Source organism: Virgibacillus xinjiangensis (assembly GCF_042643145.1).
Lineage (GTDB): Bacteria > Bacillota > Bacilli > Bacillales > Amphibacillaceae > Virgibacillus_O > Virgibacillus_O xinjiangensis.
The window spans coordinates 1-54,522 of the sequence record NZ_JBHRSA010000044.1 but is presented as its reverse complement, the minus strand read 5'-3'; the positions used below and the strand labels follow the sequence as shown (position 1 = coordinate 54,522).

Here is a 54,522-nt window from a genome sequence, read left to right as displayed (position 1 = left end):
GCAGTTTTGGAAAAAAGAGTCGGACTGATGCTGCAGAACCAGGATGCCTATATAAAAGTTGCGGGCGGTGTAAAGCTCGATGAACCTGCAATTGACTTGGCTGTCGCTGTAAGTATTGCCTCCAGTTTTCGCGACCAGCCGACCAAACCGGATGATATTTTCATTGGGGAAGTTGGACTGACAGGAGAAATTAGGCGTATCTCGCGGGTGGAGCAAAGAGTACAGGAGGCGGCAAAGCTAGGATTTAAACGTGTCTTCTGTCCGGCAAAGAACCTGGAAGGGTGGAATGTCCCAGAGGGGATAGAAGTGGTAGGAGTCAATACAGTTCAGGAAGCCCTGGATTTGGGTGTCTCCCGGTAAGCAGCCATACTCCGCAAACAGTATAAGGTAGGATGAAGGCTTTTTGTTTTGGAAGGGTTATTTTTAGTTTGAAAAGGTAATAATAAGGTTAGGAGGTGACGGTGGTGCTAAAATGGATTGTTCATTTATTTTTTGTTGTTTTAGGTGGTACCATTGGGTTTTTGTATATACCGTATATTATTTATCTGTTTGATTTTACAGAAGCAGGCTGGATTGCATCCCCCTATCTAGGTATGGTCGTCGGAGCAATTATATTCTTTCTTCTTTCGTACTGGCTTGCAGATTATATCGTAGGTTTTTTGAAATGGGTCGAGGATACGTTGATCAAGTTGCCAGCCGTTGATTTATTTTTTGGAAGTGTTGGTCTAATTGTTGGCTTGGTTATCGCTTATTTTGTCAATATGCCGCTCCAGGATATTAATATTGAAATCATTTCCCAGGTGCTTCCTTTCTTCATCATGATGCTGCTTGGTTACTTCGGCTTTCGTGTTGGCTTTCGCAGGAGGGATGAATTTGTCAATCTCTTGAATAAGAATCGCAAAGATAGAGAGAAGCGCAAGCCTGCTGAGAACGCAGATACTAGTCAATCGGATGGCAAGCCGAAGCCAAAGATATTGGATACAAGTGTTATTATTGACGGGCGGATCGCGGACATATGCCAGACTCATTTTCTTGAAGGGACGATTGTTATACCCCAATTTGTATTGGGGGAACTCCAGCATATCGCCGATTCTTCTGATACATTGAAACGTAATCGGGGTCGACGAGGGCTCGATGTTCTGAATAGAATGCAGAAAGAGCTGCCGGTTGATGTAGAGATTTATGATGGAGACTTTGAAGAAATTACGGAAGTGGACAGTAAACTGATTAAATTGGCCAAGGTGAATGATGGTGTGGTCGTTACCAATGACTTTAATTTAAATAAGGTATGTGATCTCCAAGGTGTGCCTGTGTTGAATATCAATGATCTTGCCAATGCAGTAAAACCAGTGGTATTACCTGGAGAAGAACTGGTGGTCCAAGTGATTAAAGATGGGAAGGAACATAACCAGGGTGTTGCTTATCTTGATGATGGGACAATGATTGTAGTAGAAGAGGGAAGAAATTATATCGGCAAGACGATTGAAGTTCTGATTACGAGTGTGTTGCAGACCTCAGCTGGCCGAATGATTTTTGCCAAACCAAAATTACTTGAAAAAGCTCAGTAAAAGAGGTATAACTTATAGAGGATATAGTAATTTATAAAAGTGATAACATAGGATTGTTATCACTTTTCTTAGCATTTATATAAAAACATTTACCATTTCTATTCAACTGTTTTTATAAAAGAAAGGGGTCACATCATGACAAAGGAAGTTCGTGTTCGCTATGCACCGAGCCCTACCGGTAATCTGCATATCGGAAACGCACGTACGGCATTATTCAATTACTTATACGCTAAACACTTCGATGGGAAGTTCATCATCCGCATTGAGGATACCGATGACAAACGAAATGTGGAAGGTGGAGAACAAAGCCAGCTGAAATACCTGAACTGGCTTGGGGTCGATTGGGACGAAGGAGCCGATATCGGCGGAGACTACGGACCATACCGTCAGACAGAGCGCCTTGAAATCTATAATAAATATGTAGATGAGCTCTTGGACAGGGGACTGGCTTACAAGTGTTATATGACGGAAGAAGAGCTTGAGGCAGAGCGGGAGGAGCAGCGTCAAAAGGGCGAAGTTCCTAAGTACTCTGGAGCCCACCGTGACCTGTCAGAGGAAGAAATCACCCGTTTTGAACAGGAAGGGCGTCAGCCAAGTATAAGGTTGCGTGTGCCGGAAAACCACAGTTATACTTTCCATGACCTTGTCCGTGGCAATATCACTTTTGAATCCAGTGATTTCGGCGACTGGGTAATTGTGAAGAAAAATGGAATTCCTACCTATAACTTTGCGGTAGCAATAGATGATCACTTAATGAAGATCTCTCATGTATTGCGAGGAGAAGAGCATATCTCCAATACACCAAAACAGATGATGGTCTATGAGGCCTTTGGGTGGGAAGCTCCACAATTCGGACATATGACCCTCATCCTCAATGAAGAAAGGAAGAAGCTGAGCAAACGTGATGAACATATCCTTCAGTTTATCGAACAGTACGATAGACTTGGCTATCTGCCAGAAGCTCTCTTCAATTTCATCACTTTGCTAGGCTGGTCTCCTGTTGGGGAGGAAGAGATATTTGATAAAGAAACATTGATTGATATCTTTGACCCGGACAGGCTCTCCACTTCAGCGGCTATTTTTGATCGACATAAATTAAAGTGGATGAACAATGAATATATCAAAGCAGCAGACCTTGATCGTGTGATTGATTTGGCTATGCCTCATTTGGTTGAGGCGGGTAGGGTATCTGCTGATATGGATGAAAAAACACGTGATTGGGCTGAAAAGGTTATCTCACTGTATCGTGAACAGCTTAGATATGGAGCGGAAATTGTAGAACTGACAGAGCTGTTCTTCCAGGAGGAGTTATCTTTTGACGAAGGAGCAATGGATGTATTGCAACAAGAGCAAGTACCTGAAGTATTACAGGTGTTTGCCGATAAACTAATCCACTTGGACGAATTCGAAAAAGATTCCATCAAGGCGCAAATCAAGGCGACCCAAAAAGAGACAGGACATCGGGGGAAAAAGCTTTTCATGCCTATCCGTGTTGCCACGACCGGTCAGACACATGGGCCTGAGCTTCCAACCGCCATTGAATTGATGGGCAGGGAAGCCATTGTACGCCGTCTCGATAAGGTACTGAAGCAGCTGGGAGCTTAAAGGGTTCACAATACGCCCGAAATGTAATATAGTAATTATAAATAGTGGAACGTTGACAAGGAAAAGTAGGAAACAACCGACTTACTCAGAGAGAACCACATTTGCTGCGAGTGGTTTTAAGCATTGTTTTCGAAGTGCCCCTTGGAGTCCGGCATGGAAAGCCTAGTACATGGCGGCGGAACTCTCCCGTTATGAGAGCATTGAGCCGGGAGGAGAGTGACCTCTTCTTCAAGCAGAGTGGAACCGCGCCAAAGCGTCTCTGTGTAGTCATTAATCTACACAGAGGCGCTTTTTATTCGTTCCATTAAGCTCGAGAGCTCAAGATAGTCCATGAATGAATCCACCATGAGTTTGGGAATGGCAAGGTTCTAAAGGTAAAATATACAGTCAGACTGCCCACCTGCCGCTTTACATGAAAGCGGGAAAGGTACAAGCGGCAAAGTTACTGGCAAAAGGGAATAAGGAGGAGAAACGATGGGTTTTTTCAAACGGATGAGAGAAGATATGGATGTAGTCTTTGAACAGGATCCTGCTGCAAGGTCCTATATTGAAGTAATGCTTACCTACTCGGGACTTCATGCTGTATGGGGACACCGCATTGCCCATGCTTTCTACAAAAGAAAGATGTTTTTCCTCGCCCGTCTCATTTCACAAATCAGCCGTTTCATCACAGGGATAGAGATACATCCAGGAGCAAAAATCGGCCGGCGGTTTTTTATTGATCATGGGATGGGAGTCGTTATAGGGGAGACATGCGAGATTGGCGATAATGTTACTGTGTTTCAAGGTGTTACCTTGGGTGGCACGGGAAAAGAAAAAGGCAAGCGTCATCCGACAGTAAAAGATTATGCCCTTATTGCAACTGGCGCCAAGGTGCTAGGTTCAATCACCATCGGAGAGAATGCAAAAGTAGGCGGTGGTTCCGTGGTGCTGAAGGACGTCCCGGACCATGCAACGGTAGTAGGCATTCCAGGCCGGGTGGTCAAACAGAATGGTGAAAAGGTGCGAAGAGATCTCGACCACCACAAAATTCCTGATCCAGTTGCAGACAGATGTGCTCATTTACAAAGGGAAATAGACGAATTGAGAGCGGAAATTGCCAGAATGAAAGAGGGTAAACAGTATGTCGATTAAAGTATATAATACATTAACGCGTCAGAAAGAGGAGTTTCAACCGATCGAAGAGGGCAGAGTGCGGATGTATGTATGTGGTCCTACCGTGTACAATTATATTCATATTGGGAATGCCCGCCCGGCTATTGTATTCGATACGGTAAGGAGATACTTGGAATATAAAGGTTATGAAGTGGATTATGTCCTGAACTTCACGGATGTGGATGACAAAATCATTAAAAGGGCAAATGAGCTCGGCGAAGGAGTCCAGACTGTTGCCGACCGCTATATTGATGCCTATCTGGAAGATGTCGGAGCATTAGGAGTCAAGAAGGCCACTTATAACCCAAGAGTAATGGAGACAATGGATGAAATTATTGCTTTCATTGCAGGCCTGATTGACAAAGGTTTTGCTTATGAAGCAGATGGAGATGTCTATTTTAAGCCCCGTGCGTTTAAAGAATACGGAAAGCTATCTCACCAGTCAATTGACGAACTGCGTTCCGGTGCCAGGATAAAGGTCGGGGAGAAGAAAGAAGATCCATTGGACTTTGCTTTGTGGAAAAAGGCAAAAGATGGCGAAATCGCTTGGGCATCACCATGGGGGCAAGGACGTCCTGGCTGGCATATCGAATGCTCTGCCATGGCGAAGAAATACCTTGGAGAGACAATTGACATTCATGCCGGGGGGCAAGATTTGGCTTTCCCGCACCATGAAAATGAGATAGCCCAATCTGAAGCAGGGAACGGAAAATCCTTCGCGAAATATTGGATGCACAATGGGTATATTAATATAGATAATGAAAAGATGTCGAAGTCGCTTGGCAACTTTGTGCTTACGAGAGACTTGATCTCGAAACATGACCCTCAAGTAGTCCGCTTCTTTATGCTGAGTGTCCATTACCGAAACCCGATCAACTTTACAGAGGAACTGCTGGAGAGTTCAGAAAATAGTCTTGATCGAATCAGAACCGCTTATCTTAATTTAGAGCATCGTAAGCAGTCTAGTATGAATCTAACTGACGACGAGCAGAAGTGGCTGGATAAGGTTGCAGGGCTGAAGCAGCAATTCGAGGCTGAAATGAATGATGACTTTAACACAGCCAACGCGATTTCTGTACTGTTCGACCTTACTAAGGAGGCAAACGTATACCTTGAATCCAATCAGACATCGGTTCCAGTGATTGAGGCATTCATGGAAGCGGCTGAGTCGTTTTCACAAGTTTTAGGGATTACCTTGGAACAGGAAGAGGACCTGCTTGATGAAGAGGTAGAGGCATTAATTGAAGAGCGCTCAGAGGCTAGGAAAAAACGCAACTTTGCTCGGGCAGATGAAATAAGGGATCTGCTGAAAGAGAGAAACATCATTCTGGAGGACACCCCTCAAGGAGTGCGCTGGAAGAGAGGATAACCATGGATCAAGATGTGAAGCAGATGAAAAGTTTGGCCCTCGCCTATATGGGGGATGCTGTGTTTGAAATGTATGTACGCGAATATTTATTGAAATCCGGCCAGGTAAAACCTAACCAATTGCATCAAAAAGCAGTTGGTTTTGTATCGGGGAAAGCCCAGGCAGCCGTAGTTCTGTATTGGTTGGACACCGATGCCCTCCAAGAAGAGGAGGAGCGTATCGTAGCGCGTGGCAGGAATGCCAAATCCGGTTCAACCCCAAAAAATACAAGTGTACAGACTTATCGCTACAGTACTGCCTTCGAAGCACTAATTGGTTATCATTATCTTTCCGGTAACCATGATCGTTTGGAGCAACTGCTGGCCCAAGCAGTGAATATAACTGAAAGGAGCAATCGGGATGGAACAACAGCAGGAGATGATCATCGGTAAAAACCCTGTGCTGGAAGCATTGAAATCAGGTAGGTCCGTTAACAAAGTCCTGGTTTCCGAACAGCTGAACCCTAAAGTACAGGGCAAAATCATCCACGAAAGCAAAGAAGCGGGAACTATCGTACAGAAAGTACCCAAAAATAAGCTGGATCAGGCAGCATCTGGAAATCATCAAGGTGTTATAGCATATGTGGCATCCTACCAGTATGCTTCCCTGGAAGACCTATTCAAGCGGGCGGAAGAAAAAAAGGAAGATCCCTTTTTTATTATCCTGGACGAGCTGGAAGACCCTCATAATCTAGGGTCGATTCTTCGTACAGCAGACGCAGCAGGAGTGCATGGTGTCATCATTCCAAAGCGGAGGTCCGTGGGTTTGACTGCTACGGTGGCAAAGACAGCAGCAGGAGCTATGGAGCATATACCTGTAGCCCGTGTTACTAATATCGCAAATACGATAGATGAATTGAAAGAGCGAAATGTTTGGGTAGTCGGTACAGAAGCAAATGCTACGGAGGATTATCGGCGGTTAGAAGGAACTCTCCCCCTTGCACTCGTCATTGGGAATGAAGGAAAGGGCATGAGCAGACTAGTGCAGAAGAAATGCGACTGGACGGTCAGCCTTCCAATGAGAGGGAAGGTTTCATCTCTTAATGCTTCTGTTGCTTGCAGCCTGCTACTATATGAGGTGTACCGTAAAAGGTTGCCGCTTGGTGAAGAGTAATGAATATACTGGTGGTTGACGGTTATAACGTCATAGGTGCATGGGGGGAATTGCAGAGGCTTAAAGAAAAGGATATGTCCCAAGCGCGCGACCGGCTGATTGATTTAATGGCTGAATATCAGGCTTATACTGGAATGAGGGTCATTATTGTATTTGACGCTTATTATGTGAGAGGTACGGCTTCCAAATTGGAGGCATATAAAGTAGAGGTTATATTCACCAAAGAAAAGGAAACGGCTGATGAATGTATTGAAAAGCTCGTAAAGGATCTCAAGAACGTACAGAACCAAGTGTATGTAGTAACTAATGATTATACAGAACAGCGCACCATTTTCAGCCGGGGAGCCCTCCGTAAATCTGCCAGGGAATTACTGATCGAATTAGGTAATATTGAGAGGGAAATAGAGGAGAACATCAAAACACATCAAAAAACAAGGCCACAGACAAAAATAGCTTTGAGTGACGAAGTGTTGAAAAAATTTGAAAAGTGGAGAAGAGGGGATGCATAGGCGATGCAAGTACTGTTATGCCGCATATTATCCCCTTTTTGGCATTGACTCTAGTAAAACGCTTACTGTATAATAATTCTAAATTGACTGTACGTGTCCAGGGGGGGCTATGTGGTGAGTGTCAAGCAGTTAGCGGCAGATGATTATAACTTGAGTATGCTTGATGATGATGAAATCCTTCGTTTAATTCATCAAGAGGATAGCAATGCATTGGATTTTCTCATAAATAAATACAAAAATTTTGTATGGGCCAAAGCGCGTACCTATTTCCTTGTAGGAGCAGATAAAGAGGATATCATTCAAGAGGGGATGATTGGCCTCTATAAGGCTATCCGGGATTATGATAAAGAGAAGCAGTCATCATTCAAGGCCTTTGCTGAGTTGTGTGTGACAAGGCAGATTATCACTGCGATCAAAACAGCTACAAGGCAGAAGCATATTCCCCTTAACTCCTATGTTTCGCTGGACAAGCCTATGTACGATGAGGAAACCGACAGAACATTGCTCGATGTGATTGCCGGTTCTAAAACAATAGACCCGCAGGAACTGCTGATAAACAGAGAAAAGTATGGAGATATGGAAAGCAGGTTATCCGAACTGTTAAGTGGTCTGGAAAAGCAAGTGCTTCATCTCTATTTAGATGGCCAAACCTATCAGGAGATTTCGGTGGTTCTCGACAGACATGTCAAATCCATCGATAATGCCTTGCAACGGGTGAAGCGAAAATTGGAGCAACTGATAGAAACGGAAAAAGTCAAATACTGACTGCTGCTATCATGGGCTGATTGACAGAGGTGCTGCCCCATGCTACATTAGAAAGTGTGTAAAAAAGGCCCTGAAACGGGGTGGTATAATGAGTAAGAAAATAGTTCTAGCGTGTGCAAATTGTTCTAACAGAAATTATTCGACAAATAAAAATGTATCTGCGCAGGGCACACGGCTAGAAGTAAAAAAATACTGTAAAATATGTGGTAAGCATACGATGCACCAAGAGACGAAGTGAACGCCCGGTTAAGGCAGAGTTTAGGGGGTACAGACATGTTCTCGTTTTTGAAGAATGTCTCCAGAGAGATGAAGAAGGTAAGTTGGCCGAAAGGAAAAGAATTGACTGCATACACGATTACGGTTATATCCACGGTGGCATTTGTAGCGGTTTTCTTTGCAATTGTCGATTTTGGAATTTCTCAGGCTTTGAACGCCTTCTTTGAATAAATACTAGAAAATTATGCTATAATGAAAATAAATATTCCTTTAAAAAAACCCGGCTGGACGGGTTTTTTAAATTGCCTCAAATTAGCAATTAGCAAGGTGCGGTACAGAATCGCCTTTGCTTGAGAATAGATGTCCGCCAAAAAAGTTAAGGGAGGGAAGGGCGAAAGCCGCCCTGATTAAATGGAGAAAAACTGGTATGTTATTCATACGTATTCCGGGTATGAAAACAAAGTGAAAATGAACTTGGAAAAACGAGTGGAGACAATGGGCATGGAAGATAAAATCTTTCGTGTGATCGTCCCGGAAGATGAAGAAACGGAAATAAAAGACGGGAAGCGGAAGGTCGTTAAGAAGAAGTCTTTCCCTGGCTATGTGCTGACAGAAATGATTATGACAGACGATTCCTGGTATGTCGTGAGAAACACGCCAGGTGTCACTGGATTCATCGGCTCCAGTGGAGGCGGGGCAAAGCCGACTCCACTACTCCCCGGGGAAGCAGAAGCCGTTCTGAAACGTATGGGAGTTGATGAAGCGCCGGTGCAGCTGGACTTTGACTTGAAAGAGCATGTCCGTGTCACAGATGGGCCGTTTACAGACTTTACAGGTACCATCGAACATATCGATCTGGATAAGCAGAAAATCAAAGTACATGTAAATATGTTCGGGAGAGAAACCCCAGTGGAGTTAGACTTCAATCAAATTGAAAAGCTCGGCTGATTATAAGTAAGCAAGAAAATTCAGCGGGGGACTTGCAATATTTCCTGAAACATGCTAAAATTCTTTTGTTATTCATGCTTGGCATTGAATATGGCAAATAGGAGTGGGAGGGTACCAGACAGGACCCTATTACCACATCACGGACTTTAAGGAGGTGTGTCTCGTGGCTAAAAAAGTAATCAAGCTAGTAAAACTGCAAATTCCAGCTGGAAAAGCAAACCCGGCACCGCCAGTAGGACCGGCATTGGGTCAAGCGGGTGTTAACATCATGGGATTCTGTAAGGAATTCAACGCACGCACGCAAGACCAGGCGGGTATGATTATTCCTGTTGAAATTACGGTGTTTGAAGACCGTTCATTTACATTTATTACTAAAACTCCACCGGCTGCTGTTCTGTTGAAGAAAGCGGCAGGCATTGAAACTGCTTCAGGGGAGCCTAACCGTAATAAAGTTGCTAGTGTTCAACGCGATCAAGTTAAGGAAATCGCTGAAACTAAAATGCAAGACCTTAACGCCGCTGATGTAGATGCAGCTATGCGCATGGTTGAAGGTACAGCCCGCAGCATGGGTATCACCATCGAAGATTAATGATTGATTAATACGGTGCAGGTTGCGAGTGACATGCCATTACCCGCAACCTTTTTCGTAAGATTGACAGCATTTCGGGGAACTCCTTGGAATGTCTGTCATTCTAAGCTTTATAAAAGTGTTTTGCTTTTATAAGTGGGAGGTCTTACCGTTATAACCACAATAGAGGAGGAATAATATGGCAAAAACAGGCAAAAAACATCAAGAAGCTCTAAAGCTTGTTGATCGTTCAAAAGCATATGATATAAAAGAAGCAGTCGCTTTGGCAAAAGAAGCTTCCAAAGCTAATTTTGATGAAACTGTCGAAGCTGCATTCCGTTTAGGTGTGGATCCTAAGAAAGCTGACCAGCAATTGCGTGGAGCAATGGTGCTTCCGCACGGAACTGGTAAAACACAGCGTGTATTGGTATTCGCCAAAGGCGATAAAGCCAAAGAAGCTGAAGCAGCTGGAGCAGATTATGTAGGAGAAGAGGAATACATCAATAAAATCAACCAAGGATGGTTTGAATTTGATGTGATTGTTGCCACTCCTGACATGATGGCTGAAGTTGGTAAGCTGGGACGTGTGTTGGGACCGAAAGGCCTGATGCCTAATCCTAAAACCGGAACAGTGACTTTCGACGTGGAAAAAGCTGTTAAGGACGTTAAAGCCGGACAGGTTGAGTACCGTGTGGACAAGTCCGCCAACGTACATGTACCTATCGGCAAACTTTCATTCGAAGATGATAAACTGGTGGACAACTTTGCTGCTCTTGCGGAGCAACTGGTAAAAGTGAAGCCGCAAAGCGCTAAAGGCACATACATGAAGAATGTTTCTATCGCTTCTACTATGGGTCCTGGAATCAAGGTCGATGTATCCAACTACCGCTAATCGGTTGTTGACATCCTGATTTCTATCCAGTATAATGAAAAATGTTGTGAATTGAATACGTTGTACCGTAGACAGCAGGGGCGATAATACGCTTAATATCCTGCCGAGGTGTTTTAATACAGATGTGAAAGTCACCTATGTGATTTTTCCGTTTGTAATATAAAGCTCCCATGTCTACATGGGAGCTTTTCTAATATATCCATTGGTCAGGAAGGTGCTCCCTGCACCATGCGGATTTCTCGAACGGTATGATGAATGCTAACAGGAGGTGGAATAATGTCTAACGTAATTGAGCAGAAAAAACAGGTTGTAGAAGAAATTACAGAGAAGTTTCAAAAGAGCCAAACATCTGTACTAGTGGATTACCGTGGTCTTGATGTTGCTGAAGTAACACAGCTGCGTAAAGAGCTTCGTGACGCAGGCATCGACTTCAAAGTCTACAAGAATACGATGACCCGTCGTGCGGTTGAGTCTGCTGAACTGACAGAATTGAATGATCTGCTTACAGGACCAAACGCTCTGGCTTTCAGTAATGACGACGTTGTAGCTCCGGCTAAGATCCTGAATAACTTCGCCAAAGATCATGACGCATTGGAAATTAAAGGTGGCGTTATTGAAGGAAAGGTTGCAACAGTTGATCAATTGAAAGAACTTGCAGAACTTCCAAACTATGAAGGTATGGTCTCCATGCTTCTTAGTGTACTACAAGCTCCAGTTCGTAACTTTGCTTATGCTGCCAAAGCAGTTTCTGAGCAAAAAGAAGAACAAGGGGAATAAGGTGAACAGCGGCCATTGTGCCGATCCAGTTCGTTTCAATAAAAAATATATTATAAAACCAGGAGGAATTTTATCATGAATAACGAGCAAATCATTGATGCGATTAAAGAAATGTCCGTTCTTGAACTGAATGACTTAGTTAAAGCAATCGAAGAAGAATTTGGTGTAACTGCAGCAGCTCCAGTTGCAGCAGCAGGTGCAGCAGCAGGCGGAGAAGCAGCAGAAGAGCAAACTGAATTCGACGTAGTATTGACTGGTGCCGGTGCTTCTAAGATCAAAGTTGTTAAGGCAGTTCGTGAAATCACTGGTCTTGGCCTGAAAGATGCTAAAGACTTGGTAGATAACGCTCCTAAACCAGTTAAAGAAGGCATCTCTAAAGAAGAAGCTGAAGAAATTCAAGGCAAGCTTGAAGAAGCTGGCGCTGAAATCGAAGTTAAGTAATAACCTATTAATTACATGTAAGCTCGTCGTGCTACGGCGGGCTTTCTATATCTTATCGGCGAAATCTGTTTTGCCGGCTCCGACGCAATCCCACTATCTGGTTTCCCTCCAGTGTAAAGCGTCAAACTAGGAGCTCTGAAATAGGATGACCCTGGTCCATTAAATATAAATCTTCTTATCCAATAATTAAAAAGTAGGTGCCCATATGGCTGAGCATTACTTTTCAAACAAACCCCAATCAAAAAGTTCACCCAAAACTTGGAAATATAAATTGAGGAGTAAGGTTTATACTTTCACAAGCGATGTGGGAGTGTTTTCCAAAAATGATGTGGATTTCGGTTCACGTTTATTAATAGAGAATTTTTCCGCTCCGGGACGCTCCGGAGATCTATTGGATCTTGGCTGTGGCTACGGTCCTATTGGAATTGCTATAGCAGATGCTTACTCGGAAAGAAGAGTTGTCATGGCTGATATCAATCAAAGAGCACTCGGATTAGCGGAGCAGAACGCGAAACAGAACAATGTTGGCAATGTGGAATTTGTATATAGCGACTTGCTTTCCGGCCTGCAGAATCGTTCGTTTGCGGCAGTGATTACCAACCCTCCGATCAGAGCAGGGAAAAAGGTAGTGCATCAATTGTTTGAAGACGCAAAGGAAGCGTTGTATGCCAATGGGGAATTATGGGTGGTCATCCAAAAGAAACAAGGTGCGCCATCAGCAAAGAATAAATTAGAAGAATTATTCGGAGAAACTGAAGTGGTGGCGAAAGACAAAGGGTACTATATATTAAAGGCCCTAAAAATTTGACGACAAATTCTCATGATGGTATGATTGATAAATGCTAACATGGCGATTCCTTTGTCAATATATATTTTTATCGAATTATGACGTATATTCCATTGTTGAACGGGGAAGATGGTAAAGTTAAGAGTAAGTAAAACTGGAATCCCCTGTCAAAAGAATGACATTGACTGCCGCACGAGAATGGTGGAGGGCAGAGGAATCTGCTGCACATTCATAGATTTATGATTTTACTTGAAAACCGGTTATCCGGCAAGTATAAGACGGTATTAAAACGATCCTGAATGATTGCAAATTCAGGCTTGTTTTTCAAATATAATATTCATTTCAGTAGAAAATTTCTACAAAATGCTTGATTTAAGGGGTGAAGCAGTTGACAGGTCAACTAGTTCAGTATGGACGGCACCGCCAACGCAGAAGCTACGCGCGTATCAGCGAAGTTTTGGAACTGCCAAATTTAATCGAGATTCAAACCGCTTCCTATGAGTGGTTCTTGGAAGAAGGGCTTAGGGAAATGTTCAAAGACATTTCTCCTATTGAAGATTTCACTGGAAATCTATCTCTTGAATTTGTCGACTACAGCTTAGGTGAACCAAAGTATTCCGTGGAAGAATCAAAGTCACGGGATGTCACCTATAATGCTCCGCTTCGCGTGAAGGTCCGTCTCATAAATAATGAAACCGGCGAAGTGAAAGAGCAGGAAGTCTTTATGGGAGATTTCCCTCTGATGACAGATACGGGAACATTTGTGATTAATGGGGCTGAACGAGTGATCGTCTCACAGCTCGTCCGTTCACCTAGTGTCTATTTCAACCAGAAGATTGATAAAAACGGGAAACGGGGAATCGGCGCTACAGTCATCCCTAACCGAGGTGCTTGGCTGGAATTCGAGACAGACGCCAAAGATGTTGCCCATGTCCGCATTGATCGAACACGCAAATTGCCGATAACCGTGCTATTGCGTGCACTTGGCTTTGGTACAGACCAGGAAATCATCGATCTGATCGGAGAGAATGAATACCTTAAAAATACATTAGAAAAAGATAACACAGAGACTTCAGAAAAGGCTCTCTTGGAGATCTATGAACGCTTGCGTCCTGGTGAACCACCTACCGTGGAAAATGCGAAAAGTCTGCTGGTTTCCCGCTTCTTCGACCCGAAGCGATATGACTTGGCGCGTGTCGGACGTTATAAGATGAACAAGAAATTGCATCTTAAAAACCGCCTTTTCAATCAGGTGTTGGCTGAAAATATCGTGGATCAAGAAACGGGAGAGGTTCTTGCCCAAAAAGGGGATAAGCTGGAACGTAAACTGTTGGATAAAATCATTCCGTATCTCGAGGACGAAGAAGCTCGTCTTGGCGAGAAGGTGCTCGAGCCGAATGATGGAGTTTTAGAGGACACAATCCCACTCCAATCTATCAAGATAGTTGACCCGACTGATCCTAACGGCGAAAGGGAATTGAATGTGATCGGCAATGCAAATGTGCCGAAAGATGTAAAACATATCACGCCGGCCGATATCCTTTCTTCTGTCAGCTATTTCTTCAACTTGCTTCATGAGGTTGGCGGCACAGATGATATCGACCATCTTGGAAATCGGCGCCTCCGATCAGTCGGAGAACTGCTGCAGAATCAGTTCCGTATTGGCTTGTCACGGATGGAACGTGTGGTCAGAGAGAGAATGTCCATTCAGGATACCTCAAGTATCACACCACAACAGCTGATCAATATCAGGCCTGTAATTGCGTCGATCAAAGAATTCTTTGGTAGCTCGCAGTTATCCCAGTTTATGGATCAGACCAATCCACTTGCTGAACTGACCCATAAACGCCGCCTTTCCGCATTGGGGCCGGGTGGTCTGACAAGAGAACGTGCCGGCTTCGAAGTTCGTGACGTCCACTACTCGCACTATGGCCGTATGTGCCCGATTGAGACGCCTGAGGGGCCGAATATCGGCTTGATCAACTCCTTGTCCAGTTACGCAAAGGTGAATGAGTTCGGGTTTATTGAAACTCCATATCGTCGTGTGGACCCTGAGACAGGAAAGGTTACCGCACAGATTGATTACCTGACAGCCGATGAGGAAGATAACTATGTAGTAGCACAGGCAAACGCCGAATTGAATGAGGATGCAACATTTGCAAGCGAGGAGGTCATCGCCCGCTTCCGTGGTGATAACACCGTTGTTAAACGGGAACAGATCGACTACATGGACGTATCTCCAAAGCAGGTTGTTTCTGCGGCTACGGCATGTATTCCTTTCTTGGAAAATGATGACTCCAACCGCGCATTGATGGGTGCGAACATGCAACGGCAGGCTGTGCCTTTGATGCAGCCAGAATCCCCTATAGTCGGTACTGGAATGGAATACGTAAACGGCAAGGACTCCGGTGCTGCAATTATCTGCCGCCACGACGGTATTGTGGAGAGTGTGGAGGCTAAGACAGTGGTGGTGCGCCGTGTTTCTGAAGTGGACGGAAAAGAAGTCGAAGGAGATACAGACAAGTACACCTTGCAGAAATTCATTCGTTCAAACCAAGGTACTTGTTACAACCAACGTCCAATCGTAAGTGAGGGCGACCGGGTGACTAAAGGAGAAGTCCTGGCTGATGGCCCTTCCATGCAGGATGGGGAATTGGCATTAGGCAAAAACGTTTTGGTCGGTTTTATGACCTGGGAAGGTTATAACTACGAGGATGCCATCATTATGAGTGAAAGACTTGTAAAAGATGACGTCTACACTTCCATTCATATTGAAGAATATGAATCAGAGGCTCGTGACACGAAGTTGGGACCTGAGGAAATCACTAGAGACATCCCGAATGTCGGGGAAGATGCCTTGAAGAATCTAGATGAGCAAGGAATCATCCGTGTCGGTGCTGAAGTGACAGATGGAGACATCCTGGTGGGCAAGGTCACTCCTAAGGGTGTAACCGAGTTGTCTGCGGAAGAACGACTCCTTCATGCTATTTTTGGCGAAAAAGCAAGAGAAGTTCGTGATACTTCGTTGAGAGTACCTCATGGTGCTGGCGGAATTGTCCTCGACGTGAAAATTTTCCATCGTGAGGATGGAGATGAACTGCCGCCGGGCGTAAATCAGCTGGTTCGCGTTTATATTGTGCAGAAGCGGAAGATAAACGAAGGTGACAAAATGGCTGGTCGTCACGGTAACAAAGGTGTTATTTCAAAGATCCTTCCAGAAGAAGATATGCCTTATCTTCCTGATGGGACACCAATCGATATCATGCTTAACCCACTGGGTGTACCATCGCGTATGAATATCGGACAGGTGTTTGAGCTGCACCTTGGAATGGCTGCTAGAGAATTAGGCCTGCATGTGGCAACCCCGGTATTTGACGGAGCGAGAGAAGAAGATGTCTGGGAAACACTGGAAGAGGCTGGTATGCCAAGGGATGCTAAAACGATCCTTTATGATGGCCGCAGTGGTGAACCTTTTGATAACCGTGTATCAGTCGGAGTCATGTACATGATCAAACTGGCCCACATGGTTGATGATAAATTGCACGCACGTTCAACTGGACCATATTCACTCGTTACCCAACAGCCGTTGGGTGGTAAAGCACAGTTCGGTGGACAGCGTTTTGGTGAAATGGAGGTATGGGCACTGGAGGCTTACGGTGCTGCATATACCCTGCAAGAAATTCTAACGGTGAAGTCGGATGATGTCGTTGGTCGTGTGAAGACCTACGAATCGATTGTCAAAGGCGACAACGTTCCGGAGGCAGGGGTTCCTGAATCCTTCAAAGTATTGATAAAAGAACTTCAGAGTCTCGGAATGGACGTCAAAATGCTATCAAGTGATGAAGAAGAAATTGATATGCGTGAACTGGAAGAAGAAGATACACAGGCGGCTAGCAAGTTGAACTTGGAAGTCGGAGAAAATCAATAGTTGGCGGAAATGATCCCGGACTCCGGGATCCCCAGCCAGCTTTTTGCTTAATTAAAGATAAGCCAAAGGATAAAACGGGACACTTTAAGGGAGGTAGGCCCTTTGCTAGATGTAAATAACTTTGAGTATATGAAAATCGGTTTAGCATCATCGGAAAAAATCCGTTCATGGTCTTACGGAGAGGTGAAAAAACCGGAAACAATCAATTACCGGACGCTGAAGCCAGAGAAAGACGGCTTATTCTGTGAGCGTATTTTCGGGCCGCAGAAAGACTGGGAATGCCATTGTGGCAAGTACAAACGGGTACGATATAAAGGTGTGGTCTGTGATAGGTGCGGCGTGGAAGTAACCAAATCCAAGGTCCGCAGGGAAAGAATGGGCCATATTGAATTAGCTGCCCCTGTATCACATATTTGGTATTTTAAAGGGATCCCGAGCCGTATGGGTCTTGTTCTCGATATGTCTCCACGAGCTTTGGAAGAAGTTATCTATTTTGCGGCCTATATTGTAACAGATGCAGGTGATACTCCTTTAGAGAAGAAACAGCTTCTTTCCGAAAAGGAATACCGCTCTTATTATGATAAGTACGGTAAATCCTTCAAGGCCCAGATGGGTGCTGAAGCAATTCGCAAACTTCTGCAGGACATTGATCTGGAGAAAGAAGTAGACGCCTTGCGTGAAGAGCTGAAGACGGCTCATGGCCAGAGAAGGACTCGTGCAATCAAGCGTTTGGAGGTACTCGAGTCTTTCCGTAATTCCGGCAATGATGCCTCCTGGATGGTGCTGGATGTTCTGCCGGTCATCCCTCCTGAGATTCGTCCAATGGTACAGCTTGATGGCGGTCGTTTTGCCACATCTGATTTAAATGATTTGTACCGTCGAGTGATCAACCGGAATAACCGTCTGAAGCGCTTGCTTGACCTAGGTGCACCTAGCATCATCGTCCAAAATGAAAAGCGTATGCTGCAGGAAGCAGTCGATGCTCTTATTGATAACGGCCGGAGAGGACGCCCTGTAACTGGTCCTGGTAACAGACCATTGAAATCACTGTCCCACATGCTGAAAGGGAAACAGGGGCGTTTTCGTCAGAATCTGCTCGGTAAACGTGTAGACTATTCAGGTCGTTCTGTTATCGTTGTCGGCCCACACTTGAAAATGTACCAATGCGGACTGCCGAAAGAAATGGCATTGGAATTGTTTAAGCCATTCATTATGAAAGAATTGGTGGAAAGAGGAATCGCTCATAACATCAAGTCTGCAAAACGTAAAATCGAGCGTGTGCACCCTGAAGTCTGGGATGTGCTTGAGGAAGTCATCAAGGAGCATCCAGTATTGCTTAACCGTGCGCCAACTCTGCACAGGCTGGGAATCCAGGCGTTTGAACCGACTCTTGTTGAGGGGCGCGCTATCCGCCTTCACCCACTAGTGTGTACAGCCTATAATGCTGACTTTGATGGAGACCAAATGGCCGTTCACGTTCCATTATCGGCAGAGGCCCAAGCAGAAGCCCGCATATTGATGCTGGCAGCTCAGAACATTCTTAATCCTAAGGATGGTAAACCTGTTGTTACGCCTTCCCAGGACATGGTGTTGGGTAACTATTACCTTACATTGGAGAGAGAAGGTGCGATTGGTGAAGGTAAGGTTTTCAAAGATATCAACGAGGCGCTTCTATCCTATCAGAATGGGTATGTCCACCTTCACACTAGGATTGCAGTTCAGGCTGCTAGTCTGAAAAACAAAACCTTTACACAAGATAATCAGAACAAATTATTGCTGACGACGGTCGGGAAACTGGTGTTCAATGAAATCCTGCCGGAATCCTTCCCGTATATTAACGAGCCTACTCAAAGCAATCTTGAAGACGAAACACCTGACAAGTACTTTGTAGACAGTAATGAAAATGTCAAAGAAGTAATCCAATCCAGAGAAATTATCAAACCTTTCAAGAAAGGTTTCCTGGGTGATATTATCGCTGAAGTATTCAAACGGTTTAAGATCAGTGAAACTTCTAAAATGCTTGACCGTATGAAGGATCTTGGTTTCAGTTATTCTACGAGAGCTGGAATGACTGTCGGTGTTTCTGATATTGTGGTGCTTGCTGAAAAAGAAGGCATCCTTGATGAAGCGCAGAAGAAAGTGGATAACGTGTTGAAACAGTTCCGCCGTGGTCTTATCACTGATGAGGAACGGTATGACCGGGTCATTGCAGTCTGGTCTCAGGCAAAAGACACGATTCAGGATAAATTGATGCAGTCCTTGAGTCCTCGAAATCCTATTTTCATGATGAGTGACTCAGGTGCGAGGGGTAACGCGTCCAACTTCACACAGCTGGCGGGGATGCGTGGTCTGATGGCCAACCCGGCTGGTAAGATCATTGAGCTGCCGATCAAGTCCAGTTTCCGTGAAGGTCTCACTGTATTGGAGTACTTTATCTCCACCCACGGGGCTCGTAAGGGGCTTGCTGATACAGCATTGAAAACGGCCGACTCCGGTTATCTCACCAGAAGGCTGGTTGACGTTGCCCAGGATGTTATTGTTCGTGAAGAGGATTGTGGTACAGATCGAGGCTTGAACGTTTCTGCCCTGACTGAAGGTACGGAACTGATCGAACCTCTGGTCGACCGTTTAATTGGACGTACCGCCTTCCAGACTGTCAAACATCCGGAAACCGGCAATGTGATTGTTGAATACGACACAGTCATTTCTGAGGATCAGGCAAAACAGATTGAAGAAGCAGGTATTGAAAATGTGATTATCCGTACCGCATTTACTTGTAACACTAAACACGGAGTTTGTAAGAGGTGTTATGGCCGCAACCTTGCGACCGGCGATGAGGTTGAGGTTGGTGAGGCAGTTGGTATTATTGCTGCACAATCCATCGGTGAACCAGGTACACAGCTTACCATGCGTACATTCCATACCGGCGGGGTGGCTGGTGATGACATCACACAGGGTCTGCCGCGTATTCAGGAGATCTTTGAAGCCCGTAATCCAAAAGGTCAGGCAGTCATCACTGAAGTACAAGGAAGTGTACTGGAGATTAAGGAAGTCAAAGATAAGCAGGAAATCGTCATCCAAGGCGATGTCGAACAACGTTCTTATCCAGTTCCATATAATGCCCGGATAAAAGTGACAGTGGGTGATGAGGTCCAAGCTGGGCAGGAGCTTACAGAAGGTTCTGTAGATCCGAAAGAGCTCCTGCGGATTAAAGGTATTGAAGGAGTCCAGGACTACCTGCTTAAGGAAGTACAAAAAGTTTACCGTATGCAGGGTGTGGAAATCGGCGATAAACACGTTGAAGTGATGGTTCGCCAGATGATGCGCAAGGTCCGTGTAGTCGATGCCGGAGATACTGAAGTTCTTCCTGGATCTTTACTCGAACTGCATCAATTCCGCGATGCAAACCATGAAGTTCTGGTGAATGGAGAGTCTCCTGCTACCGGGAAACCCGTATTACTCGGAATCACAAAGGCTTCCCTTGAGACCGATTCGTTCTTATCTGCGGCATCCTTCCAGGAAACAACACGTGTCCTGACAGATGCTGCTATTAAAGGAAAGCGCGATGAGCTATTAGGTCTGAAAGAGAATGTTATTATCGGTAAGTTGGTCCCGGCTGGCACAGGGATGCAGCAATACCGCTCAGTTGAAGCGGATGTTGATGAGCCAATTGAGGAAACCGAAGAAACAGAAACAATTCAATAAACGGAATGGAGGTTCCGGTCTATCCGGAACCCCGTCCGCTTATTTACATGAGGAAACAAGTGTTGAATCAGGAAGCATAAAAAATCTATTTTATGTTGACACGCCATTGGGTGAGTGATAAACTATCCTAGGTGCTTCCGATATGCTTGTTGCTTTGGAGGATATACGGATATGTCTTATGAAAAAGTAACGCAAGTTCAATCACGTGTGATTATTGGAACGAAGCAAACACTCAAAGCTATGAAAAATGGCGAAATAAGTGAAGTGATTATTGCTGACGATGCTGATCCAAAAATAACACAAAAAGTTGCAAGTTTAGCCAAAGAATTGAATATACCATGCGATCGGGTTGATTCAATGAATGAGCTTGGAGCTGCTTGCGGCATAGAGGTTGGCGCATCTACAGCAGCAATAAAACAATCCTAGTTTTGGCGGGATTTCCCGCGAAAGCTTTGTTTTTGCCAAAAGATGAACCACCTGGACATGTGGGATTACAAAAGCCACAATTGGCGGGTGGTGCTAGGTTTCAGAGTAAACCGAACTTATGTTAAGAAAGGAGGAAACATAAATGCCTACAATTAATCAGCTAGTACGTAAAGGTCGTGTGAGCAAGCCGAAGAAGTCTGACTCCCCAGCACTCAACAGAGGGTACAACAGCTTCAAGAAAAAGTTCACCAACCAAAACTCTCCTCAAAAACGCGGAGTTTGTACTCGTGTGGGTACACTGACACCGAAGAAACCGAACTCGGCTCTTCGTAAATATGCTCGTGTGCGTCTTTCCAATAACATGGAAGTAACTGCATACATCCCAGGGATTGGCCACAATCTTCAGGAGCATAGTGTTGTTCTTCTGCGCGGAGGACGTGTAAAAGACCTTCCTGGTGTACGTTACCATATTGTACGTGGTGCACTTGACACAGCAGGAGTAGAAGGTCGTGCACAAGGCCGTTCCAAGTACGGGACAAAACGACCTAAGAAATAAGATGTCAAACGAAAACAAACAGGAAAGGAGGGGGACATATGCCACGTAAAGGACCAGTACCTAAACGCGATGTCTTGCCAGATCCACTATATAAGTCAAAGTTAGTTACCCGTTTAATCAACCAAATCATGATTGATGGAAAACGCGGTAAAGCCCAAAAAATTCTTTATAATGCATTCGATCTTGTAGCTGAAAGAAGCGGTCAAAATGCAATGGAAGTATTTGAACAGGCGATGAAAAACGTTATGCCAGTACTCGAAGTTAGAGCCCGCCGTGTTGGTGGTTCAAACTATCAAGTACCAATGGAGGTTCGCCCTGAGCGCCGCCAGGCTTTAGGACTACGCTACATCGTCAACTACTCCCGTCTTCGCGGAGAGAAAACGATGGAAGAGCGCCTAGCAAACGAAATCCTGGATGCTTCCAACAACACTGGGGCTGCAGTGAAGAAACGTGAAGAAATGCATAAAATGGCTGAAGCTAACAAAGCATTTGCTCACTACCGCTGGTAATACTACCAAATTAAAAGCTTTCAAGAGAAGGGAGAAGAATACATGGCTAGAGAGTTCTCCTTGGAAAAGACGCGTAATATTGGTATTATGGCACACATTGATGCAGGTAAGACCACCACTACCGAGCGTATTCTTTTCTACACAGGACGTATTCACAAAATCGGTGAAACCCACGAAGGTGCTTCTCAGATGGACTGGATGGAGCAGGAACAAGAGCGCGGAATCACGATTACTTCCGCAGCAACCACTGCTCAGTGGAAGGGCCACCGTGTAAACATTATCGACACACCAGGACACGTAGACTTCACAGTTGAAGTTGAACGTTCCCTCAGAGTGTTGGATGGTGCTGTAACAGTTCTTGATGCCCAATCAGGTGTTGAGCCTCAAACAGAAACCGTTTGGCGCCAGGCTACCACATATGGTGTGCCGCGTATCGTGTTTATCAATAAGATGGATAAAGTAGGTGCGGATTTCGAGTATTCCACTGGAACTCTGCAAGACCGACTTGGTGCTAATGCCCATCCGGTCCAACTTCCTATCGGTGCTGAAGATGAATTCGAAGGAATCATCGACCTTGTTACCATGGAAGCCTACTATTATGAAGATGATCTTGGAACACGCGCAGAGGCTCGTGAGATTCCCGCTGAATACAAGGAAAAAGCAGAAGAACTTCGCGCAAGCCTGGTTGAAGCAGTTTCTGAACTTGATGAAGACTTGATGATGAAGTTCCTCGAAGGGGAGGAAGTCTCCAACGAAGAACTGAAAAATGTAATCCGTCAAGCTACCCTGAACGTAGAATTCTACCCTGTATTCTGCGGCTCCGCCTTCAAAAACAAAGGCGTTCAGCTGGTGTTGGATGGTGTCCTTGATTATCTTCCAGCTCCGACCGATGTACCACCTATCGAAGGTATTATACCTGGCTCTGAAGAGAAAGTAACTCGCCCATCCAGTGATGATGCACCTTTCTCTGCATTGGCATTCAAAGTTATGACTGACCCATATGTTGGTAAACTTACATTCTTCCGTGTTTATTCCGGTACACTTGATTCTGGTTCTTATATCAGAAACTCTGTGAAGGATAAGCGTGAACGTGTAGGGCGAATCCTGCAGATGCATGCTAACTCACGTGAAGAGATCTCCACTGTATACAGTGGTGAAATTGCCGCTGCAGTTGGTTTGAAAGATACCTCAACCGGTGATACATTGTGTCATGAAAAAGACTTGGTCATCCTTGAATCCATGGATTTCCCTGAACCGGTAATCTCTGTAGCTATCGAGCCTAAGACAAAGGCCGACCAGGATAAAATGGCTATTGCTCTTGGCAAGTTGGCTGAAGAGGATCCGACTTTCAAGACAGAGACGGACGTGGAAACTGGCCAGACAATCATCTCCGGAATGGGTGAACTTCACCTTGACATCATCGTGGACCGTCTGAAGCGTGAATTCAAAGTAGAAGCAAATGTTGGCGCTCCAATGGTTGCTTATCGTGAGACCATCCGTACTTCTGCTGAAGTTGAAGGTAAGTTCGTACGTCAGTCCGGTGGTCGTGGACAGTATGGTCACGTTTGGGTCAAATTTGAACCAAACGAAGAAGGCGCCGGCTTTGAATTTGAAAATAAAATCGTTGGTGGGGTTGTACCGCGTGAATATATTCCATCTGTCGAAGCAGGAATCAAAGAGTCTGCAGAGAATGGTATTCTTGCAGGATATCCTCTGATTGATTTTAAAGCTACATTGTATGATGGAAGCTACCATGACGTTGACTCCAACGAGATGGCATTTAAAGTTGCTGGTTCCATGGCGTTGAAGGCTGCTAAAGCTAAGACCCAACCGGTAATCCTCGAGCCTGTCGTAAAAGTGGAGATTGTCATTCCTGAGGAGTATATGGGTGACATCATGGGTGACGTAACCTCCCGTCGTGGACGTGTGGAAGGTATGGATTCCCGTGGACAGCAACAGCTAGTCAATGCATTTGTCCCATTGTCTGAAATGTTCGGTTATGCAACTGCTTTGCGCTCCAATACACAGGGCCGCGGAACTTATACAATGACCTTCGACCACTATGAAGAAGTGCCGAAGAGCATTGCTGAAGAAATTATCAAGAAAAACGCTGGTGAATAATTGATTTTTTCTTCAATCTAAAGTATAACTTTTAGTAAAGGCTGAGAGATTATGACCATTCTATTTTCTTGGCTGTATATAAATGCTAAAAACTTTCATTTAATTAAAGGAGGAACTATAAATGGCTAAAGAAAAATTCGATCGCTCCAAAAGTCACGTGAACATTGGAACAATTGGTCACGTTGACCACGGTAAAACAACTCTTACTGCTGCTATTACTTCTGTAATGCACAAGAAATCCGGTAAAGGTTCCGCTATGGCCTATGACCAGATCGACGGAGCTCCAGAAGAAAAAGAGCGCGGGATTACTATTGCTACTTCCCACGTAGAGTACGAAACAGATACCCGTCACTATGCACACGTTGACTGCCCAGGTCACGCTGACTATGTTAAAAACATGATCACTGGTGCTGCACAGATGGACGGAGCTATCCTGGTTGTTTCTGCTGCAGATGGTCCAATGCCACAAACTCGTGAGCACATCCTGCTTTCCCGTAACGTAGGTGTACCTTCTATCGTTGTATTCCTGAACAAAACAGACATGGTAGACGATGAAGAGCTGCTCGAATTAGTAGAAATGGAAGTGCGTGATCTTCTTACAGAATACGACTTCCCTGGTGATGATGTACCAGTAATAAAAGGTTCTGCTCTGAAAGCTCTTGAAGGAGATGCTGAGTACGAGGAAAGAATCGTTGAATTGATGGCTGCAGTCGACGAATACATTCCGACTCCAGACCGTGACAAAGATAAGCCATTCATGATGCCTGTCGAGGACGTATTCTCCATCACTGGCCGTGGTACAGTTGCAACTGGCCGTGTTGAACGTGGTGAAGTTAAAGTAGGGGACGAAGTAGAAATCATCGGCCTTGCTGAAGAATCTTCTAAAACTACTGTAACTGGTGTTGAGATGTTCCGTAAGCTTCTTGACTATGCAGAAGCTGGTGACAACATCGGTGCACTTCTACGTGGTGTAGCTCGTGATGACATCAACCGTGGCCAAGTTCTTGCTAAGCCTGGTTCTATCACTCCACACACAAAGTTTAAAGCAGAAGTTTACGTTCTTTCTAAAGAAGAAGGTGGACGTCACACTCCATTCTTCGCCAACTACCGTCCACAGTTCTACTTCCGTACAACTGACGTGACTGGAGTAATTGAACTTCCAGAAGGCGTTGAAATGGTAATGCCTGGCGATAACGTGGAAATGAAAGTTGATTTGATTTCCCCAATCGCTATCGAAGACGGTACTCGTTTCTCCATCCGTGAAGGTGGACGTACTGTTGGATCAGGCGTTGTAAACGAAATTCAAGAGTAAACTTGCTAATAACAAAACGGACAGCGTGCTGCGCTGTCCTTTTTGTTATGTCTATGGATGGTGTGGAAGGCATCATCGTCAATTTTGATATAGACTCACCCTCTTAGTAAAAAAGTTTCGCGAACCCTTGAAATAGAGGGTTAATGTCTGTATAATACATTGATGTGCGATTCGTTAGGATTATATAAATAAAGGTTGCACTGACCACCATTTTCTTATATAATATGAATGTTGGTCATTTAAGGCGATGAAACGGAAGGTTGTTGGCACACCCGGCCCCTTTGCCATGGCGGGAGTGTTAAGGAATTTCCGTGGAGTATGTCTGTAACAATATGGGCGAAAAAGGAGGGAAAATAATGGCAAAAGAGAAAATCAGAATCCGTTTGAAAGCATATGATCACCAAGTATTGGATCAATCTGCTGAAAAAATTGTAGACACTGCAAAAAGAGCTGGATCCAAAGTATCTGGACCAATTCCTTTGCCGACCGAAAGGTCTGTCTACACAGTATTGCGTGCCGTGCACAAATACAAAGATGCACGTGAACAATTCGAGATGCGTACACATAAACGTTTGATCGATATTGTTAATCCAACACCACAGACGGTTGATTCGCTTATGCGTCTTGATCTTCCATCCGGTGTGGATATTGAAATTAAATTATAATCTTTAGGTTAATTATAGGAGGTGTAACGGATGACGAAAGGAATCTTAGGTCGTAAAATCGGCATGACTCAGCTTTTTTCTGAAACTGGCGAATTAATCCCTGTAACAGTTATCCAAGCTGAGCCAAACGTAGTTTTACAGAAGAGAACAGAAGAAAACGATGGGTATAAAGCATTGCAACTAGGCTTTGCTGACGTCAAAGAATCTCGCACAAACAAAGCGGCTAAAGGTCATGCTGAAAAAGCGAGCACTAGCCCTAAGCGCTACGTTCGTGAAATCCGTAACGCAGACATTGATGCGTATGAAGTCGGCCAAGAAGTCGGAGTAGACGTTTTCGAGGCTGGAGATAAAATTGATGTAACTGGTACTACCAAAGGGAAAGGTTTCCAAGGCTCTATCAAACGTCACAATCAACAACGCGGGCCATCTTCCCACGGTTCCCATTTCCACAGAAGCCCAGGTGCTTTGGGTTCTATTGACCCGATGAGAGTATTCAAGGGTAGACCACTTCCAGGTCAAATGGGCGGCAACCAGGTTACCATCGAAAATCTGGAAATTGTAAATGTGGATACTGAAAAGAATCTGCTTCTTATCAAAGGAAACGTTCCAGGTGCTAAGAAATCATTCGTGAAGATCACGAGTGCAAACAAGGCTAACTAATAATATACACGAAGGGAGGATATGTCATGCCTAAAGTAGCACTTTTTAAACAAGACGGTTCACAAGCTGGAGATGTAGAGTTGAATGACTCCGTATTCGGCATAGAACCAAACACACATGTACTGCATGAGGCTGTTGTTATGCAGCGTGCTTCCTTGAGACAAGGTACTCACGCAGTAAAAAACCGTGCAGAGGTTAGCGGTGGCGGACGTAAGCCATGGCGTCAGAAAGGAACTGGCCGTGCGCGTCAGGGTTCCATCCGATCTCCACAATGGGTTGGTGGTGGTACAGTATTCGGACCAACACCACGCAGCTATAGTTACAAACTTCCTAAGAAGGTACGTCGTTTGGCGCTTAAGTCTGCTTTATCTTCTAAAGTTCAAGAAGAGAATCTTGTAGTATTGGAAAATATCGCAATTGAAGCTCCAAAAACTAAAGAAGTCGTTAAGATGCTGGATGCACTTAATGTAGACTCTAAAGCTCTGATCGTAACTGCTGAAAAGGAAGACACAGTAATCCGTTCAGCTAACAACCTTCAATCAGTGAAAGTACTTACTGTAGAAGAAATCAATGTACTTGACTTGCTTACGCATGACAAGCTGATCGTCACTAAGGATGCAGCTGAAAAAGCAGGGGAGGTGCTTGCATAATGAAAGATCCACGTGATATTATAAAGCGCCCTGTCATCACTGAGCAGTCAGCTGATCTGATGTCAGAGAAAAAGTACACATTTGAAGTTTATCCAAAAGCCAATAAAACCGAAATCAAAGATGCAGTCGAGTTGATCTTCGATGTGAAAGTAGAGAAAGTCAACACGATGAACGTCAAAGGTAAATTCAAGCGGATGGGACGTTACGGTGGTTACCGCCCAGATCGCAAAAAAGCAATTGTACAGCTTACTGAAGACAGCAAAGAACTGGAATTCTTTGAAGCTTAGTCAAAAATAAGTGAAGGAGGGAAAACAAGATGGCGATTAAGAAGTTTAAACCAACATCAAACGGCCGACGTAATATGTCAACATCTGATTTCGCGGAAATCACAACTGACCAGCCGGAAAAATCCCTGTTGAGCCCACTGCATAAACGCGGCGGTCGTAACAACCAAGGGAAATTGACTGTTCGTCATCAAGGTGGCGGCCATAAGCGTCAATACCGTATTATCGACTTCAAACGCGATAAAGACGGTATACCAGGACGCGTTGCTACTATTGAGTATGATCCAAACCGTTCAGCAAACATTGCTTTGATCAACTATGCTGATGGTGAAAAGCGCTACATTTTAGCTCCTAAAGGACTGAAGGTAGGGCAAGATATCGTTTCTGGAGAAGAAGCGGACATTAAATTGGGGAATGCATTGCCATTGGCTAACATTCCAGTGGGTACAATCATCCACAACATCGAACTGAAACCGGGGCGTGGAGGCCAGCTGGCTCGTTCTGCTGGAGCTGAAGCTCAAATCCTCGGACGTGAGGACAAATACACTCTTGTACGCCTAGCTTCTGGTGAAGTGCGCTTGGTACTTTCTTCTTGCCGTGCAACTGTCGGCCAAGTCGGAAACCTTGAGCATGAACTTGTTCGCGTAGGTAAAGCTGGACGCTCTCGCTGGAAAGGTCTTCGTCCAACAGTACGTGGTTCTGTAATGAACCCTAACGATCACCCACATGGTGGTGGTGAAGGCCGTGCTCCTATCGGACGTAAATCTCCAATGTCACCATGGGGCAAACCAACTCTCGGTTACAAAACACGTAAACGCAACAAGCCTAGCGATAAATATATCGTTCGTAAACGTAAAAAATAAATTAAGTTTTGGACGGGATAACATCCCCGTCTCTCAATTGCGGAAGGAGGTTTATCCATGGGTCGTAGCTTAAAAAAAGGACCTTTTGTAGATGACCATCTAATGAAAAAAGTCGAGAACTTGAATGAAACGGAAAAGAAGCAAGTAATCAAGACTTGGTCCCGCCGTTCAACTATTTTCCCTAATTTCGTTGGTCATACAATCGCAGTATATGATGGACGTAAACACGTACCCGTCTACGTTACAGAAGACATGGTCGGACATAAATTAGGTGAATTCGCGCCAAGCCGTACGTTCAAAGGACACGCTGGCGATGACAAGAAAACAAAACGCTAATGAGAGGAGGCATTCAATATGCAAGCTAAAGCCGTTGCGAAGTCAGTTCGCATTGCTCCTCGTAAAGTACGTCTAGTCGTCGATCTAATTCGAGGAAAAAATGTTGGTGAAGCTGTAGCAATCCTGCGCCACACAAGACGCGGTGCATCTCCGGTAGTTGAAAAGGTGCTTAACTCCGCTATTGCAAACGCAGAACACAATTATGAGATGGATCCGGATAACCTGGTCATTTCTGAAGCATTTGTAAATGAAGGTGCTACATTGAAACGTTTCCGTCCACGTGCTCAAGGACGTGCAAGCAGAATAAATAAACGCACAAGCCATATCACACTGGTTGTAACAGAAAAGAAGGAGGGATAGTCAGTGGGTCAAAAAGTTAATCCAACGGGTCTTCGCGTTGGCATCATCAAAGACTGGGAGTCAAAATGGTATGCCGGCAAAGACTATGCAGACTTGCTGCATGAAGATATTAAAATCAGAGAATATCTTGAAAACCGTTTGCGTACAGCTGCTGTTTCTTCCATCGACATTGAACGTGCAGCAAACCGTGTAAACATTACCATTCATACTGGTAAGCCAGGTATGGTAATCGGTAAAGGCGGTTCCGAGGTGGAAGCACTTCGTAAAGCGTTGAACAGCCTTACAGGCAAACGTGTACACATTAATATTGTTGAAATCAAGAAAGTTGATCTTGACGCAACACTTGTTGCTGAAAATATCGCTCGTCAGTTGGAAAACCGTATTTCTTTCCGTCGTGCTCAGAAGCAAACCATTCAACGTGCAATGCGTGGTGGCGCGAAAGGTATTAAAACTATGGTATCCGGACGTCTTGGCGGAGCAGACATCGCTCGTGCTGAACATTACAGCGAAGGAACTGTACCACTTCACACACTGCGTGCCGACATCGACTATGGCACAGCAGAAGCAGACACAACTTATGGTAAGTTAGGTGTCAAAGTGTGGATCTATCGTGGGGAAGTCCTTCCAAGCAAACCTAACAAATAAGGAAGGGGGCAGATGCATTATGTTAATGCCTAAACGTGTTAAATATCGTAGACAACATCGTGGAAAAATGAGAGGCCAAGCTAAAGGTGGCAGAACAGTAGCATTTGGGGAATATGGTCTTCAAGCTACAGAAGCTTCTTGGATCACAAGCCGTCAAATCGAGGCTGCCCGTATTGCAATGACTCGTTACATGAAACGTGGCGGTAAAGTTTGGATCAAAATCTTTCCAGACAAACCATATACTGCTAAACCCCTAGAAGTCCGCATGGGTTCCGGTAAAGGTGCTCCTGAGGGATGGGTAGCAGTAGTAAAACCAGGAAAAATTATGTTTGAGATTGCAGGTGTGCCCGAGGAAGTTGCGCGTGAAGCGTTACGTCTTGCCTCACATAAGCTGCCGGTTAAAACTAAATTTGTAAAACGTGAAGAAATTGGTGGTGAAATCAATGAAGGCTAATGAAATCAGAGAACTAACCACTGCCGAAATTGAACAAAAAGTTAAATCTTTGAAAGAAGAACTTTTTAATTTACGCTTTCAACTTGCAACCGGCCAATTGGAAAACACTGCACGTATCCGTGAAGTAAGAAAGACAATTGCCCGCATGAAAACTGTTGCGCGTCAACGCGAACTAAGTGTAAATAACTGATTCCTAGAGAGGAGGCTAGCCTCATATGACTGAACGTAATAATCGTAAAGTATATACAGGTCGTGTTGTATCTGACAAAATGGATAAAACAATCACTGTATTGGTTGAAACATACAAGTTTCATAAGCTGTACGGAAAACGTGTTAAGTATTCAAAGAAATTCAAGGCGCATGATGAAAACAATCAAGCAAAAACTGGCGACATTGTCAGCATCATGGAAACCCGCCCGCTGTCAGCTACTAAGCGCTTCCGTCTGGTAGAAGTTGTAGAAGAAGCGGTAATCATATAAATAAAGTTCGCTCGGAAGGTATCCGAAGGGAGGTCACAGTGTTATGATTCAACAAGAGACTCGATTGAAAGTTGCAGATAACTCTGGTGCTCGTGAAGTATTGGCCATTAAAGTATTAGGCGGATCCGGACGTAAAACTGCTAATATTGGTGATGTAGTTGTTTGTACGGTGAAACAAGCAACACCAGGAGGCGTTGTCAAAAAAGGCGATGTTGTAAAAGCAGTAATTGTACGTTCTAAATCTGGTGCACGCCGTAAAGACGGGTCATACATTCGTTTTGATGAAAATGCAGCGGTAATCGTTCGTGACGATAAAAGTCCAAGAGGAACTCGTATCTTTGGGCCAGTCGCACGTGAATTGCGCGATGCAAAGTTCATGAAAATCGTATCTCTAGCTCCAGAAGTTTTATAAGTGATAGAAACCTGTCAAGGAGGTGCGTCAAGCATGCATGTTAAAAAAGGTGATAAAGTCAAAGTTTTATCCGGCAAAGACCGTGGTAAAGAGGGCGTTATCTTAGAAGCTTATCCGAAGAAGGAACGTGTTCTTGTAGAAGGTGTCAACATGATCAAGAAACACGCGAAGCCTTCCCAGGATAATCCGCAGGGTGGAATCCTCGACATCGAAGGTCCAATCCATGTATCTAATGTAATGCCGATAGATCCAAAATCCGGTGAACCAACTCGTGTTGGGTATGAAGTACGTGATGGAAAGAAAGTCCGTATCGCTAAAAAATCCGGTGAAGCTTTAGATAATTAATTTAGCGACGAAAGGAGGGCGACATGATGAATGAACTTAAACAAAAATACCAAGATGAAATTACACCATCTCTAATGAATAAATTCAACTATGATTCTGTTATGCAGGTACCTGGCCTTGAAAAGATTGTAATCAATATGGGTGTGGGTGATGCAGTACAAAATTCCAAAGCATTGGATGATGCCGTAGAAGAGCTTGCATTAATTTCTGGTCAAAAGCCTATGGTTACTCGTGCGAAGAAATCCATCGCTGGGTTCCGCCTTCGTGAGGGAATGCCAATCGGCGCCAAAGTTACACTCCGTGGTGAGCGTATGTACGAATTCCTTCAAAAACTGATCGCTGTTTCACTGCCTCGTGTACGTGACTTCCGCGGTATCTCTAAAAAAGCTTTTGATGGCCGTGGCAACTATACGCTGGGTGTTAAAGAGCAATTGATTTTCCCGGAAATTAACTATGACAAAGTAAGTAAAGTGCGTGGTATGGATATTGTTATCGTAACAAGCTCCAATACTGATGAAGAAGCACGTGAACTTTTGGCTCAGCTAGGCATGCCTTTCCAAAAATAAGCTAAGAGCTAATAGAAGGAGGGAAAATTGTGGCTAAGAAATCAATGATTGCGAAGCAAAAGCGTCCACAAAAGTATCAAGTACGTGAATATACACGTTGTGAACGCTGTGGCCGTCCACATTCAGTAATCCGTAAATTTAAACTATGCCGTATTTGTTTCCGTGAACTTGCCTATAAAGGTCAAATTCCTGGTGTCAAAAAAGCAAGCTGGTAAACCCCGATTCGGGAAGGAGGTAATGAGTAATGGTTATGACAGATCCGATCGCAGATATGCTGACTCGTATTCGTAATGCTAACATGGTACGTCATGAAAAATTGGAGCTTCCTGCTTCAAAAATGAAACAAGAAATCGCTGATATCCTCAAACGTGAAGGTTTCATTTCTGATTTTGAATTTGTTGAGGACAACAAACAAGGTGTTCTGCGTATTTTCCTTAAATACGGCTCAAATGACGAACGTGTTATCACCGGCATCAAACGCATCAGTAAACCTGGACTCCGCGTTTATGCTAAAGCAACGGAAGTACCGCGTGTACTTAACGGTTTAGGAATTGCTATCGTCTCAACATCCAACGGAGTGCTTTCTGATAGAGAAGCTCGTTCTCAAGCTGTTGGCGGCGAAGTACTAGCATACGTTTGGTAATTAACTTTTCTAGATAGGAGGTGCATGGAATGTCTCGTATAGGACTAAAACCAATTGAAATCCCTGAAGGCGTCGAAGTGAAGCTTGACGGTACCAAGGTTACTGTAAAAGGACCAAAAGGGGAATTATCAAGAGATTTCCACCAAGATATCAAAGTAAACATTGAAGATAATATCATTACACTTGAGCGTCCAAGCGACCATAAAGATCATCGTGCATTGCACGGTACTACCCGCAGTCTGATCAACAACATGGTAGTGGGTGTACACAAAGGTTTTGAAAAATCCCTTGAGATCATCGGTGTCGGGTATCGTGCCCAGAAACAAGGGGATAAAACAGTAATCAATGCCGGTTACTCACATCCTGTTGAATTGGATCCGATTGAAGGTATTGATATCGAAGTTCCTAAAAACACACAGATCGTCGTGAAGGGAATTGACAAAGAACTTGTTGGTGCTGTCGCATCCAACATTAGAGCAATCCGCCCACCGGAGCCTTACAAAGGCAAAGGTATCAGATACCAAGACGAATATGTACGTCGTAAAGAAGGTAAGACTGCTAAGTAAAGTGAGTTAGGGAGCAGAAAGGAGTGAGCTAGATGATCACAAAACCTGACAAGAACATTACACGTAAGAGAAGGCATCAACGTGTACGGAAAAGTCTATTCGGCACAGCAGAACGCCCTCGTTTGAATGTATACCGTTCAAATAAACACATCTACGCACAGCTAATCGATGATAACAATGGTGTTACTGTTGCTAGTGCTTCAACCAACGATAATGAATTGAACGTGGAAGCAACGGGCAATGTAGAAGCTGCTGTACAAGTAGGAGAATTGATTGCTAAACGTGCCCAGGATAAAGGTTATAAATCAGTTGTATTCGATCGCGGAGGCTACCTTTATCATGGACGTGTAAAAGCATTGGCAGATGCTGCTCGCGAGGCAGGACTGGAATTTTAAGATAAAGGAGGGAACCCCTAGATGAGTACAAACATCGATCCGAACAAATTAGATCTTGAAGAGCGTGTTGTTACGGTCAACCGTGTTGCAAAGGTAGTAAAAGGTGGACGTCGTTTCCGCTTTGCAGCCTTAGTAGTTGTCGGTGATAAGAATGGCCATGTAGGTTTTGGTACAGGGAAAGCACAGGAAGTACCAGAAGCAATCAAAAAAGCAGTTGATGATGCGAAGAAGAATTTGATCACAGTACCGATTGTAGGAACAACCATTCCACATGAAATCCACGGTCGCTATGGTTCCGGTAATGTATTGCTGAAACCAGCAATGGAAGGTACTGGTGTTATCTCCGGTGGACCTGTCCGTGCAATTCTTGAATTGGCTGGTGTCGGTGACATCCTTACGAAATCACTTGGATCCAATACACCAATCAATATGATTCGCGCAACATTAAACGGACTGACAAATCTGAAACGTGCAGAGGACGTAGCGAAACTACGTGGAAAGTCTGTCGAAGAACTGTTAGGATAATAAGGAGGGAAGAATTATGTCTAAACAATTAGAAATCACCCTCACACGCAGTGTTATTGGTGGAAAAGATAAACAGCGTAAAACTGTTGAAGCTTTAGGTCTTAAGAAAATCCGTCAATCAGTGGTACTTGAAGATACACCTGCTGTACGCGGTATGGTCGATAAAGTATCCCACCTGATCACGGTTAAAGAAGTATAATAAATAATCTAGCGATAAGGAGGTGCTCGCATGAAACTTCATGAATTGAAGGCATCAGAAGGTACTCGCAAAAACAGAAATCGTGTTGGCCGCGGTATGTCATCCGGGAATGGTAAAACTTCCGGCAGAGGACATAAAGGGCAGAAAGCACGTTCAGGCGGAGGTACTCGTCCAGGTTTCGAGGGTGGCCAAATGCCATTGTACCAGAGACTTCCAAAACGAGGATTCACAAATATCCACCGCAAAGAATTTGCTATTGTAAACTTGGATGCATTGAATCGTTTTGAAGACGGCACAGAAGTCACACCTGAGTTATTACTGGAAGAAGGTGTCGTAAGTAAGCAAAAAGTCGGTATCAAAGTACTGGGCAACGGCACTGTTGAGAAGAAACTTACAGTAAAAGCTCACAAGTTCTCTGCTTCAGCTAAAGAAGCTATCGAAGCAGCGGGCGGTCAAACTGAGGTGATCTAATGTTCCGTACGATCTCCAATTTTATGCGCGTAAAAGACATCAGACAGAAAATTATTTTCACTTTATTAATGTTGATTGTATTTCGATTGGGCACTTTCATTCCAGTCCCATATACCGACAGAGATGCAATTGATTTTATGAACCAGCAAAATGTTTTCGGTTTTCTTGATACTTTTGGTGGAGGAGCTTTACAAAACTTCTCCATTTTTGCCATGGGGATCATGCCATATATCACTGCCTCCATCATCATGCAGTTATTGCAGATGGATGTTGTGCCTAAACTTGCTGAGTTGAAAAAGCAAGGTGAGGTGGGCCGGAAGAAGATAGCGCAGATTACACGTTATGCTACAGTCGTGCTAGCTTTCATCCAGGCTATTGCAATGTCCATCGGCTTCAATGCCATGGCTGGAGGTATGTTGATTGAAGATCCTGGCGTAGGGAAATTCTTGCTTATTGCCATTGTACTTACCAGTGGTACAGCATTCCTGATGTGGCTGGGGGAACAAATTACAGCGCATGGTGTTGGAAACGGAATTTCAATCTTGATCTTTGCAGGTATTGTTGCTGCAGTGCCGAATGGTATTGGTCAATTATATAGCCAGTATTTCGTTAATCCTGGTGATGAATTGTTCATCAATATTGTTATTGTCACGTTGATTGCACTAGTTGTTATCGCCGTTACAGTTGGTGTTGTCTTTGTGAATGAAGCATTGCGTAAAATACCTATCCAATATGCAAAAAAACTAGTGAATCGGTCTCCAGTCGGGGGGCAATCCACCCATTTACCACTCAAAGTGAACGCTGCAGGTGTTATCCCGGTAATCTTTGCGATTGCATTCATTATGGCGCCGACTACCATTGCGAGTTTCTTTGAGGGCAGTCAGGCAGCCTCTACCATCCAATATATCTTTGACTATACACAGCCTGTTGGTATGGTGGTTTATGTAGCATTGATTATTGCTTTCACCTATTTCTATACATTTGTCCAGGTCAATCCTGAGCAGATGGCTGAAAACCTGCAGAAACAGGGCGGCTATATTCCGGGGATACGTCCCGGCCAGAATACGGAGACTTACTTGACAAGAGTCATGTATCGACTGACTTTTGTAGGATCACTATTCCTAGCGGCAGTTTCTGTTCTTCCTATAGTACTGGGCAGTATTGCAAACCTGCCGACTGCAGTACAAATCGGCGGCACTAGTTTACTGATTGTTGTCGGAGTTGCCCTGACTACCATGAAACAATTGGAAAGTCAGTTGGTAAAACGCCACTACAAAGGGTTCATAAAGTAAACCCGGCTGCCAATGAGAGCGAGGGGAAATTAGTTGAACTTGATTTTGATGGGTCTTCCTGGTGCCGGTAAAGGTACACAGGCAGAGAAGATAAATGAAAATTATAACATCCCTCATATTTCTACAGGAGATATGTTTCGTCTAGCAATTAAAGAAGGCACAGACCTAGGTAAAAAAGCAAAAGAGTATATGGACCAGGGGGCATTGGTTCCCGATGAGGTCACGATAGGCATTGTCAAAGAACGCTTAAGCAAAGATGACTGCAAGAACGGTTTCCTGCTTGATGGGTTCCCTAGAACCATTGCTCAGGCGGAAAGCCTTCAAAATCTGATGCAGGACATGGGAAGCAGCATTGACTATGTACTGCATGTGGATGTACCGGAAGAAAAATTAGTGGAGCGCTTAACTGGTCGCAGAGTTTGTCCAACATGCGGAGCTACTTACCATGTACAGTATAATCCTCCAAAAGAGGAAGGTATTTGTGACAAAGATGGTTCTGCTCTGATCCAACGTGATGATGATAAACCAGAAACGGTTAAAAATCGTCTAGCTGTTAATATCGAGCAGGCGCAACCATTGTTGAACTTTTACCAAGATCTTGGATATCTTGTTACGGTAGACGGAGATCGTGAGATTGATGAAGTATTCCGGGATATTCAAAGTATCATTGAAAAATAAGCTATTGACTGTATTTGAGGGCACGATACGGGTGGAACCCTGCTGAGTAAGAGATGCTTGGTATCGTAGTAGTTATGATTCACGTGTTGTTTAGTTTAAGTGGCACATGATTTAAGTTCTCACCCCTTTTCTGGAAGAGGTAGTCACTACTATAGCCTAATTGAAGGTGATCGTTGTTGAACGAAGATGATTCGATTCCGCTAATAGGTCAAGTTGTTCGTATTATGCAAGGACGGGAAGCGGGCCAATACGCGATAATCATAAAAGTCGTCGATGATCGGTATGTTCTGCTTGCAGATGGGGAAAAACGTAAATATGACCGGCCGAAAAAGAAGAATATCAGTCATATTGAGTTAATGGATTATACATCCCCTGAAGTCCAAAACAGCCTTCTGGAAACTGGTCGTGTCACAAATGGCAAGCTGCGTTATGCCATAGCTAAATTTGCAGATGAGGTTGTGACTGATTTGAAGAAGGGAGATCAACACGATGGCGAAAGACGATGTAATTGAAGTGGAAGGAACCGTAACGGATACATTGCCGAATGCGATGTTCAAAGTAGAACTTGAAAATGGCCATACGGTCCTGGCCCATGTGTCCGGGAAAATTCGTATGCATTTCATCCGCATTCTTCCAGGCGATAAAGTAACGGTTGAACTTTCTCCGTATGATTTGACAAGAGGGCGAATTACGTACCGTTATAAATAAGAGAGCTCCGATATAAAAGGAGGTAACGAAGATGAAAGTAAGAGCATCTGTAAAACCAATTTGCGAGAAATGCAAAGTAATCAAGCGTAAGGGTAAAGTAATGGTGATTTGCGACAACCCTAAACACAAGCAAAAACAAGGCTAAAAACAGGAGGTGCATTGATCGATGGCACGTATTGCAGGTATAGATATTCCTCGTGACAAACGCGTAGTTATTTCCATGACATATATCTATGGAATTGGAAAATCCACCGCACAGGAAATCCTTAAAGAAGCAGGCGTTTCTGAGGACACTCGTGTTCGTGATCTGACTGAAGACGAACTTTCTAGAATCCGTAAGGCAATGGATGAATACACAGTAGAAGGTGATCTTCGCCGTGAAACTTCATTGAACATCAAGCGTTTGATTGAGATCGGCTCATACAGAGGTGTACGTCACCGCCGAGGTCTGCCGGTTCGTGGGCAGAAGACTAAAAACAATTCACGTACACGTAAAGGTCCTCGTAAGACAATGGCTAACAAAAAGAAATAAAGTGAAGGAGGTAAGCTAATCAATGGCACGTAGAACTAATACACGTAAGCGTCGTGTGAAAAAGAATATTGAATCTGGTATTGCCCATATCCGTTCTACTTTTAACAATACAATTGTTACGATTACGGATAAGCAAGGTAATTCCATCGGCTGGAGTTCTGCTGGAGCACTCGGTTTCAAAGGTTCCCGTAAATCCACTCCATTTGCTGCACAAATGGCTGCAGAAACAGCTGCAAAAACAGCAATCGATAATGGCATGAAAACATTGGAAGTAACGGTTAAAGGTCCAGGAGCAGGTCGTGAAGCAGCGATCCGTTCTTTACAAGCAGCAGGCTTGGAAGTCACTGCTATAATGGATGTAACACCAGTACCTCACAATGGTTGCCGCCCACCAAAACGTCGTCGTGTATAATTGTACCGTATATAATTTGTCACCCTGTCTATAATGGGTTATGATGGCTGAAAGCATAGGGCAGGACCTATGCAACTAGCATCCGGACAACAAAGTGCAAAAGAAATGCAGGTAGAGCAGAAACGCCAACTGCCTATTTGAGGAATTTCGGTTAGACAGTCGTCTAACCGGGGTTTCGACGTTTTGAAGGAGGGTTTTATTGAATGATCGAAATTGAGAAACCAAAAATTGAAACGGTGGAAATCAGCGATGATGCTACATTTGGTAAATTCGTAGTCGAACCGCTCGAACGTGGATATGGTACCACTCTAGGAAACTCCTTGCGTCGTATCCTATTATCCTCACTTCCAGGTGCTGCTGTTACATCAGTTCAAATTGATGGTGCGCTGCATGAGTTTTCAACAATTGAAGGTATTGTTGAAGATGTTACAACGGTTATTTTGAACCTGAAACAACTGGCCCTGAAGATTTACTCTGATGATGAGAAGACGTTGGAGATCGATGTACAGGGGGAAGGAAAAGTTACGGCTGCTGATTTAACTTATGATAGTGATGTGGAAGTTCTAAATCCTGACCTTCATATTGCTACGTTGAATTCAAAAGCCAACTTGCATATGAAAATAACTGCAGAACGTGGTCGCGGCTACCGTCCGGCGGAAGAGAACAAAAGGGATGAACAGCCGATTGGCGTAATTCCGGTTGATTCGATTTTCACCCCTGTCTCACGCTCAACATTCCAAGTGGAAAACACACGTGTAGGACAAGTCGCCAACTATGATAAGTTGACCCTGGATGTTTGGACGGATGGAAGCATTCGCCCAGAGGAAGCAATCTCTTTGGGAGCTAAAGTCTTTACAGAGCATCTTAATATATTTGTAGGATTGACAGACGAAGCTCAAAAGGCCGAAATTATGGTTGAAAAAGAGGAAGATCAAAAAGAGAAGGTTATGGAAATGACCATCGAAGAACTTGATCTGTCTGTTAGATCTTATAATTGCTTGAAACGTGCTGGCATCAATACAGTTCAAGAGCTTGCAAATAAATCGGAAGAGGATATGATGAAAGTGCGTAACCTTGGCCGTAAGTCATTGGAAGAAGTAAAAGTTAAACTCAATGACCTTGGCTTGGGCTTGCGGGATGATGACTAATTAGTCTCATTTGTATTCTGATAGGATACTTACTTTTTCATGCAATCTTTATTTCCGGAGCAACAAGAAAGGGAGGGATAGTCCATGGCTAGAAAATTAGGACGTACAACAGACCATCGTTTAGCTCTTCTTCGCAATCTTGCTTCTGACCTTATCATTCATGAACGTTTGGAAGTAACTGAGGCAAAAGCGAAAGAACTGAGCTCCGTGGTAGATAAAATGATTACACTAGGCAAGCGTGGTGATCTTCACGCACGCCGCCAAGCTGCAGCATTCCTTTATAACCAGGAAGCTAACGAAGATGAAACAGTTGTCCAGAAGCTTTTCAACGACGTGGCTGCACGCTATGAAGACCGTCAAGGCGGTTATACCCGTGTTCTTAAACTTGGTGAACGCCAAGGAGACGGGGCAAAAATGGCAATTATTGAACTAGTTTAATCTGACAATATGCGTCAAGGGCAGGACTGAATCTCTTCATGAGGTGAATCCAAGCCCTTTTTTTGTAGACAGAGTTAAAAGGTGAAAGGTGAACCTTTGCGTTTCTTTTACTCTTCTAGACAGGTATGTAATAAGAGAAGGTGCTATATTCTTACATATCATAAATGGGGCGAGTTGAGGGCAGGAGGAGGAAGAGAGATGAGTGAAAAACTGATTGAGTTTCGGAATGTATCTTTTCGCTACCGTGATGAGCAACCATGGGTTTTAAATAATTGTTCGTTCGATATTCATATGAATGAATGGGCAGCTATTATCGGCCATAATGGCTCGGGGAAGTCGACGATTGCCAAGTTGATCAATGGTCTTCTTTTTCCTCAGGAGGGTCAGATTCTCATTAATGGGAAAGAAGTGAATCAGGAGACAGTCTGGGAAATCCGCCGGGATGTCGGGATGGTTTTTCAGAATCCTGATAACCAATTCGTCGGGACAACGGTTCAGGATGATGTGGCTTTTGGCATGGAGAATAGAGGGTTTACGAGAGACAAGATGTTGGAGGAAATCGATAGGAACTTGCGTGCTGTGGGGATGCAGGATTACCGCCTGACCGAGCCGCACCGCCTTTCGGGCGGTCAGAAACAGCGGGTTGCTATAGCTGGAGTCTTGGCTATTTCCCCCAGAGTCATGGTGTTGGATGAAGCAACGGCAATGCTTGATCCTCACGGAAGGGCAGAGATTATGGATACCGTTTCTGAAGTTAGAGAAAGAAACGATTTATCTCTCATAACTATTACCCATGATCTCCAGGAAATTGTCCAGGCAGACCGTGTGATTGTCATGAATGGAGGGGAAGTATGGCAGGAGGCTACCCCTCGTGAAATTTTTGAAAAAAAGAATGATCTCCAAAAGATCGGATTGGATGCCCCTTTTGCTGCTCTTCTTGCCGATGAACTTCAGCTTGCAGGTGTGCCGATTTCCCGTACAGGACCACTAAACCACGAAGAATTGTTGGAGGATATATGGACATTGCATTCAAAAACGTAAGCTATATTTATCAGCAGAACACGCCATTCGAATATAGAGCAATCGACAATCTGTCCTTCTATATCCCATCTGGGTCATTTGTGGCAGTTATAGGCCATACTGGCTCTGGTAAATCCACGCTCTTACAACATCTGAACGGATTAATTAGACCAACTGAAGGTACAGTCTCTATAGGAGATTTCCACCTCACAAAGGAAGAGAAGCCACAGAACATGATGGAATTGCGCAGCCGTGTGGGCGTTGTCTTCCAATATCCGGAACATCAGCTGTTTGAAGAAACAGTAAGGAAAGATATTGCCTTTGGCCCGCAGAATTTTGGCGTCGGAGAGTCTGAAGTTGTGCATCGTATGCGCGATATCCTTCCAGCGGTCGGCTTACCGGAAGAAATTCTGGAACGTTCACCATTCGACTTGAGTGGAGGGCAGATGAGGAGAGTAGCCATTGCCGGTGTACTGGCTATGAAACCAGAAGTTCTGGTTTTGGATGAGCCGACTGCAGGCCTAGACCCCCGCGGCCAGAAAGATATCATGGAAATGTTCTATCAGCAGCATAAAGAACAACAGCTTACCACGGTTCTAGTCACCCATAGCATGGAAGATGCTCTAGAGTATGCAGATCATGTAATCATCTTGAACAAAGGTTCCAAATACATGGAGGGCAAACCGGAAGACGTCTTTGTGCGAAAAGAGGAGCTGCATGCTGTTCAGCTGGACATTCCTGAAATTGTTCAGTTCATGGATGAGTTCCAAAAGAAAATGGGGGTAAGCATCCCTTTTCATAGACAATCTATAAAAGAATTGGCTGCAAGCATCAAGGATGTTCTCCAAAAAGGGGGACAGATATGAACAACTCATTAATCATAGGTCAGTATGTGCCAGGTAATTCTATTGTTCATCGGCTCGACCCTCGCAATAAAATGGTTTTGATCTTCTTTTATGTAATTATTGTGTTTTTTGCCAATACTGTTTGGAGTTATGCAATAATTACCGGGTTTGCTCTCATCAGCATGCTTGCATCTAAGGTCCCGATCCGCTTTATTTTGAAAGGTTTGACCCCGGTCTGGTTCCTGATTATCTTCACTTTTATTTTGCATTTATTCGTCACAAGAGAGGGAGAAGTGTTTTTTGACCTCTGGTTTTTCGAATTCTATACAGGAGGTGCCATACAGGGGTTTGCCATATCTATGCGCTTTTTCCTGCTTATTCTGGTTACTTCCCTATTGACGCTGACCACTACACCGATAGAAATTACAGATGCAGTGGAAGAATTGCTTGGGCCTTTGAAGAAAGTGAACTTTCCAGTACATGAGCTCGCATTGATGATGTCCATCTCTCTTCGTTTTATCCCTACATTGATGCAGGAGACGGAAAAGATATCGAAAGCGCAAGCTTCCAGGGGAGTTGACTTTCGTACGGGGTCCATTAAAGAGCGAGCAAAAGCTGTGGTTCCGCTTCTTGTACCATTGTTTGTCAGTGCATTCAAGCGTGCGGAAGAGTTGGCGATGGCCATGGAAGCCAGAGGCTACCAGGGTGGAGAAGGGCGTACAAAGCTTCGTGAGCTGAAAATTGAGTCCAGGGATATATGGGTCATCATACTATTTATCATTGCTCTTATAGGCTTGTTCCTGACCAGAAGTTATTCCTAAAGAAGCACACCAATCCTCCTGCCCTTCTGCAGGCAGGAGGTGTATCTACTGAGAGAGGGCTTTTAACATGAGAAAAATCAAGTGTATTGTCACCTATGATGGCTCCCGTTTTTCCGGTTATCAGATTCAGCCGGGCCAACGAACAGTACAAGGTGAATTGGAAAAGGCATTGGCAAAAATACACAAAGGATCCCATACAGGAGTACATGCGTCAGGCAGAACGGATGCAGGAGTACATGCGATCAGGCAGGTATTCCACTTCGAGACCTCATACCAGATTCCTGAAGAGAAATGGAAGAAAGCAATAAACAGCCTCCTTCCGGGAGATATATATATAACATCCAGTGAAGAAGTGGCTTCTTCCTTCCATTCCCGCTTTGATGTCAAAAGGAAGGAATACCGTTATTATGTCAGTAACACGGTGGAACCAAATGTGTTCTGGAGAAATTATGTCTTCCATTTCGCTTACCAGCTGAATCTGGAGAGTATGCAGGAGGCATGCAGGCATTTGGAAGGCACGCATGATTTCACTTCCTTTACGTCAGCGAAGGCAACCACAAAAGGGAGCAAAATCAGGACCATTTATCATGCTTCTTGCTCAGAGAGGGACGGCCAGATTGAATTTATTTTTAGAGGAAACGGGTTCCTTTACAATATGGTACGAATTATAATAGGAACTCTGCTGGATATTGGCCAGGGCAGGAAGAAACCTGAAGATATTCAATCTATCATTGGAAAAAAGGACCGCAAGTATGCAGGGGAGACTGCACCTCCTCAAGGGCTGTATTTATGGAAGGTGATTTATGAAGAAAACGATGAGGAAATCCCCTCTAAACCTTGACATACGGCTCCATGTGGGATATGATGATTTATGGCATTTTATTTCTAAACCATGATTAGCCCCGGAAACTAATTATGTTGAGAATATAAAAATTTGAAACGAACTATATGATATATGGAGGGATAACTCATGCGCACAACTTTCATGGCGAATGAAAACAATATTGAACGCAAATGGTTTGTTGTGGATGCGGAAGGCAAGCGTTTGGGCCGTCTGGCAAGCGAAGTTGCTTCAGTACTTCGCGGTAAACATAAACCAACCTACACACCACATGCAGACACTGGTGATCATGTCATCATCATCAATGCAGAGAAGATTGAACTGACAGGCAAGAAGCTTACAGATAAAATGTATTACCGTCACACCAACCATCCTGGTGGTCTGAAAGAACGCAATGCTAATGAAATGCGTACAAAATACCCGGAACAGATGCTGGAACTTGCTATTAAAGGAATGCTTCCAAAAGGCCCACTCGGCCGTAAAATGGGCAAAAAGCTGCATGTTTTCAGAGGTTCCGAACACAATCATCAAGCACAAAAACCAGAAGTCTATGAGCTTCGTGGGTAATTAAAAGGAGGTAAATCAATTGGCTCAAGTACAATACTATGGCACAGGACGCCGTAAAAAATCAACTGCACGTGTACGTTTAGTACCTGGAACTGGAAATGTCACAATCAATGGCCGCCAGGCAAAAGATTACTTTCCATATGAAACTCAACTTCTTATTCTGAATCAGCCATTGGCTGCAACAGAAACCGAAGGAACTTACGACATCATTGTCAACGTTCATGGTGGAGGATTTACTGGCCAAGCTGGTGCTATCCGCCACGGAATCGCTCGCGCTCTTCTGGAAGCAGATCCGGAATACCGCGGTTCCCTGAAAACAGAAGGATACCTAACTCGTGATGCACGTATGAAAGAGCGTAAAAAATACGGTCTCAAGAAAGCACGTCGTGCACCACAGTTCTCAAAACGTTAATAATTTCTTTAAAGACTCTCTTCTCCTGGGAAGAGAGTCTTTTTTTATTGGAAATGCCCTCATTTGGTAGTTTTGTTTTTGTAGAAAGGGGGAATGAAATGACAGTAATCATTAAAAGTTGGAGAAGATGTTAGAATTTTATCGAACTGTACGTTAAAATTAGACTAGTATCAAAATTATAGTAAAGGGAAAAGGGAATGTAGCTGAATGTCTTATCATGTGAACTTATTTAAAATCTTTTTTTTCATGGAAGATCACCTCTTTCGAATCCGGAAAGCAGAGAGAATACATAATCTATGGTTCATAACGATCCTCCTGTTTTTAGGCAGTATCTTGGTTTATGGTTGGATGGCTTATCTCGGCATGGGTAGCGAGCTGCTCTCCAGGGACGCAACATCCATGTCAGTTGTTGAATATGAGATGGCGAAAGCAGGATTTGTTATCGGGCGTCTTGCCTATGCGCTCCTGTTTTCAGTACTGGTATTATTCATTCCATCCCTGCTGTTTCATTTGTTGACAAAGCTGCCTTATAGAAAGCTGTTAATTATGCAGCAAATGGTTCTTCTAGTGATGCTGGCAGAGCGTTTGACTTGGATTCCCATTATGCTTTTGAGCGGTCTGGATTGGTATGTGTCTCCGTTTTCTTTTGGTATCCTGGCTTCTTACTTTACGGGTCAGTCATGGGTCATCTATTTCTGTGGGGCAGTTTCTCTTTTTCAACTATGGATAATCTGGTTCCAAGTTAAATACTTGAACAGGTTGTCTTCCGTCAGCAAAAGGTGGCTGTGGGCAATAGTGGTTATTCTACATATTCTGTACTGGTGTCTGGCAGCATTGCTTTCTTATTCCGACATATCAATTATAAGCGGGTGGTTTGAATGATCAAGAAATGGATCTTGCTTCTGGTTGCTGGATTGTTTGCAGGTGTTAATATCCTGATGGTGGCTATGGATGAAGAAGGCAAGGTGGAGCAGAAGGCATATATTAGTGAATGGTCCAAGGCAATGGAAAAGAACATGACTACCTTATTACATAAACCCGGCGTGCTCCAACCTGCTGAAGAATGGATGGTCTATTACGATGAGAGTCTTGGTTCTTTCCAGGAGTTCCTAGTGGAAGAAGGCACATTGGTGCAACAAGGAGAACCGCTTTTCGCTTATGAAGCAGAGAACTATACAGAAGTAGAGACCGAGTTGTCACGCAAAGCAGAAACCCTTCGTGGGGAAATCACAGCCATTGAAGAGGCAATTATCCAAATGGAACAGTACCAGGTATCAAGCAGTCAATCGGAAGCTGCTTCCCCACCACCCTTTGAATCAGAAACTACTTTCACCGAGTCACCAACACAACCGGTAGAACCTGCGGAAGCCGAACTTATGAAGGAGGAGTACCTAATTGAAAAGGAAAAGGAACTCTCCCAGAAGAATGCAGAATTAGACAGTGTGGAAGCCTCATTGGACGAATTGCAAGAGACTGGTAATTCTGTAGTGGTGGAGAGTCCTTATGAGGGACGGGTAACGTCGATTTCTGAAACTTTAACGGATCCTGTGGTGGTGATTGAAAATATTCAGCTTCAAGCAGAGGGAGAACTTTCAGAGGAAGAACGGAATAAAATTGAAGCTGGGATGCCGGTAGAAGTCCAGGTGAAAACAACAGACACAGTGATTGAAGGAGAAATTACCCAAGTGAGTGATTCACCAAAATCCGCGCACGTTGATGGTGACAGTATTTATCCTTTCCAAGTTTCCTTAAGTGAATATACGGAGGAGGAAGGATTACTGCCTGGTTATCATACCAATTTGGCTATCACTCTAGAAGAGTCTACAGGGGCCACTGCTCTGTACGAAGGTGCAGTATATAACGGAGCGGTATGGAAAATGACTGGGGAAGGAACATTACAGAAGCAAGAGGTCGAGACGGGAATTTATGAAGATTTCATCTATGAAATAAAGAGCGGTATCGGAGTGGGTGATTGGGCTGCAGAGTCACCGACCGGCCAATTCCGTCAAGGCGCCGTCTTCATTACTCCGCTGCAGCTACAGGAAGTGCCCTGGAAGAATCTATTTGCAGACGAAGAATGGAAAAAGAACGTAGTAAACGGCATAGTGGCAAGATAAGTATGAAGGGGATGCCAACGCATCCCCTTCGCTTTATATATTAGATGCTTGCTGTTTTTCCGTGTCCCAGACAATCTGTTTCTTGTGGTATAGAACATTGATTACGGCACCTGTCATCAGAATCAAGCCTGTCAGGAAAAACCAAATCATAAGGATGATGATCCCGCCAAGACTGCCGTATGTTGCTGAGTAATTCCCAAAATTGCTTACATAGAATGAGAAACCAAGAGATGTCAATTGCCACAGTACACTTGATGTCAATGCACCCGGCAAGATGTGTTTGAATGGCAGTTTCTTGTTTGGTGCAACATGATAAAGTACTAAAAGTATTGCCGTCAGAATGACAATGCTGATAGCCCAGCGCAGTACCTGCAGCATAAGACTGGTTCCTGGCGGAAGACCGATGCTGGATTCTATAAAGTTAATAATAACATTCCCGAATATGGGCAGGAGAAAAGCCACTGCGATGGAAATGATCATGCCAAGGGTCAACCCCAGGGCGATCAGCCTGACGACAATGAAGTTACGGGTTTCTTCCACTTCATATGCTTCATTGGAAGCTTTAATAAATGCGTTCACTGCATTGGATGCCGACCATAAGGCCCCGATGATACCGACAGTGAGCAGTCCACCACGGGGTGTATCAATTAAATTCACGACATTCTCCTGCAATACGGATGCTATTTCAGCGGGCAATATGTTACCGATGAAATCGACCGCTTGCTGTGGTTGGATATTAAGGTAAGGCAAAATAGTGAAGCCGACGATTAATAAGGGGAATATGGATAAAAGATAATAGTACGCCTGAGAAGCAGCCAATAAAGGAACGTTGTCCTCTTTGAATTTGGCCATCAGTTCTTTTGTAAAGTTTCTAAGCTTTGACATGTTACTTCCTCCAGTAGTGTAAATTAAGTTTGTTATCCTTTACCCATGTGTGTCATAATCTAATCGTCTGCATGGTGAGGCTTCATACGTTTTATTTCCAACTACTGGTGGTATAATGCTTTTAAGGGAGGTACAGGTATGGGAGTTGTATATTTAGGAATCTTGTTATGTGCCATAGCATTTGCAATCGCTGTTGTGTACATCTGCCTGGTGTTAAAACGTACATCAGATGTGTTGAACTCGTTAGGAAAGACATTTGGGAAAGTTGAGAAGGAACTGACGCATATTACACCACAGGTAAAGGAAACCATCCGAGGGACAGATAAGATTGTAGATGATTTGGGAACAAAGTTGAAATCAACTGACAGTCTTTTTGACAGTCTGGAAGAGCTGGGACTCTCTGCCCAGTCCTTTAACCTTGCTTACCAGCAGAAGCGTGCTACTATGTCCGATCCGGAACTTCAGGAGGAAATCCGACCGTTCGTGGAAGGTATCAAGTGGGCTGAAGCAGGGTCTCAATTATATTCTAAGTGGACAAAGACAAAGCCGGTTAAGAATGAACTGATGCCGCAAAATAGTTATGAGCTGAAAGTTCAAGGCAGGGACACGACTCGGCTGCCGGCAGCAAAGACAGGGAAAGGAGATAGACCATGACATTGACAGGGATTGGTGTTTTACTTATTGGTATCGCCTTTTTGGTATTAGCAATTTTCCTTGCGAATACCCTGCAGCACATGGCTGGGCTGCTGAAAGGTGTAGAAAAGACAGTGGACAGACTACCGGACCAGCTGGACGACGTCATGAAAGAAACCGGAAATTTGATTAGTGAAAGCAATAATACATTGGCAGATGTTAATGAAAAGATGGAGCAGGTCACTCCGTTTTTCCAATTGGCGGGTGATATGGGAGACGCTACCCGCAAGCTTTCTTCTTCACTCGTAGAAATGACGGAGGCCTTGAAGCAAAAATCAGATGACGCCAGCAGCATTTCCGGGAAAAACAATCTTGGTGGAATGTACGGATCTTTCGCCCTAGGCTATTATCTGTTGCAAAAGAAAAGAAAGGCGAGAAGTGAAGGAGCATCCACGGATGACCAGTAATGGCGAGAATAAACAAACACTCCCTTTGGCAGCAGCGGTTATGGCAGGTGCGGCTATTGGATGGTGTTTGAATGCAAAGATGACCCGGAAGAAGAAACTTGAAGAACACCGGACGATTACCGAGAAAATCAGGAAGTTCGATGAGAAGTTTTATGAAGATGGCCGGAGAAGGGCCGATCAAATGGAATCAATTAAGCAGGAGATTCATACAGGTTTTACCAAATAAAAAATATTCCCTCGCCGTTCCACATGGCAAGGGAATATTTTTTATTTACTGTTAGTCGTATTTTTAGGTGTAGAAAATTCATTACGCTTCTGGAAGAGGATATAGCCGAGTGTCAATGCCCCATAGATACCCTCCAGGTTCTTCCGGTAAGCAAAATCACTTGCTTCTTGAGCCTTCACTTCCATTTTCCCCACAGCGTTCACCATAGAATTGGATAACTGGCTGGTAGCTCTCCCGGCATCCCCCACTATATAGAAGATTGGACTAAGCTCCTTCACTTGATTGTTTACTTGGTGAAGTGTATCGGTGCTTGTGCTGAGAGCTTCCCTTGCTTGCGCAGTGATATCAGTCACCGTTTCCGGCAAATCGTCTGTTGTCTTTTGCAGGTTGCCCAGCACACCTGATAATTTGTTCAATGGCTTAATGAGCAGTATTACCAGAACCAAGAATGCTACTCCAATAATAATGACTCCAATTCCGAGCCAATCCATAATTGTCACTCCTTTTACTCCATTTCATTTCTTTAATGATACCACTAATCCTTAAGAAATAAACGTCTCACGTATTGGGTCGAGTCATAATCTTTTTAACCCGCCCATATATTTTTAAAAGCAGAGGGACAAGGGGCGAGCGCGATGAAAAATAGTAAGAAGTATCTGCTATGGGTGATGGGCGCTGTATTACTGGCAATCCTTATTCAATTTCCGCTAGAGAAGTCGGAAGTAGCCACATGGACTACGCCGCTTGCGGGCAAGACTGTGGTCATCGATCCGGGCCACGGTGGACCAGATGGTGGGGCAGTTGGCAGTGACAACACGTTGGAAAAGGATATTTCTCTGTCGGTTGCAAAGAAGTTGCAGAATTTCCTTCAACAAGCCGGAGCGGTCGTATATCTTACCAGAGAGGAAGATAAAGATCTTGCTTCTGCAGATACAAAGGGCTTATCACGCAGAAAGGCGGAAGACCTCCGGGCACGGCTGGCATTTATTAAAGAAAAAGAGCCGAACTTTTTCATTACTCTTCATTTAAATGCACTGGGTTCCAGCAAGTGGAGGGGCGCACAGACCTTCTATTATCCTGAGTTTAAAGAAAGCAAACACTTGGCAGTAATGATTCAAAACGAAATCATCCGTAACTTGGAGAATACGAAGCGGGAAGCCTTGGCCATTGAGGAGGTCTATCTAATGAAACACGCAGAAGTCCCTGGAGCCTTGGTTGAAATCGGCTTTTTGTCCAACCCGGAGGAACGCGAACTGTTGAAGCAGGATGATTATCAGCAGGGAATGGCCGCCAGTATTTATGAAGGGATTCTCCGTTATGTGACGGAAGACCCACCAGAAGAGTAATGAAAACGTCACCATCCAAACTCAAATTACTTAGAAAAATGGTGATTTGTGTTATACTAGCGAAAGAATGCTATTAGCTAGAAAGGGATGGTGACATATGTTGACAAAAGAAGAGGTAATCGAACTTCTTAACCCGGTAAAAGATCCGTTTTTACATAGAACCTTTGAGGAATTGGATGCAGTTAAAGATGTGACGATAAAAGAAGAAAAGAAACACGTCAGTGTAAAAGCAGGGATTGCGAAGACAAATACTGCAGAACAGATGAAATTGCAACAGGAAATCGTAGGCATCTTGAAGAAGAATGGAGCCTCAACAGTTGGTCTCCGTTTTGAACAATTGCCTGACGAGGTGATCAAAAAATATCAAAGTGCAGCGGATGATAAGAAGGAAGCATCCCTGCTCGGAGGAAATAAAGGGACGAAATTCATCACGGTTGCTAGTGGGAAAGGCGGTGTAGGCAAATCAACGGTCACTGTCAACTTAGCGATCAATCTGATGCGTCTGGGAAAGAAAGTCGGAATCATTGATGCGGATATTTACGGATTCAGTGTACCGGATATGATGGGAGTAGAGAATCGCCCTGCCGTACGTGGGGAGAAGATCATCCCAGTGGAACGTTTCGGAGTGAAAGTCATTTCCATGGGGTTCTTTGTGGAGGATAATTCACCAATCATCTGGAGAGGCCCTATGTTGGGGAAAATGCTGAACAGCTTTTTCTCTGAAGTGGAGTGGGGCGACTTAGACTATCTGCTGCTAGACCTCCCACCAGGGACAGGGGACATTGCAATGGATGTTCATGAACTGCTTCCGACAAGTAAGGAAATCATTGTAACAACTCCACATCCTACAGCAGCTTTTGTTGCTGCACGTGCTGGACAAATGGCTTTGAAAACCGAGCATGAAATACTGGGAGTTGTGGAAAATATGGCTTACTTCCAAAGTGAAAGTACGGGAGAGAAGGAATATGTGTTCGGGAAAGGCGGCGGTCCAAAGCTGGCCGAGGCACTCAGCTCAAAAGTTCTGGGACAGTTGCCTCTTAAACAGCCATACGACGAAGAGGATGTTTTTGCACCATCCATTTATCAAGAAGATCACCCAATCGGGAAAGAATATCATAAAATTGCTTCCAAAGTTGTTGCTAAAATGGAGGAGTAATTCAAGAGAGAGGGCGTCCTATAGTGGACGCCCTTGCTAATTAAGGAGTGAGCTCGTGTGCGGGTAGTTGGAACAATTTTACTGACCACCCCCACCGCTACTTTCACCGCCTCCACCAGATTGGCCGCCACCGCCGCCTTGCCCTCCACTTTGCTGTTGTCCTCCACCGCCGCTTCCTTGTTTCTCTGCAGCCTTAAGGAGGATTTCCTGTATTTTAGCTTGGAAGGTAGGTGTTTCCAGTGTCTCTTGGATTGTTTTTTCCAAATGGGCTCTGAACTCCTGACTTTTCATGACACTGAGCAGTTGTTCCGTCATCTTTGGATCCTTCAGTAGTTCGAGCATTTTTTCCTGGTATTCAGCGTCATTCATAAGTTTTTTGATCAGTTGTTGTTGCTGGTCTTCCATTGACTTTGCAAAACCCTCAACGAATTTTGGGTCCTCAAAGAGTTTTTTCCACATCTCTTTGCCCTTTTCCCCTGCAAGGGTCTCATTGATCGATTTCTTTACCACATCAGTTTCGATGACAAGTTCTTTTTTCATTTCCTCATCTGCCATAATTTCTTGAATTGCCTTTTTTCCATCTTCTGTCTGCAGTATATCAACAACCATTTTCTTCGTGGTGTCATATTCTCCTTCATTACCTGCTGCTGTATTGCCGCCGCAGGCAGCTAACAAAATGAAGGAAAATCCTAGAGCAATCATAATTGATATGTGCTTCATGAGAATTTCTCCTTCCTTTATATATTTAATATGCGTGTACAAATTGTAAAATATGCAATGCTTTTAAGGAAAAAAGAATCCGTACATGATAAAATACCAATGGTGCCAATTTTATGTTTCCAGGATCTGTTCGATATAGAATTAGGAGGATAATGGTTTGAATAGTCGCAAGTTAGTGGGTTTTCTTTTTAAAACTTTTTTGCTCGGGGGCGTAGTAGGGCTAATCACCAGCTTCTTCGTTAAATCGGAGGATTATGCCCGTTATCTCCAACCGTTTGATGCTTTTGAGTTACTCGGGTTGGTTATTTTCTTTGTAGGGATTGGTTTTGTTTTTGCTGCAGTGAGCCAAACAGGATTTTTTGCATATCTTTTCATTAATCGCTTCGGACTGTCTCTTTTTCGGATTTATTGGCCAACAATACAAGTATTGCTGATTGCATTTGTATTGTTCGACCTAATATATTTTCCATACAGAGCTATGGAAGAAGTAGCTTTATACTGGTTTATTCTAATGGCCGGTGCAATCTTAGGCTATGGTTGGATTGTCGCCAAATTAAAAGCCAAGGAAACAAATCAACGTGCATTCATACCTGCATTATTTTTAATGGTAGTGATGACCACCATTGAATGGATTCCTGGAATGCAAGTAGAGGGGACAGACTATGCTATTCTGATGATCTTTCCATTATTGGCTTGTAATACATACCAGCTCCTGGTATTGCATCGATTACAGGAGAGGAAGTAATTAGTAAATAGCTGGAGACGATAAAAAAACTGGCGAACAAAACTCGCCAGTTTTTTTATGGTATTTTAGGTGTCACTCCACAAGTTCCGCTTCTGCGTGCGCTTGGTCTATAAGTTCAGACATGGTGACAAATTGAAACTTCTTCGTTCTTAAGCCGGGCAGTATGATTTCCAGGGCGTCAGCTGTCTGTTTAGCTGAATCGGATGCGTGCATCAAAATAATATCGCCATTGGTGGTGTTTTCCATCACCGTGTCGACAATCTCATTTGTACCTGGATTCTTCCAGTCATGAGTGTTGATATTCCAGTGGATCACTTCAAATCCCATTTCTTCAGCAATCTCTATTATTTGTTTATTGAAATGACCGCTGGGCGGTCGTAGCAGGTTCGTGTCCTCTAAGCCCATCTTTTCGAAAGCTTCCCTCGCCTTTATCAGGTCCTGCCTTACTTCGTCTGTTTCTTGATCAAGATAACTTTTATACTGGTAGCCGAGCATCCCTATTTCATGATCTTCCTCATTAATTCTCTCTACTATCTCTGGGTGGCGTTCTGCCCATTCTCCACTTAAGAAGAAGGTCGCCTGTGTGCCCTCTTCCGCAAGTTTTTCTAATATGTCAAAGACTTTCTCTTCTCCCCAGCTGATATTGAAAGTCAAGGCAATATTCGGCTCATTAGCACTCCCCTTTGCTATGGCCGTGGGTTCTTCTCCGGAAAATACTGAAAAAGAGCCGTCTCTTTCAAACCATACAAATGCAGCTGTGAAGAATGCAAACAGTACAACTACCGACCATCTTTTCCACTTTGAAAGTTTCCAAACATAAAAATGCTGCAATTGCTACCCTCCTATACTTGTCCTGCTTAACAATATTCTATGCCATATTTTCAGTGATAGAACGAGGAGGTGCCGCTGTCAAAATAAAATAGAAAAAATGATGAAAAAAGTGGATGAAAATTAAGGGGAAATGGGAATAGTAACCATACAAAGCCGGTAAGTCCAAAGTTCTTTTAATACACATATCGCAAAAAGACCGACAAAAGCCCCGGTGATTCACGAACCATGTGATATATATGATAAAGAACTTCACGAGGCGTATAGCATATTACATGAATAGTGGAGGAAAGTTAGGTGAATGGAATGTTAGGATTACTCGTTAATGACATGGAACAGAAGGAAATTGAGTACCTTCTAAAAAGAGAGTTGGAAGAATTGTTAATGGACTTGGAAGATCACCGGATAGATCAAATGGTTAAAAGAGCAATGAGAGAGAGATATCAACTTCTTTTCCAATTGTTCCGCAGGGTGGCCAGTGAGCAGGAATGCATTAAATATATGCCTAAGCGGAAAGAGAATTGATAGAGAATAAATGCCTCCAGTGCTTGGTGCAAACTGGAGGCATTCCTACGAAGCCCGGGGGCTCATTCATTTGAGAGAAGGTGAAATTAATTTCATATTTCCCCTTGCAGATATTTTTTATGTATGCTATATTAGTTTTTGTCGCCGATGAAACACAGTTCGGCAACATCACTTATAATTTTTCATTAAATAGCTGTTGACAACAAACAGGAAACATGATAAATTATATCTTGTCGCGAAAAACGACAAAACAAAACACAAATTGATCTTTGAAAACTGAACAAAACAACCAGTATGTCAAGAAGAAACAACTCGTTTTTTCTATTAAACAGC

Annotated in this window: 73 protein-coding genes and 2 other annotated features (1 of these 75 only partly in view); of the genes, 69 read left to right on the top strand and 4 right to left on the bottom strand. The window is 44.0% G+C overall.

Going from position 1 to position 54,522, the window contains the following annotated elements; genetic code table 11:
- The 62 genes from radA to ACFOGI_RS11555 form a co-directional block, all read left to right on the top strand.
- Nucleotides 1-360: the 3' portion of a DNA repair protein RadA gene (gene radA, locus ACFOGI_RS11860; RefSeq protein ID WP_390272752.1), read on the top strand. It extends 1,014 nt beyond the left edge of the window; 360 of the gene's 1,374 nt are visible here — the last part of the coding sequence; the start codon falls outside the window, past its left edge; its stop codon occupies nt 358-360.
- Between the two features lie 104 nt (nt 361-464).
- Nucleotides 465-1,568, top strand: coding sequence for a PIN/TRAM domain-containing protein (locus ACFOGI_RS11855; RefSeq protein ID WP_390272750.1), 1,104 nt, complete (start codon nt 465-467; stop codon nt 1,566-1,568).
- A gap of 135 nt (nt 1,569-1,703) precedes the next feature.
- The gene (gene gltX, locus ACFOGI_RS11850) at nt 1,704-3,173 is read left to right on the top strand and encodes a glutamate--tRNA ligase (protein ID WP_390272748.1); all 1,470 of its coding nucleotides are present in this window, start codon (nt 1,704-1,706) and stop codon (nt 3,171-3,173) included.
- Nucleotides 3,174-3,216: 43 nt separating this feature from the next.
- Nucleotides 3,217-3,437, top strand: a binding site (T-box leader).
- Between the two features lie 210 nt (nt 3,438-3,647).
- Complete coding sequence (cysE, locus tag ACFOGI_RS11845; protein WP_390272746.1) at nt 3,648-4,307, top strand: serine O-acetyltransferase; 660 nt, start codon at nt 3,648-3,650, stop codon at nt 4,305-4,307.
- Nucleotides 4,297-5,697, top strand: coding sequence for a cysteine--tRNA ligase (gene cysS, locus ACFOGI_RS11840; protein WP_390272744.1), 1,401 nt, complete (start codon nt 4,297-4,299; stop codon nt 5,695-5,697). The genes cysE and cysS overlap by 11 nt, the downstream gene beginning before the upstream one ends.
- 2 nt (nt 5,698-5,699) lie before the next feature.
- Nucleotides 5,700-6,128 (top strand): Mini-ribonuclease 3, encoded by a 429-nt coding sequence (locus tag ACFOGI_RS11835; protein WP_390272741.1) that lies wholly within the window; start codon nt 5,700-5,702, stop codon nt 6,126-6,128.
- Complete coding sequence (rlmB, locus tag ACFOGI_RS11830) at nt 6,097-6,849, top strand: 23S rRNA (guanosine(2251)-2'-O)-methyltransferase RlmB (RefSeq protein WP_390272738.1); 753 nt, start codon at nt 6,097-6,099, stop codon at nt 6,847-6,849. The genes ACFOGI_RS11835 and rlmB overlap by 32 nt, the downstream gene beginning before the upstream one ends.
- A complete protein-coding gene (locus ACFOGI_RS11825; RefSeq protein WP_390272736.1) occupies nt 6,849-7,358 on the top strand; it encodes an NYN domain-containing protein in 510 nt (169 codons plus the stop codon). The genes rlmB and ACFOGI_RS11825 overlap by 1 nt, the downstream gene beginning before the upstream one ends.
- Nucleotides 7,359-7,508: 150 nt before the next feature.
- A complete protein-coding gene (sigH, locus tag ACFOGI_RS11820; protein WP_390272769.1) occupies nt 7,509-8,123 on the top strand; it encodes an RNA polymerase sporulation sigma factor SigH in 615 nt (204 codons plus the stop codon).
- Between the two features lie 88 nt (nt 8,124-8,211).
- Entirely contained in the window at nt 8,212-8,361 is a 150-nt protein-coding gene (gene rpmG, locus ACFOGI_RS11815) for a 50S ribosomal protein L33 (RefSeq protein ID WP_390272734.1), read from the top strand.
- Nucleotides 8,362-8,396: 35 nt separating this feature from the next.
- Nucleotides 8,397-8,570, top strand: a complete 174-nt coding sequence (gene secE / locus ACFOGI_RS11810) for a preprotein translocase subunit SecE (protein ID WP_390272732.1) — start codon at nt 8,397-8,399, stop codon at nt 8,568-8,570.
- Nucleotides 8,571-8,750: 180 nt separating this feature from the next.
- Nucleotides 8,751-9,287 carry a transcription termination/antitermination protein NusG gene (nusG, locus tag ACFOGI_RS11805; RefSeq protein ID WP_390272730.1) on the top strand — a complete coding sequence of 179 codons (537 nt, stop codon included), beginning with the start codon at nt 8,751-8,753 and terminating at the stop codon, nt 9,285-9,287.
- A gap of 163 nt (nt 9,288-9,450) precedes the next feature.
- On the top strand, nt 9,451-9,876 hold the full coding sequence (gene rplK, locus ACFOGI_RS11800; protein ID WP_390272728.1) for a 50S ribosomal protein L11: 426 nt from the start codon (nt 9,451-9,453) through the stop codon (nt 9,874-9,876).
- 178 nt (nt 9,877-10,054) lie between these two features.
- The gene (gene rplA, locus ACFOGI_RS11795) at nt 10,055-10,747 is read left to right on the top strand and encodes a 50S ribosomal protein L1 (RefSeq protein ID WP_390272726.1); all 693 of its coding nucleotides are present in this window, start codon (nt 10,055-10,057) and stop codon (nt 10,745-10,747) included.
- A 47-nt stretch (nt 10,748-10,794) separates the two neighbouring features.
- Nucleotides 10,795-10,948 (top strand) — a sequence feature (ribosomal protein L10 leader region).
- A 75-nt stretch (nt 10,949-11,023) separates the two neighbouring features.
- Entirely contained in the window at nt 11,024-11,524 is a 501-nt protein-coding gene (gene rplJ, locus ACFOGI_RS11790) for a 50S ribosomal protein L10 (RefSeq protein WP_390272724.1), read from the top strand.
- A 75-nt stretch (nt 11,525-11,599) separates the two neighbouring features.
- Entirely contained in the window at nt 11,600-11,965 is a 366-nt protein-coding gene (gene rplL, locus ACFOGI_RS11785; protein WP_390272721.1) for a 50S ribosomal protein L7/L12, read from the top strand.
- A 205-nt stretch (nt 11,966-12,170) separates the two neighbouring features.
- On the top strand, nt 12,171-12,773 hold the full coding sequence (locus ACFOGI_RS11780) for a class I SAM-dependent methyltransferase (protein WP_390272718.1): 603 nt from the start codon (nt 12,171-12,173) through the stop codon (nt 12,771-12,773).
- A gap of 367 nt (nt 12,774-13,140) precedes the next feature.
- Nucleotides 13,141-16,680, top strand: a complete 3,540-nt coding sequence (rpoB, locus tag ACFOGI_RS11775) for a DNA-directed RNA polymerase subunit beta (RefSeq protein ID WP_390272715.1) — start codon at nt 13,141-13,143, stop codon at nt 16,678-16,680.
- A gap of 102 nt (nt 16,681-16,782) precedes the next feature.
- Nucleotides 16,783-20,385, top strand: coding sequence for a DNA-directed RNA polymerase subunit beta' (gene rpoC / locus ACFOGI_RS11770; RefSeq protein ID WP_390272712.1), 3,603 nt, complete (start codon nt 16,783-16,785; stop codon nt 20,383-20,385).
- 171 nt (nt 20,386-20,556) lie between these two features.
- Nucleotides 20,557-20,811, top strand: a complete 255-nt coding sequence (locus ACFOGI_RS11765; RefSeq protein ID WP_390272710.1) for a 50S ribosomal protein L7ae-like protein — start codon at nt 20,557-20,559, stop codon at nt 20,809-20,811.
- Nucleotides 20,812-20,953: 142 nt separating this feature from the next.
- A complete protein-coding gene (gene rpsL / locus ACFOGI_RS11760; RefSeq protein ID WP_390272708.1) occupies nt 20,954-21,367 on the top strand; it encodes a 30S ribosomal protein S12 in 414 nt (137 codons plus the stop codon).
- 38 nt (nt 21,368-21,405) lie between these two features.
- The gene (gene rpsG, locus ACFOGI_RS11755; protein ID WP_390272705.1) at nt 21,406-21,876 is read left to right on the top strand and encodes a 30S ribosomal protein S7; all 471 of its coding nucleotides are present in this window, start codon (nt 21,406-21,408) and stop codon (nt 21,874-21,876) included.
- Between the two features lie 42 nt (nt 21,877-21,918).
- Entirely contained in the window at nt 21,919-23,997 is a 2,079-nt protein-coding gene (fusA, locus tag ACFOGI_RS11750) for an elongation factor G (protein WP_390272702.1), read from the top strand.
- A gap of 121 nt (nt 23,998-24,118) precedes the next feature.
- Complete coding sequence (gene tuf, locus ACFOGI_RS11745) at nt 24,119-25,309, top strand: elongation factor Tu (RefSeq protein WP_390272700.1); 1,191 nt, start codon at nt 24,119-24,121, stop codon at nt 25,307-25,309.
- A 356-nt stretch (nt 25,310-25,665) separates the two neighbouring features.
- Nucleotides 25,666-25,974 (top strand): 30S ribosomal protein S10, encoded by a 309-nt coding sequence (gene rpsJ, locus ACFOGI_RS11740; RefSeq protein WP_390272698.1) that lies wholly within the window; start codon nt 25,666-25,668, stop codon nt 25,972-25,974.
- Nucleotides 25,975-26,004: 30 nt separating this feature from the next.
- A complete protein-coding gene (gene rplC, locus ACFOGI_RS11735; RefSeq protein ID WP_390272695.1) occupies nt 26,005-26,634 on the top strand; it encodes a 50S ribosomal protein L3 in 630 nt (209 codons plus the stop codon).
- A gap of 26 nt (nt 26,635-26,660) precedes the next feature.
- On the top strand, nt 26,661-27,284 hold the full coding sequence (gene rplD / locus ACFOGI_RS11730; RefSeq protein WP_390272692.1) for a 50S ribosomal protein L4: 624 nt from the start codon (nt 26,661-26,663) through the stop codon (nt 27,282-27,284).
- Entirely contained in the window at nt 27,284-27,571 is a 288-nt protein-coding gene (gene rplW / locus ACFOGI_RS11725; RefSeq protein ID WP_390272689.1) for a 50S ribosomal protein L23, read from the top strand. Before rplD ends, rplW begins: the two co-directional genes overlap by 1 nt.
- A 29-nt stretch (nt 27,572-27,600) precedes the next feature.
- Entirely contained in the window at nt 27,601-28,431 is an 831-nt protein-coding gene (gene rplB / locus ACFOGI_RS11720; RefSeq protein ID WP_390272686.1) for a 50S ribosomal protein L2, read from the top strand.
- A gap of 57 nt (nt 28,432-28,488) precedes the next feature.
- Nucleotides 28,489-28,767, top strand: a complete 279-nt coding sequence (gene rpsS, locus ACFOGI_RS11715; RefSeq protein ID WP_390272684.1) for a 30S ribosomal protein S19 — start codon at nt 28,489-28,491, stop codon at nt 28,765-28,767.
- An 18-nt stretch (nt 28,768-28,785) separates the two neighbouring features.
- Entirely contained in the window at nt 28,786-29,127 is a 342-nt protein-coding gene (rplV, locus tag ACFOGI_RS11710; RefSeq protein ID WP_390272681.1) for a 50S ribosomal protein L22, read from the top strand.
- A 3-nt stretch (nt 29,128-29,130) separates the two neighbouring features.
- The gene (gene rpsC / locus ACFOGI_RS11705) at nt 29,131-29,772 is read left to right on the top strand and encodes a 30S ribosomal protein S3 (protein WP_390272678.1); all 642 of its coding nucleotides are present in this window, start codon (nt 29,131-29,133) and stop codon (nt 29,770-29,772) included.
- Nucleotides 29,773-29,791: 19 nt separating this feature from the next.
- Nucleotides 29,792-30,226 (top strand): 50S ribosomal protein L16, encoded by a 435-nt coding sequence (rplP, locus tag ACFOGI_RS11700; protein ID WP_390272676.1) that lies wholly within the window; start codon nt 29,792-29,794, stop codon nt 30,224-30,226.
- Entirely contained in the window at nt 30,216-30,416 is a 201-nt protein-coding gene (gene rpmC, locus ACFOGI_RS11695) for a 50S ribosomal protein L29 (protein WP_390272674.1), read from the top strand. Before rplP ends, rpmC begins: the two co-directional genes overlap by 11 nt.
- Before the next feature lie 25 nt (nt 30,417-30,441).
- Nucleotides 30,442-30,705: a 30S ribosomal protein S17 gene (rpsQ, locus tag ACFOGI_RS11690; protein WP_026680242.1), complete on the top strand. Its 264-nt coding sequence runs from the start codon at nt 30,442-30,444 to the stop codon at nt 30,703-30,705.
- A 43-nt stretch (nt 30,706-30,748) separates the two neighbouring features.
- Entirely contained in the window at nt 30,749-31,117 is a 369-nt protein-coding gene (gene rplN / locus ACFOGI_RS11685) for a 50S ribosomal protein L14 (protein WP_390272671.1), read from the top strand.
- Between the two features lie 33 nt (nt 31,118-31,150).
- Complete coding sequence (gene rplX, locus ACFOGI_RS11680) at nt 31,151-31,462, top strand: 50S ribosomal protein L24 (RefSeq protein WP_390272669.1); 312 nt, start codon at nt 31,151-31,153, stop codon at nt 31,460-31,462.
- Nucleotides 31,463-31,488: 26 nt separating this feature from the next.
- Entirely contained in the window at nt 31,489-32,028 is a 540-nt protein-coding gene (gene rplE, locus ACFOGI_RS11675; protein WP_390272666.1) for a 50S ribosomal protein L5, read from the top strand.
- Nucleotides 32,029-32,057: 29 nt separating this feature from the next.
- Nucleotides 32,058-32,243 (top strand): type Z 30S ribosomal protein S14, encoded by a 186-nt coding sequence (locus tag ACFOGI_RS11670; protein ID WP_019375521.1) that lies wholly within the window; start codon nt 32,058-32,060, stop codon nt 32,241-32,243.
- Nucleotides 32,244-32,272: 29 nt separating this feature from the next.
- A complete protein-coding gene (gene rpsH, locus ACFOGI_RS11665) occupies nt 32,273-32,671 on the top strand; it encodes a 30S ribosomal protein S8 (RefSeq protein ID WP_390272664.1) in 399 nt (132 codons plus the stop codon).
- Between the two features lie 29 nt (nt 32,672-32,700).
- The gene (gene rplF, locus ACFOGI_RS11660; RefSeq protein WP_390272662.1) at nt 32,701-33,237 is read left to right on the top strand and encodes a 50S ribosomal protein L6; all 537 of its coding nucleotides are present in this window, start codon (nt 32,701-32,703) and stop codon (nt 33,235-33,237) included.
- A gap of 32 nt (nt 33,238-33,269) precedes the next feature.
- Nucleotides 33,270-33,632 carry a 50S ribosomal protein L18 gene (gene rplR, locus ACFOGI_RS11655; RefSeq protein WP_390272660.1) on the top strand — a complete coding sequence of 121 codons (363 nt, stop codon included), beginning with the start codon at nt 33,270-33,272 and terminating at the stop codon, nt 33,630-33,632.
- 21 nt (nt 33,633-33,653) lie between these two features.
- Nucleotides 33,654-34,157: a 30S ribosomal protein S5 gene (gene rpsE, locus ACFOGI_RS11650; protein ID WP_390272657.1), complete on the top strand. Its 504-nt coding sequence runs from the start codon at nt 33,654-33,656 to the stop codon at nt 34,155-34,157.
- Between the two features lie 16 nt (nt 34,158-34,173).
- The gene (rpmD, locus tag ACFOGI_RS11645) at nt 34,174-34,356 is read left to right on the top strand and encodes a 50S ribosomal protein L30 (RefSeq protein WP_390272654.1); all 183 of its coding nucleotides are present in this window, start codon (nt 34,174-34,176) and stop codon (nt 34,354-34,356) included.
- Between the two features lie 30 nt (nt 34,357-34,386).
- Nucleotides 34,387-34,827: a 50S ribosomal protein L15 gene (rplO, locus tag ACFOGI_RS11640; RefSeq protein ID WP_390272652.1), complete on the top strand. Its 441-nt coding sequence runs from the start codon at nt 34,387-34,389 to the stop codon at nt 34,825-34,827.
- Nucleotides 34,827-36,119, top strand: coding sequence for a preprotein translocase subunit SecY (gene secY, locus ACFOGI_RS11635; protein WP_390272649.1), 1,293 nt, complete (start codon nt 34,827-34,829; stop codon nt 36,117-36,119). Before rplO ends, secY begins: the two co-directional genes overlap by 1 nt.
- A 33-nt stretch (nt 36,120-36,152) precedes the next feature.
- Complete coding sequence (locus ACFOGI_RS11630; protein WP_390272646.1) at nt 36,153-36,797, top strand: adenylate kinase; 645 nt, start codon at nt 36,153-36,155, stop codon at nt 36,795-36,797.
- Between the two features lie 176 nt (nt 36,798-36,973).
- Nucleotides 36,974-37,309 carry a KOW motif-containing protein gene (locus ACFOGI_RS11625; protein ID WP_390272766.1) on the top strand — a complete coding sequence of 112 codons (336 nt, stop codon included), beginning with the start codon at nt 36,974-36,976 and terminating at the stop codon, nt 37,307-37,309.
- Complete coding sequence (gene infA / locus ACFOGI_RS11620) at nt 37,287-37,505, top strand: translation initiation factor IF-1 (protein WP_010652072.1); 219 nt, start codon at nt 37,287-37,289, stop codon at nt 37,503-37,505. The genes ACFOGI_RS11625 and infA overlap by 23 nt, the downstream gene beginning before the upstream one ends.
- 31 nt (nt 37,506-37,536) lie before the next feature.
- Nucleotides 37,537-37,650, top strand: coding sequence for a 50S ribosomal protein L36 (gene rpmJ, locus ACFOGI_RS11615; protein WP_080876116.1), 114 nt, complete (start codon nt 37,537-37,539; stop codon nt 37,648-37,650).
- A 21-nt stretch (nt 37,651-37,671) separates the two neighbouring features.
- The gene (gene rpsM / locus ACFOGI_RS11610; RefSeq protein ID WP_390272643.1) at nt 37,672-38,037 is read left to right on the top strand and encodes a 30S ribosomal protein S13; all 366 of its coding nucleotides are present in this window, start codon (nt 37,672-37,674) and stop codon (nt 38,035-38,037) included.
- Between the two features lie 22 nt (nt 38,038-38,059).
- Nucleotides 38,060-38,449, top strand: a complete 390-nt coding sequence (gene rpsK / locus ACFOGI_RS11605; protein WP_390272640.1) for a 30S ribosomal protein S11 — start codon at nt 38,060-38,062, stop codon at nt 38,447-38,449.
- A gap of 203 nt (nt 38,450-38,652) precedes the next feature.
- Nucleotides 38,653-39,597 carry a DNA-directed RNA polymerase subunit alpha gene (locus tag ACFOGI_RS11600; protein ID WP_390272637.1) on the top strand — a complete coding sequence of 315 codons (945 nt, stop codon included), beginning with the start codon at nt 38,653-38,655 and terminating at the stop codon, nt 39,595-39,597.
- Between the two features lie 84 nt (nt 39,598-39,681).
- Nucleotides 39,682-40,035 carry a 50S ribosomal protein L17 gene (gene rplQ / locus ACFOGI_RS11595; protein ID WP_390272635.1) on the top strand — a complete coding sequence of 118 codons (354 nt, stop codon included), beginning with the start codon at nt 39,682-39,684 and terminating at the stop codon, nt 40,033-40,035.
- A 198-nt stretch (nt 40,036-40,233) separates the two neighbouring features.
- Nucleotides 40,234-41,076, top strand: coding sequence for an energy-coupling factor ABC transporter ATP-binding protein (locus tag ACFOGI_RS11590; protein WP_390272632.1), 843 nt, complete (start codon nt 40,234-40,236; stop codon nt 41,074-41,076).
- Nucleotides 41,052-41,921, top strand: a complete 870-nt coding sequence (locus tag ACFOGI_RS11585; RefSeq protein WP_390272629.1) for an energy-coupling factor ABC transporter ATP-binding protein — start codon at nt 41,052-41,054, stop codon at nt 41,919-41,921. The genes ACFOGI_RS11590 and ACFOGI_RS11585 overlap by 25 nt, the downstream gene beginning before the upstream one ends.
- The gene (locus ACFOGI_RS11580; protein ID WP_390272626.1) at nt 41,918-42,721 is read left to right on the top strand and encodes an energy-coupling factor transporter transmembrane component T family protein; all 804 of its coding nucleotides are present in this window, start codon (nt 41,918-41,920) and stop codon (nt 42,719-42,721) included. The genes ACFOGI_RS11585 and ACFOGI_RS11580 overlap by 4 nt, the downstream gene beginning before the upstream one ends.
- Nucleotides 42,722-42,788: 67 nt before the next feature.
- Nucleotides 42,789-43,562 (top strand): tRNA pseudouridine(38-40) synthase TruA, encoded by a 774-nt coding sequence (gene truA, locus ACFOGI_RS11575; protein WP_390272623.1) that lies wholly within the window; start codon nt 42,789-42,791, stop codon nt 43,560-43,562.
- 129 nt (nt 43,563-43,691) lie between these two features.
- Nucleotides 43,692-44,129 carry a 50S ribosomal protein L13 gene (gene rplM / locus ACFOGI_RS11570; RefSeq protein WP_390272620.1) on the top strand — a complete coding sequence of 146 codons (438 nt, stop codon included), beginning with the start codon at nt 43,692-43,694 and terminating at the stop codon, nt 44,127-44,129.
- A gap of 19 nt (nt 44,130-44,148) precedes the next feature.
- Nucleotides 44,149-44,541: a 30S ribosomal protein S9 gene (rpsI, locus tag ACFOGI_RS11565; protein ID WP_390272617.1), complete on the top strand. Its 393-nt coding sequence runs from the start codon at nt 44,149-44,151 to the stop codon at nt 44,539-44,541.
- A gap of 207 nt (nt 44,542-44,748) precedes the next feature.
- Entirely contained in the window at nt 44,749-45,423 is a 675-nt protein-coding gene (locus tag ACFOGI_RS11560) for a hypothetical protein (protein WP_390272614.1), read from the top strand.
- Nucleotides 45,420-46,658 (top strand): efflux RND transporter periplasmic adaptor subunit, encoded by a 1,239-nt coding sequence (locus ACFOGI_RS11555; RefSeq protein ID WP_390272611.1) that lies wholly within the window; start codon nt 45,420-45,422, stop codon nt 46,656-46,658. Before ACFOGI_RS11560 ends, ACFOGI_RS11555 begins: the two co-directional genes overlap by 4 nt.
- A gap of 33 nt (nt 46,659-46,691) precedes the next feature.
- On the opposite strand, the gene ACFOGI_RS11550 is transcribed toward ACFOGI_RS11555, so the two are convergent.
- Nucleotides 46,692-47,543, bottom strand: coding sequence for a YihY/virulence factor BrkB family protein (locus ACFOGI_RS11550; RefSeq protein WP_390272609.1), 852 nt, complete (start codon nt 47,541-47,543; stop codon nt 46,692-46,694).
- A gap of 138 nt (nt 47,544-47,681) precedes the next feature.
- Here ACFOGI_RS11550 and ACFOGI_RS11545 point away from each other — a divergent pair, with 138 nt between their 5' ends.
- From ACFOGI_RS11545 to ACFOGI_RS11535, 3 genes are read left to right on the top strand one after another with little or no spacing between them, the layout of a single operon-like run.
- Nucleotides 47,682-48,197 carry a DUF948 domain-containing protein gene (locus tag ACFOGI_RS11545; RefSeq protein ID WP_390272606.1) on the top strand — a complete coding sequence of 172 codons (516 nt, stop codon included), beginning with the start codon at nt 47,682-47,684 and terminating at the stop codon, nt 48,195-48,197.
- Nucleotides 48,194-48,643: a DUF948 domain-containing protein gene (locus ACFOGI_RS11540; protein WP_390272603.1), complete on the top strand. Its 450-nt coding sequence runs from the start codon at nt 48,194-48,196 to the stop codon at nt 48,641-48,643. The genes ACFOGI_RS11545 and ACFOGI_RS11540 overlap by 4 nt, the downstream gene beginning before the upstream one ends.
- Nucleotides 48,633-48,869: a hypothetical protein gene (locus tag ACFOGI_RS11535; RefSeq protein ID WP_390272601.1), complete on the top strand. Its 237-nt coding sequence runs from the start codon at nt 48,633-48,635 to the stop codon at nt 48,867-48,869. Before ACFOGI_RS11540 ends, ACFOGI_RS11535 begins: the two co-directional genes overlap by 11 nt.
- Nucleotides 48,870-48,910: 41 nt before the next feature.
- Here the strand turns inward: ACFOGI_RS11535 and ACFOGI_RS11530 are convergent, their stop codons facing one another.
- On the bottom strand, nt 48,911-49,360 hold the full coding sequence (locus tag ACFOGI_RS11530; protein WP_390272598.1) for a DUF948 domain-containing protein: 450 nt from the start codon (nt 49,358-49,360) through the stop codon (nt 48,911-48,913).
- A gap of 144 nt (nt 49,361-49,504) precedes the next feature.
- Between ACFOGI_RS11530 and cwlD the strand changes: the two genes are divergently transcribed.
- Both cwlD and ACFOGI_RS11520 read left to right on the top strand, forming a co-directional pair.
- Entirely contained in the window at nt 49,505-50,215 is a 711-nt protein-coding gene (gene cwlD / locus ACFOGI_RS11525; RefSeq protein ID WP_390272596.1) for an N-acetylmuramoyl-L-alanine amidase CwlD, read from the top strand.
- A 97-nt stretch (nt 50,216-50,312) separates the two neighbouring features.
- Entirely contained in the window at nt 50,313-51,371 is a 1,059-nt protein-coding gene (locus tag ACFOGI_RS11520) for an Mrp/NBP35 family ATP-binding protein (protein WP_390272594.1), read from the top strand.
- A 78-nt stretch (nt 51,372-51,449) separates the two neighbouring features.
- On the opposite strand, the gene gerD is transcribed toward ACFOGI_RS11520, so the two are convergent.
- Entirely contained in the window at nt 51,450-52,091 is a 642-nt protein-coding gene (gene gerD / locus ACFOGI_RS11515) for a spore germination lipoprotein GerD (RefSeq protein ID WP_390272592.1), read from the bottom strand.
- A 157-nt stretch (nt 52,092-52,248) separates the two neighbouring features.
- Here gerD and ACFOGI_RS11510 point away from each other — a divergent pair, with 157 nt between their 5' ends.
- Nucleotides 52,249-52,836, top strand: coding sequence for a KinB-signaling pathway activation protein (locus ACFOGI_RS11510; protein WP_390272590.1), 588 nt, complete (start codon nt 52,249-52,251; stop codon nt 52,834-52,836).
- A gap of 72 nt (nt 52,837-52,908) precedes the next feature.
- Here ACFOGI_RS11510 and pdaB read toward each other — a convergent pair whose 3' ends face one another.
- On the bottom strand, nt 52,909-53,667 hold the full coding sequence (gene pdaB, locus ACFOGI_RS11505) for a polysaccharide deacetylase family sporulation protein PdaB (RefSeq protein WP_390272587.1): 759 nt from the start codon (nt 53,665-53,667) through the stop codon (nt 52,909-52,911).
- A 303-nt stretch (nt 53,668-53,970) separates the two neighbouring features.
- Here pdaB and ACFOGI_RS11500 point away from each other — a divergent pair, with 303 nt between their 5' ends.
- Entirely contained in the window at nt 53,971-54,189 is a 219-nt protein-coding gene (locus ACFOGI_RS11500) for a hypothetical protein (protein ID WP_390272764.1), read from the top strand.
- Nucleotides 54,190-54,522 lie beyond the last annotated feature (333 nt).

What these genes read in the sequence shown, in the direction of transcription:
- gltX (WP_390272748.1), top strand. Translation starts at nt 1,704, where the DNA reads ATGACAAAGGAAGTTCGTGTTCGCTATGCACCGAGCCCTACCGGTAAT.
- cysE (WP_390272746.1), top strand. Translation starts at nt 3,648, where the DNA reads ATGGGTTTTTTCAAACGGATGAGAGAAGATATGGATGTAGTCTTTGAA.
- cysS (WP_390272744.1), top strand. Translation starts at nt 4,297, where the DNA reads ATGTCGATTAAAGTATATAATACATTAACGCGTCAGAAAGAGGAGTTT.
- ACFOGI_RS11835 (WP_390272741.1), top strand. Translation starts at nt 5,700, where the DNA reads ATGGATCAAGATGTGAAGCAGATGAAAAGTTTGGCCCTCGCCTATATG.
- rlmB (WP_390272738.1), top strand. Translation starts at nt 6,097, where the DNA reads ATGGAACAACAGCAGGAGATGATCATCGGTAAAAACCCTGTGCTGGAA.
- ACFOGI_RS11825 (WP_390272736.1), top strand. Translation starts at nt 6,849, where the DNA reads ATGAATATACTGGTGGTTGACGGTTATAACGTCATAGGTGCATGGGGG.
- rpmG (WP_390272734.1), top strand. Translation starts at nt 8,212, where the DNA reads ATGAGTAAGAAAATAGTTCTAGCGTGTGCAAATTGTTCTAACAGAAAT.
- secE (WP_390272732.1), top strand. Translation starts at nt 8,397, where the DNA reads ATGTTCTCGTTTTTGAAGAATGTCTCCAGAGAGATGAAGAAGGTAAGT.
- nusG (WP_390272730.1), top strand. Translation starts at nt 8,751, where the DNA reads ATGGAGAAAAACTGGTATGTTATTCATACGTATTCCGGGTATGAAAAC.
- rplA (WP_390272726.1), top strand. Translation starts at nt 10,055, where the DNA reads ATGGCAAAAACAGGCAAAAAACATCAAGAAGCTCTAAAGCTTGTTGAT.
- rplJ (WP_390272724.1), top strand. Translation starts at nt 11,024, where the DNA reads ATGTCTAACGTAATTGAGCAGAAAAAACAGGTTGTAGAAGAAATTACA.
- rplL (WP_390272721.1), top strand. Translation starts at nt 11,600, where the DNA reads ATGAATAACGAGCAAATCATTGATGCGATTAAAGAAATGTCCGTTCTT.
- ACFOGI_RS11780 (WP_390272718.1), top strand. Translation starts at nt 12,171, where the DNA reads ATGGCTGAGCATTACTTTTCAAACAAACCCCAATCAAAAAGTTCACCC.
- ACFOGI_RS11765 (WP_390272710.1), top strand. Translation starts at nt 20,557, where the DNA reads ATGTCTTATGAAAAAGTAACGCAAGTTCAATCACGTGTGATTATTGGA.
- rpsL (WP_390272708.1), top strand. Translation starts at nt 20,954, where the DNA reads ATGCCTACAATTAATCAGCTAGTACGTAAAGGTCGTGTGAGCAAGCCG.
- rpsG (WP_390272705.1), top strand. Translation starts at nt 21,406, where the DNA reads ATGCCACGTAAAGGACCAGTACCTAAACGCGATGTCTTGCCAGATCCA.
- fusA (WP_390272702.1), top strand. Translation starts at nt 21,919, where the DNA reads ATGGCTAGAGAGTTCTCCTTGGAAAAGACGCGTAATATTGGTATTATG.
- tuf (WP_390272700.1), top strand. Translation starts at nt 24,119, where the DNA reads ATGGCTAAAGAAAAATTCGATCGCTCCAAAAGTCACGTGAACATTGGA.
- rpsJ (WP_390272698.1), top strand. Translation starts at nt 25,666, where the DNA reads ATGGCAAAAGAGAAAATCAGAATCCGTTTGAAAGCATATGATCACCAA.
- rplC (WP_390272695.1), top strand. Translation starts at nt 26,005, where the DNA reads ATGACGAAAGGAATCTTAGGTCGTAAAATCGGCATGACTCAGCTTTTT.
- rplD (WP_390272692.1), top strand. Translation starts at nt 26,661, where the DNA reads ATGCCTAAAGTAGCACTTTTTAAACAAGACGGTTCACAAGCTGGAGAT.
- rplW (WP_390272689.1), top strand. Translation starts at nt 27,284, where the DNA reads ATGAAAGATCCACGTGATATTATAAAGCGCCCTGTCATCACTGAGCAG.
- rplB (WP_390272686.1), top strand. Translation starts at nt 27,601, where the DNA reads ATGGCGATTAAGAAGTTTAAACCAACATCAAACGGCCGACGTAATATG.
- rpsS (WP_390272684.1), top strand. Translation starts at nt 28,489, where the DNA reads ATGGGTCGTAGCTTAAAAAAAGGACCTTTTGTAGATGACCATCTAATG.
- rplV (WP_390272681.1), top strand. Translation starts at nt 28,786, where the DNA reads ATGCAAGCTAAAGCCGTTGCGAAGTCAGTTCGCATTGCTCCTCGTAAA.
- rplP (WP_390272676.1), top strand. Translation starts at nt 29,792, where the DNA reads ATGTTAATGCCTAAACGTGTTAAATATCGTAGACAACATCGTGGAAAA.
- rpmC (WP_390272674.1), top strand. Translation starts at nt 30,216, where the DNA reads ATGAAGGCTAATGAAATCAGAGAACTAACCACTGCCGAAATTGAACAA.
- rpsQ (WP_026680242.1), top strand. Translation starts at nt 30,442, where the DNA reads ATGACTGAACGTAATAATCGTAAAGTATATACAGGTCGTGTTGTATCT.
- rplN (WP_390272671.1), top strand. Translation starts at nt 30,749, where the DNA reads ATGATTCAACAAGAGACTCGATTGAAAGTTGCAGATAACTCTGGTGCT.
- rplX (WP_390272669.1), top strand. Translation starts at nt 31,151, where the DNA reads ATGCATGTTAAAAAAGGTGATAAAGTCAAAGTTTTATCCGGCAAAGAC.
- rplE (WP_390272666.1), top strand. Translation starts at nt 31,489, where the DNA reads ATGAATGAACTTAAACAAAAATACCAAGATGAAATTACACCATCTCTA.
- rpsH (WP_390272664.1), top strand. Translation starts at nt 32,273, where the DNA reads ATGGTTATGACAGATCCGATCGCAGATATGCTGACTCGTATTCGTAAT.
- rplF (WP_390272662.1), top strand. Translation starts at nt 32,701, where the DNA reads ATGTCTCGTATAGGACTAAAACCAATTGAAATCCCTGAAGGCGTCGAA.
- rplR (WP_390272660.1), top strand. Translation starts at nt 33,270, where the DNA reads ATGATCACAAAACCTGACAAGAACATTACACGTAAGAGAAGGCATCAA.
- rpsE (WP_390272657.1), top strand. Translation starts at nt 33,654, where the DNA reads ATGAGTACAAACATCGATCCGAACAAATTAGATCTTGAAGAGCGTGTT.
- rpmD (WP_390272654.1), top strand. Translation starts at nt 34,174, where the DNA reads ATGTCTAAACAATTAGAAATCACCCTCACACGCAGTGTTATTGGTGGA.
- rplO (WP_390272652.1), top strand. Translation starts at nt 34,387, where the DNA reads ATGAAACTTCATGAATTGAAGGCATCAGAAGGTACTCGCAAAAACAGA.
- secY (WP_390272649.1), top strand. Translation starts at nt 34,827, where the DNA reads ATGTTCCGTACGATCTCCAATTTTATGCGCGTAAAAGACATCAGACAG.
- infA (WP_010652072.1), top strand. Translation starts at nt 37,287, where the DNA reads ATGGCGAAAGACGATGTAATTGAAGTGGAAGGAACCGTAACGGATACA.
- rpmJ (WP_080876116.1), top strand. Translation starts at nt 37,537, where the DNA reads ATGAAAGTAAGAGCATCTGTAAAACCAATTTGCGAGAAATGCAAAGTA.
- rpsM (WP_390272643.1), top strand. Translation starts at nt 37,672, where the DNA reads ATGGCACGTATTGCAGGTATAGATATTCCTCGTGACAAACGCGTAGTT.
- rpsK (WP_390272640.1), top strand. Translation starts at nt 38,060, where the DNA reads ATGGCACGTAGAACTAATACACGTAAGCGTCGTGTGAAAAAGAATATT.
- ACFOGI_RS11600 (WP_390272637.1), top strand. Translation starts at nt 38,653, where the DNA reads ATGATCGAAATTGAGAAACCAAAAATTGAAACGGTGGAAATCAGCGAT.
- rplQ (WP_390272635.1), top strand. Translation starts at nt 39,682, where the DNA reads ATGGCTAGAAAATTAGGACGTACAACAGACCATCGTTTAGCTCTTCTT.
- ACFOGI_RS11590 (WP_390272632.1), top strand. Translation starts at nt 40,234, where the DNA reads ATGAGTGAAAAACTGATTGAGTTTCGGAATGTATCTTTTCGCTACCGT.
- ACFOGI_RS11585 (WP_390272629.1), top strand. Translation starts at nt 41,052, where the DNA reads ATGGACATTGCATTCAAAAACGTAAGCTATATTTATCAGCAGAACACG.
- ACFOGI_RS11580 (WP_390272626.1), top strand. Translation starts at nt 41,918, where the DNA reads ATGAACAACTCATTAATCATAGGTCAGTATGTGCCAGGTAATTCTATT.
- truA (WP_390272623.1), top strand. Translation starts at nt 42,789, where the DNA reads ATGAGAAAAATCAAGTGTATTGTCACCTATGATGGCTCCCGTTTTTCC.
- rplM (WP_390272620.1), top strand. Translation starts at nt 43,692, where the DNA reads ATGCGCACAACTTTCATGGCGAATGAAAACAATATTGAACGCAAATGG.
- ACFOGI_RS11560 (WP_390272614.1), top strand. Translation starts at nt 44,749, where the DNA reads ATGTCTTATCATGTGAACTTATTTAAAATCTTTTTTTTCATGGAAGAT.
- ACFOGI_RS11555 (WP_390272611.1), top strand. Translation starts at nt 45,420, where the DNA reads ATGATCAAGAAATGGATCTTGCTTCTGGTTGCTGGATTGTTTGCAGGT.
- ACFOGI_RS11550 (WP_390272609.1), bottom strand. Translation starts at nt 47,543, where the DNA reads ATGTCAAAGCTTAGAAACTTTACAAAAGAACTGATGGCCAAATTCAAA.
- ACFOGI_RS11545 (WP_390272606.1), top strand. Translation starts at nt 47,682, where the DNA reads ATGGGAGTTGTATATTTAGGAATCTTGTTATGTGCCATAGCATTTGCA.
- ACFOGI_RS11540 (WP_390272603.1), top strand. Translation starts at nt 48,194, where the DNA reads ATGACATTGACAGGGATTGGTGTTTTACTTATTGGTATCGCCTTTTTG.
- ACFOGI_RS11535 (WP_390272601.1), top strand. Translation starts at nt 48,633, where the DNA reads ATGACCAGTAATGGCGAGAATAAACAAACACTCCCTTTGGCAGCAGCG.
- ACFOGI_RS11530 (WP_390272598.1), bottom strand. Translation starts at nt 49,360, where the DNA reads ATGGATTGGCTCGGAATTGGAGTCATTATTATTGGAGTAGCATTCTTG.
- cwlD (WP_390272596.1), top strand. Translation starts at nt 49,505, where the DNA reads ATGAAAAATAGTAAGAAGTATCTGCTATGGGTGATGGGCGCTGTATTA.
- ACFOGI_RS11520 (WP_390272594.1), top strand. Translation starts at nt 50,313, where the DNA reads ATGTTGACAAAAGAAGAGGTAATCGAACTTCTTAACCCGGTAAAAGAT.
- gerD (WP_390272592.1), bottom strand. Translation starts at nt 52,091, where the DNA reads ATGAAGCACATATCAATTATGATTGCTCTAGGATTTTCCTTCATTTTG.
- ACFOGI_RS11500 (WP_390272764.1), top strand. Translation starts at nt 53,971, where the DNA reads ATGTTAGGATTACTCGTTAATGACATGGAACAGAAGGAAATTGAGTAC.